Annotated in this window: 55 protein-coding genes, 1 tRNA gene and 2 pseudogenes (2 of these 58 running past the window's edge); 25 read left to right on the top strand and 33 right to left on the bottom strand. The window is 67.9% G+C overall.

Features of this window, described 5'->3' with window-relative positions; genetic code table 11:
• The 3 genes and pseudogenes from ACAG25_RS02980 to ACAG25_RS02990 form a co-directional block, all read left to right on the top strand.
• Nucleotides 1-211, top strand: the end of a protein-coding gene (locus ACAG25_RS02980) for an MFS transporter (protein ID WP_370486772.1). 1,130 nt of this gene lie to the left of the window's left edge; only the last 211 of its 1,341 coding nucleotides appear in the window; its start codon lies off the left edge, out of view; its stop codon occupies nt 209-211.
• A 13-nt stretch (nt 212-224) separates the two neighbouring features.
• Nucleotides 225-1,682, top strand: coding sequence for an adenylate/guanylate cyclase domain-containing protein (locus ACAG25_RS02985; protein ID WP_370486773.1), 1,458 nt, complete (start codon nt 225-227; stop codon nt 1,680-1,682).
• Between the two features lie 45 nt (nt 1,683-1,727).
• Nucleotides 1,728-3,036, top strand: a pseudogene (locus tag ACAG25_RS02990) (MFS transporter).
• 7 nt (nt 3,037-3,043) lie between these two features.
• Here the strand turns inward: ACAG25_RS02990 and ACAG25_RS02995 are convergent.
• From ACAG25_RS02995 to ACAG25_RS03020, 6 genes are read right to left on the bottom strand one after another with little or no spacing between them, the layout of a single operon-like run.
• Nucleotides 3,044-3,856: an SDR family NAD(P)-dependent oxidoreductase gene (locus ACAG25_RS02995; protein ID WP_370486774.1), complete on the bottom strand. Its 813-nt coding sequence runs from the start codon at nt 3,854-3,856 to the stop codon at nt 3,044-3,046.
• The gene (locus tag ACAG25_RS03000) at nt 3,853-4,266 is read right to left on the bottom strand and encodes a nuclear transport factor 2 family protein (protein WP_370486775.1); all 414 of its coding nucleotides are present in this window, start codon (nt 4,264-4,266) and stop codon (nt 3,853-3,855) included. The genes ACAG25_RS02995 and ACAG25_RS03000 overlap by 4 nt, the downstream gene beginning before the upstream one ends.
• Before the next feature lie 16 nt (nt 4,267-4,282).
• On the bottom strand, nt 4,283-4,678 hold the full coding sequence (locus ACAG25_RS03005) for a Zn-ribbon domain-containing OB-fold protein (protein WP_370486865.1): 396 nt from the start codon (nt 4,676-4,678) through the stop codon (nt 4,283-4,285).
• A 30-nt stretch (nt 4,679-4,708) separates the two neighbouring features.
• Nucleotides 4,709-5,917, bottom strand: a complete 1,209-nt coding sequence (locus tag ACAG25_RS03010; protein ID WP_370486776.1) for a thiolase family protein — start codon at nt 5,915-5,917, stop codon at nt 4,709-4,711.
• 27 nt (nt 5,918-5,944) lie between these two features.
• Nucleotides 5,945-8,170, bottom strand: a complete 2,226-nt coding sequence (locus tag ACAG25_RS03015; RefSeq protein WP_370486777.1) for an acyl-CoA dehydrogenase — start codon at nt 8,168-8,170, stop codon at nt 5,945-5,947.
• Complete coding sequence (locus ACAG25_RS03020) at nt 8,167-9,180, bottom strand: NAD-dependent epimerase/dehydratase family protein (RefSeq protein WP_370486778.1); 1,014 nt, start codon at nt 9,178-9,180, stop codon at nt 8,167-8,169. Before ACAG25_RS03020 ends, ACAG25_RS03015 begins: the two co-directional genes overlap by 4 nt.
• Nucleotides 9,181-9,283: 103 nt before the next feature.
• On the opposite strand from ACAG25_RS03020, the gene ACAG25_RS03025 reads away from it, so the two are divergent.
• Both ACAG25_RS03025 and ACAG25_RS03030 read left to right on the top strand, forming a co-directional pair.
• Entirely contained in the window at nt 9,284-9,868 is a 585-nt protein-coding gene (locus tag ACAG25_RS03025) for a TetR/AcrR family transcriptional regulator (protein ID WP_370486779.1), read from the top strand.
• Complete coding sequence (locus ACAG25_RS03030; protein ID WP_370486780.1) at nt 9,865-11,694, top strand: sulfatase-like hydrolase/transferase; 1,830 nt, start codon at nt 9,865-9,867, stop codon at nt 11,692-11,694. Before ACAG25_RS03025 ends, ACAG25_RS03030 begins: the two co-directional genes overlap by 4 nt.
• Here the strand turns inward: ACAG25_RS03030 and ACAG25_RS03035 are convergent, their stop codons facing one another.
• A complete protein-coding gene (locus ACAG25_RS03035) occupies nt 11,695-12,957 on the bottom strand; it encodes an amidohydrolase family protein (RefSeq protein WP_370486866.1) in 1,263 nt (420 codons plus the stop codon). It lies immediately after the preceding gene.
• Nucleotides 12,958-12,993: 36 nt separating this feature from the next.
• On the opposite strand from ACAG25_RS03035, the gene ACAG25_RS03040 reads away from it, so the two are divergent.
• Both ACAG25_RS03040 and ACAG25_RS03045 read left to right on the top strand, forming a co-directional pair.
• Nucleotides 12,994-13,857 (top strand): helix-turn-helix transcriptional regulator, encoded by an 864-nt coding sequence (locus ACAG25_RS03040; protein ID WP_370486781.1) that lies wholly within the window; start codon nt 12,994-12,996, stop codon nt 13,855-13,857.
• Nucleotides 13,858-13,902: 45 nt separating this feature from the next.
• The gene (locus tag ACAG25_RS03045) at nt 13,903-14,136 is read left to right on the top strand and encodes a hypothetical protein (RefSeq protein ID WP_370486782.1); all 234 of its coding nucleotides are present in this window, start codon (nt 13,903-13,905) and stop codon (nt 14,134-14,136) included.
• Nucleotides 14,137-14,143: 7 nt separating this feature from the next.
• Here ACAG25_RS03045 and ACAG25_RS03050 read toward each other — a convergent pair whose 3' ends face one another.
• A complete protein-coding gene (locus ACAG25_RS03050) occupies nt 14,144-14,755 on the bottom strand; it encodes a TetR family transcriptional regulator (RefSeq protein WP_370486783.1) in 612 nt (203 codons plus the stop codon).
• 213 nt (nt 14,756-14,968) lie between these two features.
• On the opposite strand from ACAG25_RS03050, the gene ACAG25_RS03055 reads away from it, so the two are divergent.
• From ACAG25_RS03055 to ACAG25_RS03070, 4 genes are read left to right on the top strand one after another with little or no spacing between them, the layout of a single operon-like run.
• On the top strand, nt 14,969-15,712 hold the full coding sequence (locus ACAG25_RS03055; protein WP_370486867.1) for a hypothetical protein: 744 nt from the start codon (nt 14,969-14,971) through the stop codon (nt 15,710-15,712).
• Nucleotides 15,709-16,458 (top strand): hypothetical protein, encoded by a 750-nt coding sequence (locus tag ACAG25_RS03060; protein WP_370486784.1) that lies wholly within the window; start codon nt 15,709-15,711, stop codon nt 16,456-16,458. Before ACAG25_RS03055 ends, ACAG25_RS03060 begins: the two co-directional genes overlap by 4 nt.
• Before the next feature lie 16 nt (nt 16,459-16,474).
• Entirely contained in the window at nt 16,475-17,080 is a 606-nt protein-coding gene (locus ACAG25_RS03065; RefSeq protein ID WP_370486785.1) for a cytochrome c oxidase subunit 3 family protein, read from the top strand.
• 2 nt (nt 17,081-17,082) lie between these two features.
• Nucleotides 17,083-17,382, top strand: coding sequence for a cytochrome C oxidase subunit IV family protein (locus ACAG25_RS03070; protein WP_370486786.1), 300 nt, complete (start codon nt 17,083-17,085; stop codon nt 17,380-17,382).
• A 93-nt stretch (nt 17,383-17,475) separates the two neighbouring features.
• Here the strand turns inward: ACAG25_RS03070 and ACAG25_RS03075 are convergent.
• Nucleotides 17,476-17,559 (bottom strand) — tRNA-Leu (locus ACAG25_RS03075).
• A 33-nt stretch (nt 17,560-17,592) separates the two neighbouring features.
• Between ACAG25_RS03075 and ACAG25_RS03080 the strand changes: the two genes are divergently transcribed.
• From ACAG25_RS03080 to ACAG25_RS03090, 3 genes and pseudogenes are all read left to right on the top strand, one after another.
• Complete coding sequence (locus tag ACAG25_RS03080) at nt 17,593-17,988, top strand: hypothetical protein (RefSeq protein ID WP_370486787.1); 396 nt, start codon at nt 17,593-17,595, stop codon at nt 17,986-17,988.
• Nucleotides 17,985-18,359 (top strand): DUF3817 domain-containing protein, encoded by a 375-nt coding sequence (locus ACAG25_RS03085; protein ID WP_370486788.1) that lies wholly within the window; start codon nt 17,985-17,987, stop codon nt 18,357-18,359. Before ACAG25_RS03080 ends, ACAG25_RS03085 begins: the two co-directional genes overlap by 4 nt.
• A pseudogene (locus ACAG25_RS03090) lies at nt 18,331-19,422 on the top strand (acyltransferase family protein); the annotation flags it as partial. The gene ACAG25_RS03085 and the pseudogene ACAG25_RS03090, both read left to right, overlap by 29 nt.
• On the opposite strand, the gene rdgB reads toward ACAG25_RS03090, so the two are convergent.
• The 11 genes from rdgB to clpS are packed head-to-tail and all read right to left on the bottom strand — an operon-like array spanning nt 19,419 to nt 26,825.
• Nucleotides 19,419-20,027, bottom strand: a complete 609-nt coding sequence (rdgB, locus tag ACAG25_RS03095) for an RdgB/HAM1 family non-canonical purine NTP pyrophosphatase (RefSeq protein ID WP_370486868.1) — start codon at nt 20,025-20,027, stop codon at nt 19,419-19,421. The pseudogene ACAG25_RS03090 and the gene rdgB sit on opposite strands and share 4 nt — an antisense overlap.
• A gap of 12 nt (nt 20,028-20,039) precedes the next feature.
• On the bottom strand, nt 20,040-20,822 hold the full coding sequence (rph, locus tag ACAG25_RS03100; RefSeq protein ID WP_370486789.1) for a ribonuclease PH: 783 nt from the start codon (nt 20,820-20,822) through the stop codon (nt 20,040-20,042).
• A gap of 9 nt (nt 20,823-20,831) precedes the next feature.
• Nucleotides 20,832-21,626, bottom strand: a complete 795-nt coding sequence (locus ACAG25_RS03105) for a cyclic nucleotide-degrading phosphodiesterase (RefSeq protein WP_370486790.1) — start codon at nt 21,624-21,626, stop codon at nt 20,832-20,834.
• Nucleotides 21,627-21,684: 58 nt separating this feature from the next.
• Complete coding sequence (gene murI / locus ACAG25_RS03110; protein WP_370486791.1) at nt 21,685-22,515, bottom strand: glutamate racemase; 831 nt, start codon at nt 22,513-22,515, stop codon at nt 21,685-21,687.
• A 7-nt stretch (nt 22,516-22,522) separates the two neighbouring features.
• A complete protein-coding gene (locus ACAG25_RS03115) occupies nt 22,523-23,188 on the bottom strand; it encodes a rhomboid family intramembrane serine protease (protein ID WP_370486792.1) in 666 nt (221 codons plus the stop codon).
• Nucleotides 23,185-24,156, bottom strand: a complete 972-nt coding sequence (locus ACAG25_RS03120) for a cysteine synthase (RefSeq protein WP_370486793.1) — start codon at nt 24,154-24,156, stop codon at nt 23,185-23,187. The genes ACAG25_RS03115 and ACAG25_RS03120 overlap by 4 nt, the downstream gene beginning before the upstream one ends.
• 11 nt (nt 24,157-24,167) lie before the next feature.
• Nucleotides 24,168-24,440, bottom strand: coding sequence for a MoaD/ThiS family protein (locus ACAG25_RS03125; RefSeq protein ID WP_370486794.1), 273 nt, complete (start codon nt 24,438-24,440; stop codon nt 24,168-24,170).
• A gap of 20 nt (nt 24,441-24,460) precedes the next feature.
• Nucleotides 24,461-24,874 carry a Mov34/MPN/PAD-1 family protein gene (locus ACAG25_RS03130; protein WP_370486795.1) on the bottom strand — a complete coding sequence of 138 codons (414 nt, stop codon included), beginning with the start codon at nt 24,872-24,874 and terminating at the stop codon, nt 24,461-24,463.
• Nucleotides 24,875-24,915: 41 nt separating this feature from the next.
• The gene (locus ACAG25_RS03135) at nt 24,916-25,938 is read right to left on the bottom strand and encodes a P1 family peptidase (RefSeq protein WP_370486796.1); all 1,023 of its coding nucleotides are present in this window, start codon (nt 25,936-25,938) and stop codon (nt 24,916-24,918) included.
• Nucleotides 25,935-26,516 carry a DUF2017 domain-containing protein gene (locus ACAG25_RS03140; RefSeq protein ID WP_370486797.1) on the bottom strand — a complete coding sequence of 194 codons (582 nt, stop codon included), beginning with the start codon at nt 26,514-26,516 and terminating at the stop codon, nt 25,935-25,937. The genes ACAG25_RS03135 and ACAG25_RS03140 overlap by 4 nt, the downstream gene beginning before the upstream one ends.
• Before the next feature lie 6 nt (nt 26,517-26,522).
• Nucleotides 26,523-26,825, bottom strand: a complete 303-nt coding sequence (gene clpS, locus ACAG25_RS03145) for an ATP-dependent Clp protease adapter ClpS (RefSeq protein ID WP_370486798.1) — start codon at nt 26,823-26,825, stop codon at nt 26,523-26,525.
• Between clpS and ACAG25_RS03150 the strand changes: the two genes are divergently transcribed.
• From ACAG25_RS03150 to ACAG25_RS03160, 3 genes are read left to right on the top strand one after another with little or no spacing between them, the layout of a single operon-like run.
• Nucleotides 26,824-28,200, top strand: coding sequence for a nicotinate phosphoribosyltransferase (locus ACAG25_RS03150; protein WP_370486799.1), 1,377 nt, complete (start codon nt 26,824-26,826; stop codon nt 28,198-28,200). The genes clpS and ACAG25_RS03150 overlap by 2 nt on opposite strands.
• Before the next feature lie 5 nt (nt 28,201-28,205).
• Complete coding sequence (locus ACAG25_RS03155; RefSeq protein ID WP_370486800.1) at nt 28,206-30,206, top strand: ATP-dependent DNA helicase; 2,001 nt, start codon at nt 28,206-28,208, stop codon at nt 30,204-30,206.
• Entirely contained in the window at nt 30,206-31,639 is a 1,434-nt protein-coding gene (locus ACAG25_RS03160) for a neutral zinc metallopeptidase (RefSeq protein WP_370486869.1), read from the top strand. The genes ACAG25_RS03155 and ACAG25_RS03160 overlap by 1 nt, the downstream gene beginning before the upstream one ends.
• On the opposite strand, the gene ACAG25_RS03165 is transcribed toward ACAG25_RS03160, so the two are convergent.
• The 3 genes from ACAG25_RS03165 to glgP all read right to left on the bottom strand — a co-directional run bounded on the left by ACAG25_RS03165 (nt 31,640) and on the right by glgP (nt 35,930).
• On the bottom strand, nt 31,640-32,362 hold the full coding sequence (locus ACAG25_RS03165; protein WP_370486870.1) for an MspA family porin: 723 nt from the start codon (nt 32,360-32,362) through the stop codon (nt 31,640-31,642).
• Between the two features lie 98 nt (nt 32,363-32,460).
• A complete protein-coding gene (locus ACAG25_RS03170; RefSeq protein ID WP_370486871.1) occupies nt 32,461-33,240 on the bottom strand; it encodes a virginiamycin B lyase in 780 nt (259 codons plus the stop codon).
• Nucleotides 33,241-33,305: 65 nt separating this feature from the next.
• Nucleotides 33,306-35,930 (bottom strand): alpha-glucan family phosphorylase, encoded by a 2,625-nt coding sequence (gene glgP, locus ACAG25_RS03175; protein WP_370486801.1) that lies wholly within the window; start codon nt 35,928-35,930, stop codon nt 33,306-33,308.
• A 219-nt stretch (nt 35,931-36,149) separates the two neighbouring features.
• On the opposite strand from glgP, the gene ACAG25_RS03180 reads away from it, so the two are divergent.
• Nucleotides 36,150-38,240: an alpha-1,4-glucan--maltose-1-phosphate maltosyltransferase gene (locus tag ACAG25_RS03180; protein WP_370486802.1), complete on the top strand. Its 2,091-nt coding sequence runs from the start codon at nt 36,150-36,152 to the stop codon at nt 38,238-38,240.
• Between the two features lie 3 nt (nt 38,241-38,243).
• Nucleotides 38,244-40,481, top strand: coding sequence for a 1,4-alpha-glucan branching protein GlgB (glgB, locus tag ACAG25_RS03185; RefSeq protein WP_370486803.1), 2,238 nt, complete (start codon nt 38,244-38,246; stop codon nt 40,479-40,481).
• Nucleotides 40,482-40,506: 25 nt separating this feature from the next.
• Here glgB and ACAG25_RS03190 read toward each other — a convergent pair whose 3' ends face one another.
• Genes ACAG25_RS03190 through ACAG25_RS03200 form a run of 3 tightly spaced genes read right to left on the bottom strand, consistent with a single transcriptional unit; the run spans nt 40,507 to nt 43,033 of the window.
• Nucleotides 40,507-41,397: a tetratricopeptide repeat protein gene (locus tag ACAG25_RS03190; protein WP_370486804.1), complete on the bottom strand. Its 891-nt coding sequence runs from the start codon at nt 41,395-41,397 to the stop codon at nt 40,507-40,509.
• 13 nt (nt 41,398-41,410) lie between these two features.
• A complete protein-coding gene (locus ACAG25_RS03195; RefSeq protein ID WP_370486805.1) occupies nt 41,411-41,806 on the bottom strand; it encodes a DUF3817 domain-containing protein in 396 nt (131 codons plus the stop codon).
• A 45-nt stretch (nt 41,807-41,851) separates the two neighbouring features.
• On the bottom strand, nt 41,852-43,033 hold the full coding sequence (locus ACAG25_RS03200; protein WP_370486806.1) for an acetyl-CoA C-acetyltransferase: 1,182 nt from the start codon (nt 43,031-43,033) through the stop codon (nt 41,852-41,854).
• A gap of 92 nt (nt 43,034-43,125) precedes the next feature.
• Between ACAG25_RS03200 and mce the strand changes: the two genes are divergently transcribed.
• A complete protein-coding gene (gene mce / locus ACAG25_RS03205) occupies nt 43,126-43,602 on the top strand; it encodes a methylmalonyl-CoA epimerase (protein ID WP_370486807.1) in 477 nt (158 codons plus the stop codon).
• Nucleotide 43,603: 1 nt separating this feature from the next.
• On the opposite strand, the gene ACAG25_RS03210 is transcribed toward mce, so the two are convergent.
• Complete coding sequence (locus ACAG25_RS03210) at nt 43,604-43,909, bottom strand: hypothetical protein (protein WP_370486808.1); 306 nt, start codon at nt 43,907-43,909, stop codon at nt 43,604-43,606.
• Nucleotides 43,909-44,580 (bottom strand): endonuclease NucS, encoded by a 672-nt coding sequence (nucS, locus tag ACAG25_RS03215; protein ID WP_370486809.1) that lies wholly within the window; start codon nt 44,578-44,580, stop codon nt 43,909-43,911. The genes ACAG25_RS03210 and nucS overlap by 1 nt, the downstream gene beginning before the upstream one ends.
• A gap of 47 nt (nt 44,581-44,627) precedes the next feature.
• Here nucS and ACAG25_RS03220 point away from each other — a divergent pair, with 47 nt between their 5' ends.
• Complete coding sequence (locus tag ACAG25_RS03220) at nt 44,628-46,235, top strand: adenylate/guanylate cyclase domain-containing protein (RefSeq protein ID WP_370486810.1); 1,608 nt, start codon at nt 44,628-44,630, stop codon at nt 46,233-46,235.
• Here the strand turns inward: ACAG25_RS03220 and ACAG25_RS03225 are convergent.
• Complete coding sequence (locus ACAG25_RS03225) at nt 46,232-46,621, bottom strand: Zn-ribbon domain-containing OB-fold protein (protein ID WP_370486811.1); 390 nt, start codon at nt 46,619-46,621, stop codon at nt 46,232-46,234. The two genes, ACAG25_RS03220 and ACAG25_RS03225, sit on opposite strands and share 4 nt — an antisense overlap.
• 15 nt (nt 46,622-46,636) lie before the next feature.
• Complete coding sequence (locus ACAG25_RS03230) at nt 46,637-47,803, bottom strand: thiolase family protein (protein WP_370486812.1); 1,167 nt, start codon at nt 47,801-47,803, stop codon at nt 46,637-46,639.
• Nucleotides 47,804-48,028: 225 nt separating this feature from the next.
• Between ACAG25_RS03230 and ACAG25_RS03235 the strand changes: the two genes are divergently transcribed.
• From ACAG25_RS03235 to ACAG25_RS03250, 4 genes are all read left to right on the top strand, one after another.
• Complete coding sequence (locus ACAG25_RS03235; protein WP_370486813.1) at nt 48,029-49,120, top strand: acyl-CoA dehydrogenase family protein; 1,092 nt, start codon at nt 48,029-48,031, stop codon at nt 49,118-49,120.
• Nucleotides 49,121-49,123: 3 nt separating this feature from the next.
• The gene (locus tag ACAG25_RS03240) at nt 49,124-50,326 is read left to right on the top strand and encodes an acyl-CoA dehydrogenase family protein (RefSeq protein WP_370486814.1); all 1,203 of its coding nucleotides are present in this window, start codon (nt 49,124-49,126) and stop codon (nt 50,324-50,326) included.
• 7 nt (nt 50,327-50,333) lie between these two features.
• Complete coding sequence (locus tag ACAG25_RS03245; RefSeq protein ID WP_370486815.1) at nt 50,334-52,685, top strand: CoA transferase; 2,352 nt, start codon at nt 50,334-50,336, stop codon at nt 52,683-52,685.
• A 74-nt stretch (nt 52,686-52,759) separates the two neighbouring features.
• Complete coding sequence (locus tag ACAG25_RS03250; RefSeq protein WP_370486872.1) at nt 52,760-53,692, top strand: LysR family transcriptional regulator; 933 nt, start codon at nt 52,760-52,762, stop codon at nt 53,690-53,692.
• 7 nt (nt 53,693-53,699) lie between these two features.
• Here the strand turns inward: ACAG25_RS03250 and glsA are convergent, their stop codons facing one another.
• The 3 genes in view from glsA to ACAG25_RS03265 are tightly spaced (at most 40 nt apart) and all read right to left on the bottom strand, a layout consistent with a single transcriptional unit that may run on beyond the window.
• Nucleotides 53,700-54,980, bottom strand: a complete 1,281-nt coding sequence (gene glsA, locus ACAG25_RS03255; protein ID WP_370486816.1) for a glutaminase A — start codon at nt 54,978-54,980, stop codon at nt 53,700-53,702.
• A gap of 32 nt (nt 54,981-55,012) precedes the next feature.
• On the bottom strand, nt 55,013-55,606 hold the full coding sequence (locus tag ACAG25_RS03260) for a carboxymuconolactone decarboxylase family protein (RefSeq protein ID WP_370486817.1): 594 nt from the start codon (nt 55,604-55,606) through the stop codon (nt 55,013-55,015).
• A gap of 40 nt (nt 55,607-55,646) precedes the next feature.
• A protein-coding gene (locus ACAG25_RS03265) for a hypothetical protein (RefSeq protein ID WP_370486873.1) crosses the window boundary here: on the bottom strand, nt 55,647-55,856 show its end. The gene runs 255 nt beyond the window's last position; only the last 210 of its 465 coding nucleotides appear in the window; its start codon lies beyond the right edge, outside the window — the gene reads right to left on this strand; the stop codon is at nt 55,647-55,649.

The following is a 55,856-nucleotide window of genomic DNA, read 5'->3' on the forward strand; positions in this document are numbered from 1 at the left end:
GTCCCAGGTGGTCGGGTCGGCCTTCGCCCCCACGGTCGCCACGGCCCTGTACGCCACGTTCGGCACCAGCACCGCCATCGCCGCCTATCTCATTGGTGTGTCCGTGATCTCGGCACTGGCGGTGTGCTTCCTGCCCGGGGGCTGGCGGGCCGCCCCGGCCGTGCCCGACGGCGTCACCGCCAAAGCAGAGTCTCCGACGGTGACCGGCTGATACCTTCGGCCCGGTGAGGCCGCCACGCCTGATGCTCCGCTACGCCGCGGGTCTGACCTCAGCGTGGCTGTTCACTCTCGGCGAGGTGGTCGCCATCGTCGTCTCCCTGGCCGGCAGCAGCGTGGTGACCGCAGCCAACGGCATCGCGCTGGCGGTCGTCTTCACCGTCGGCACCACCGCGGTCGCAGCCGGTGCATTCGCCATTCTGGCTCCGTCCCTGCGCTGGCTGGGCGAGCGCGCACCCGAACCCGCCGAGGTGAAAACAGCCTCGAAGACGATGCGCCGCCAGGCATCGCTCACACTCGCTCCATGGATCCTCGCGGCCGCGATCCTGGTGCCGCTGAACCGCTCCGCATCGCTGGACGCCTATGTCGTGGTGACCGCGGCCATCATGTTCGGCGCCATTGCGACCGTGTGCACAGGATTCCTGTTCACGCTGCGCACCGTCCGCCCGCTGCTGGCCGCGGTGCCTACCGGAGCCGTGCGCGCGGTCGCGCCGGGTGTGCGGGCTCGGCTGCTCATCACGTGGGTGGTCTGTACGGGTCTGCCCGGAACGGCGATCGCGGTGCTGTTGACCCTGCGCTCCAACGACTGGCTGCTGGATCCCGCCGCGCCGATCGAACTCGCCGTGTTGGTCCTGGCGTTGGTGGCGGTGGTTCTCGGCTTCCGCGCCATCATGCTGGTGTCGATGTCGATCTCCGACCCGGTCAACGAGGTGGTCGCCGCGATGGCCGACGTCGAGAAAGGCAACTTCGACCGGTCCATCGAGGTGTACGAGTGGTCGGAGATCGGCCGACTGCAAAGCGGATTCAACAGCATGGTCGCCGGGCTGCGGGAACGCAACGTGTTGCGCGACCTGTTCGGGCGCCACGTCGGCGAGGAGGTGGCCCGCCGCGCGGTCGAACAGAGCGACTCGCTGTCCGGCGACGAGCGCGACGTCGCCGTGCTGTTCATCGACCTGGTCGATTCGACCCGGCTGGCCGTGGACCGCGAGCCCCACGAGGTCGCGGCCATTCTCAACGACTTCTTCCGGCTCGTGGTGGCCGCGGTCGACGACCATCACGGACTGATCAACAAGTTCCAGGGCGACGCGGCGCTGGCGGTGTTCGGCACCCCGCTGCGCATCGACGATCCGGCCGCGGCCGCGCTGGCCACTGCCCGCGCGCTGGCCACCGAACTGCGCACGCTGCCCGTCGACTTCGGCATCGGGGTTTCGGCGGGCGCGGTCTTCGCCGGGAACATCGGTGCGGCGAACCGCTACGAGTACACCGTGGTGGGCGACGCGGTCAACGAGGCGGCGCGGCTGGCCGACCGCGCCAAGGACTGCGAGGAACGCAGCCTGTGCTCGGGCGCGGCCTACCAGCGCGCCCCCGTGGAAGAACGGCAGCACTGGACCCCGTGCGGGGAAGCACTGCTGCGCGGACGCGCCGAACCGACGCAGCTCTACCGGCCGGAGTTGACCGGCGCGTAACGCGGCCGCGCGTTAAATTGCCCGCCCGGGCGGGAATGCACGCGTATGACCGTCGACCAGAGCCCCACCCATCGCGCCGATGCGCCGTCGCCGGTGAGCGCCGCGGTGCGCGCCGCCGCCATCGGCAACGCCGTCGAGTGGTTCGATTTCGCGATCTACGGATTCCTGGCCACCTACACGCGACGAAGTTCTTCCCTCAGGGCGACGACACCGCCGCGCTGTTGAACACCTTCGCGATCTTCGCGGCGGCGTTCTTCATGCGTCCCCTGGGAGGTTTCTTCTTCGGCCCGCTGGGTGACAGGATCGGCCGCCAGAAGGTGCTCGCATTGGTGATCCTGCTGATGTCGGCCTCGACCCTGGCCATCGGCTTGATCCCGACCTACGACGCCATCGGCGTGCTGGCTCCGATCCTGCTGTTGGTGATGCGTTGCCTCCAGGGCTTCTCGGCCGGTGGCGAATACGGCAGCGGCGCATGCTTCCTCGCCGAGTACGCCTCCGACAAGCACCGCGGGTTCGTCGTGTCCTTCCTGGTGTGGTGCTGGGCTTCGTGCTCGGCGCGATCACCGTCACCGCCCTGGAAACCGTGCTGTCGCAGCAGGCGATGGATTCCTACGGTTGGCGCATCCCGTTCCTGATCGCCGGCGCCCTCGGGGTGGTGGGCCTCTACATCCGGATGAAGCTGCGTGACACACCGGAGTTCGAGGCGCTGCGCGAAGACGGCGAGGTGTCGTCCTCGCCGTTGAAGGAGGCATTCACCACTGCGTGGCGGCCCATCCTGCAGATCTTCGGGCTGGTGGTGATCCACAACGTCGGCTTCTACGTGGTGTTCACATTCCTGCCGAGTTACTTCACCGAAACGCTGGACTTCACCAAGACCGACGCGGTCGTGTCCATCACGGTGGCGAGTGTCGTTGCGTTGGTGCTGATCCCACCACTGGGAGCGCTGTCGGACCGGGTGGGACGCAAGCCGCTGCTCTACGCGGGACCGATCGCGTTCGCGGTGCTGACCTATCCGCTGTTCGTGTTGCTGAACTCGGGGTCGCTGACGGCCGCGATCACCGCCCACGCCGCATTGGCCGCGATCGAGGCGGTGTTCGTCAGCGCCTCCCTGGCCGCGGCCGCGGAGTTGTTCGCGACGCGGGTGCGGTCCAGTGGGTACTCGGTCGGCTACAACCTGTCCGTGGCGGTGTTCGGTGGCACCGCGCCGTACGTGGCCACCTGGTTGGTCTCGCGGACCGGCAACGACATCGCCCCTGCCTACTACGTCATCCTCGCGGCCCTGGTGACCCTGGGCACCTTGCTGACCATGCGCGAGACGGCGCGCCGTCCGCTGCGCAAACTGGTCGACGCCTGAGCTCGCGTCAGTCGCCCATCGATCCGCGGGTCGCCTGCATCATCAGGCGTACCGCCTCGTTGCGCGGCATGGCGCCGATCATCTGCGCGGCGGCACGACCGGTCTCACCGACGATCCAGGTCGGTCCGTTGCGCAGGTTCGCCAACGCTTCGTCGATCACTTCGTCGACCGACACGGCGTCGCGCGGGCTTTCGTCGAGCGACGCGAGTACGCCGCGTTCGTGTTCGAGTCGCCGCAGCGACGGCGTATCCGTCTTGCCGAGGATCAGGCCCAGGACATCGACGCCGCTGTCGTGCAGTTCGGTCCACAGCGCTTCGGCGAACACCATGTCGAAGGCCTTGCTGGCGCCGTAGGCCACCATGTTCGGCGCGCCGGCCCACCCGGCACCGGACCCGAAGATGACGATGCCGCCGCGTCCTCGCGCCACCATCGCCGGGGCGAAGTGGTGACACAACCGCATGGGCATCATGCAATTGCGGGTCACCATCGCCTCGGCCGCCTGGATCGGTTCGACGAGAAAGGGTTTGAAATTCGGGTCGGCACCGGCGCAGTAGACGAGCATGCCGATCTCCAGGTCGGCCGTCGCGTCGATCACCGTCTGCGTCGCCGTGTCGGTCGCGAGATCGACGGTGAGCACGCGGGTCTGCACCCCGGTCTCGGCGCGGATGGCGGCCGCCACCTGCTCGAGCACGGCTTCCCGGCGCGCGAGCAGAACGATGTTGACGCCGCGCTGCGCCAGGGCGGTGGCGAACGCCGCGCCGACTCCGTCCGACGCACCGGCGACCAGCGCCCAGGGTCCGTAGGTCTCGGCGAACGTCATCCCGCGCTCACCGTCCGCATCAGCACGACGGTGAACTTGCGCCGCCGGATCCGCCAACCGGTGCCGGTGCGCACGAGTTCGTCGTCGTAGAAACCGGTCGCATTCACACCGGAGGTGTTGTCCTGCGACAGGATCAGCCCGTCGACGTAGGCGCGCGAGGTTGCGGTGTCCCCGTCGACCTCGACCGCGATGTTGGAGATGCGGTGCAGCGTGTGGCCGGCCATCTCGTGCGCGGCGGTCATGAAGTCGACGACGGCGTCGACGCCGTGCCAGACGCCGATGTCGCCGTAGTCGAGTTCGCAGTCGTCGGCGAACACCGTACGGAACAGCGCCCAGTCCCGGCGGTCGATGCCGGTGGCGTAGCGGATCAGGACGTCGGCGATGTCCTGGCGGTCCTCGCGAACGCTCATGTGGAGACTCCCTTCGTCAGTCGTCGGCCGGCGCGTAACGCAGCATCGTCACGTCGTGTTCGGGGTAGTCGCAGAACACCGGCTTGACCCGCATCCCGATGCGGATGTCTTCGACGGCGACGTCGACCAGTTCGGTCGAGAACCGCGGCCCCTCGTCCCATTCCACGATGGCCAGCAGTTGGGGCACCGCGTCGGCGAAGTGCGCGCCGACGGGGCGGCGCGCGACCGTGTACGAGTACAGCGTTCCCATGCCGGAGATCTCGCGCCACTCCAGGTCATCGGCCAGTGTCCGCGGTGCTCGCACCCTCGGGTAGAAGACGTAGGACTGCAGCGACGGCGAGTACTGGATTCGCACCTTGTGCTCGGCCAGCGCGTCCCAAAAGGGGGCGGTGGTCGGTGTTTTGACCGGCATCGGCCGTTCGAAGGACGCAGTGGTCACGGGTCAGTCGCCTTCCAGGACGAGGGTGGTCTGCTCGCTGAGGATGCCGCCGTTGCCGGATACGAAGGCGCGGTTGCAGTCGGTGACCTGCGCGGCCCCGGCGCGGCCCATGATCTGGCGCGTGGCGTCGCAGACATGGTGCATGCCGCCGGCGTTGCCGGCCTGACCGAACCCGAGTTGTCCGCCGGCGGTGTTGAGCGGGAAGTCGCCGCGGAAGGTCAGGTCGTGGGAGGACACGAACTCCATGCCCTTGCCTTTCTCGCAGAACCCGGCGTCCTCGAGACTGAGTAGCACGGTGATGGTGTAGCAGTCGTAGATCGAGACCATGTCCATCTGCTCGCGCGTGAGCCCCGACATCGAGAACGCCGTGTCGGCCGCCTTCGCGATCGGGGTGTTCAGCAGGTCCTCGGCGTAGGTCGGCGTCTTGAACGGCACCTGCTCTCCGAATCCCTTGATCCACACGGGCCGGTTGGTCGACCGTGCCGCCACTTCGGCGTTGGCGACGACGACGGCCGCACCGCCGACACACGGCATCACGATCTCGAGCATGTGCAGGGGGTCGGCGATGACGGGACTGGCCAGCACGTCCTCGACGGTGAGCGGTTTGTGCTGCCAGATCGCACCCTCGGTGTGGTTGGCGTTGAACCGTTGGTCGACGACGAGTTTGGCCATGGCCCGCTCGTCGTAGCCGTACACCGCCGCGTAGCGTTGGGCGACCTGACCATAGGGTCCGTTCTGGCCGAGATTGCCGTATGGGATCTCGAATTCCGCCTGCGGAGAACCGTATTGGTTGCTCGACGCGCCGAAGAACACCGCGTCGCTGAGCGGTTTGGGCTTCTTGTCCGATGTGGGCGTGATGTAGCGGGCCGGGATCGCACACAGCACGACATCGCAGATGCCGAGTTCGACGGCCGCGGCGGCGCGCCAGACCATGCCGACGGCGCTGGCGCCGCCCAGGTCGACCAGCTCCGCGAAGTTTGCACGGACGCAGAGGTATTCGGCCACCGTCGACGGGACGAAGATCTCCGACTCGCTCAGGTGCGTGGTGACGATACCGTCGACGAGCTCACCGGACAGTCCCGCGTCCGCGAGGGCTGCCGACCCGAGTTCGGCCCACTGTTCCAGGGTGAATCCCGCCGGGGTGGCCTGGTTGAGCCGTTCCGGTGGCAGCTCGACATAGCCGACGATCGCGGCTTCTCCGCGCAGACCCATGTGTGCTCGCTTCCTACTTCGGTCCGCTCATCCCCGGGGCAGGCCGAGGATCATCTGGGCGATGATGTTGAGTTGAATCTCTTTGGTTCCGCCCCCGATCAGTTCGGCGGGGAGGTGGAAGTACGGTTCGGTGATCGGCGGCTCGGAGTCTTCGACCAACGCGACGGGAGCAGCCAGATCCATGGTGGCTCTGAACGTTTGGCGCAGCATCGTGTTTATGGCCACCTTGGCGATGCTCGAGGTGGGGCCCGGGGCCTGTCCGTCGAGCAGGCGCATGACCTCCCGTACCGCCAGGACCTTGATCGCGTTGGCGTAGGCGTCGGCCTCGCCGAGGGCCGCCAGGACGCGAGCACGGTCGGGACGCTGCTGCTGGGCCATCGTGCGCAGGATGCGGGCGCGGTCGAAGTTCACGTAACCGCTGATGGCGACCCGTTCCTGCGCCATGGTCGCGATCGCGAGGTTCCAGCCGTCAGTGGGCCCGCCGAGCAGCATCTCGTCGGGCACGAACACATCGCGCAGGAACACCTCGTTGAAGTGCGCCTCACCGGTCACCTGACGGATCGGTTGCAGTTCGACTCCGGCAGAACGCATGTCGACGAGGAAATAGCCGAGACCCCGATGCTTGGGCACGTCGGGGTCGGTGCGGGCGAGCAGCGCGCCGTAGTCGGCCACGTGCGCCGAGGACGTCCAGATCTTGTGTCCGTTGATCCGCCATCCGCCGTCGACCTTGGAGGCACGGGTGGTCAGCGAGGCCAGGTCGGATCCGGCGCCCGGCTCGCTGAACAACTGGCACCACGTCATGTCGCCACGCTGAGTGGGCGGGATGAAGTGCTGCTGCAGATGTTCGGGCGCCGAGCTGATGATCGTGGGCAGGATCCACTCGGCGATGTTCAGCGAGGGACGTACCAGCTCGGGACGTTTCGCGAACTCCTCGTCGACGATCAAGAGTTGGCGCTGGGTGGCGCCGACGCCCCAGGGTTTCGGCCAGTGCGGCGCGATGAGACCCGTGTCGGCCAGCAGGGTGCGCTGGGGTCCGGTGGCCAGGTTCTCGTAGTCGCCTTGACGTCCTGGCCGATCGTTGCGCAGGGTCATCGCCTGGTCGAGCACCTCGGCGACCCAGGCCCGGAACTCGGCGTCCGCATCGCCCAATTTGACCGAGACGTCGCGACTCTCGGTCAGAGTGAGAGCACCGAGGCGCTCCGCAAAGTTCCCGGCCGGACCGATCGAGGATGCCAGGCTGGTGGCTTTGCGCCAGTACAGGTGCAGGTCGTGCTCCCAGGTGAAACCGATGGCGCCGAACATGGTCAGGGCATCGAAGACGAAATCGGGTGCGGGGGCGACCGCCATCAACGCCGCCCCGGCGGCGGCGATCTGGTGCTGGGTCGCCGACGGCTCGGATAACGCGCGCACCGCATCCCACGCGGCGGCGGTTGCGAGCTCGCAGTTCACCAACAGCATCGCGGCCTGGTGTTGCAGGGCCTGGAACGCACCGATCGGCTTGCCGAACTGTTCGCGCGTGCGCAGGTGATCCGTCACCGCGCCGACACACCACCGCATCGTCCCGGCGGCCACGCACGCGGTCAGCGCTGCGACGCTCGATCGTGCCCGCAACTCGTCCACACCGGCGAGCACACGGTCGGCCGACACGACGTGGCCGTCGAGGTGCAGCACTCCCACGTCGACGGTCTTGTCGGTGGCCACGCGCCGCTCGACGGTGACCCCCGGGCCGGCGGGATCGACCACGCACCACAGCATCCGGTCCTCGGTCGGCACGCCGAGCAGGACGGTCTGCGCCGCGCACACACCCGCAGTCGCCGGCGCGGTGCCGTGGAGTCGCCAACCGCCGTCGGTCGGGGTGGCCTGCACCGTTGATCGCTCCGGCAGAACGAGCGCGGCGGAATCACCGTCGGCGAGCCGGGTCAGCAGAGTCTTGCATGCGGGGGTGTCCCCGGCGAGCATCGCGACCGCGCCGGTGAGCACCGTGGACAGCAGCGGGCCCGGGAGTAACGCCAAGCCTGCGGCTTCCAGCATGCAGGCGGTGTCGACCAGCGATCCGCCCTGCCCGCCGACCGCTTCGGGCAGATGCACGGCGTGAAATCCCTGTTGGATGAAGGTGTTCCACCAGTCGGGCAGCGCACCTTCGGCCAGCGCGTCGAACGCTGCGCGCGTGTCGGCAACTGCGGCATGGCGGGCGGCGAACTGCGTGACCGCGTCGGCGAGTTGTTGATGTTCCGGGGTGAGGCCGATGCTCACGGGGCGGCCTCCTCGGCGTCCTTGCGGCGGCGACGGTCGCAGAAGAACTGCGCGGCGGCCGCGATGGCGTCGGGGGTCGGCCGGGGCTGCCACCCGAGTTCCCGCACCGCCTTGGAGTGGTCCATCGGCGACATGATGTTCATCAGGCGGATGTTCAGCGGCGTGAACTTGGTTTCGGTGCCTCGCAAGCGGGACACGGCGTCGACGACGTGACTGGCCGCGGCCATCGCCTTGATCGGAACCCCGCGCCGCGGCGGAGCCACACCGACTGCTTCGCAACCTGTTTCGAATATCTCACGGGTGCTCATGAACCGTTCGGAGACGATGTAGCGCTCCCCCGGCCGGCCCCTGTCGCCGGCCAACAGCATTGCGGCCGCCGCGTCCTCGACGCCGACCACCTCGGCCTGATACCCGTCGATGTAGAACGGCAGCCTGCCCCGCACCGCCGCCGCCAGCATGCCTCCGTGCGGTGTCGGCAGCCAGTCACCTGGTCCGTAAGTGTTGGCCACACACATCGCCACCCCGGGAAGCCCCGTTGTCGCGCAGTACTCGAACAGCAGTCGTTCGGCCGCCACCCGCGAGGCGATGTAGTCGCCGCCGAGGTCAGCCCAATTGTGTTCGGTGGTCTCGTCGGCGAGGCCCGTCTCGACCCGGCCGATGGTGCCGATGGTGCTGGTGAACACGAACCGGGACAGATCGGCGCGCGCCGCGACGTCGAGCACGATGCGCAGCCCCTCGACGTTGGTGCGCCACAGGGGGCGAGTGTCAAGCAGCCACGGGCGGGCGTCGACCACGCAGTAGTACACGACGTCGCAACCGTCCATCGCCGCTTGTGTTGTGGCGGTGTCAAAGACGTCACCGCGTCGCACGTCCAGCGGCAATCCATCGATCGCGCGCGTGGAACTCGTCGGGCGGATCAGCACGCGCACGTCGTCGCCGCGGCCGACCAACTGGCGGGTGACGTGCGATCCGAGGAATCCGCTGGCGCCGATCACCAGCTTCGTCGCCATCCGGCACCCCTTCGCATTCACGAGACGGACCGTCTCGCCTTGTGGGAGACTACGGCCAGTGCCCCAGCGTGTAAAGGCGCGGGCGAACAGGATCGGAAAAGTCATGACCACTCCAGTCGCGGCGCCGCGGCGACGCAGCGAGAAGTCGCGGGTGGCCATCGTCCGGGCCACCCGAGAGCTGCTCCTGGAACGCGGGTTCGACCGGCTCAGCATCGAGGCGGTCGCCGCGCGGGCCGGGGTGGGCAAGCAGACGATCTACCGGTGGTGGCCCAGCCGTTACGCGCTGGTATCCGACGTGATCCTGGAGTACGCCGACCGCATCCTGCGACCGATGACCGACACCGGCGATCTGATCGCGGACTGCTGCCGGTGGACGGCCGAACTTGCCACCACCCTGACCACGGCGCGCGGCAACGCGATGTTGCGCATCCTGACCACCGCAGGTATGGAACATCCCGACACCGCGGCTCGACTGCACGCGGGTTTCAGCGTGCCACTGCACGACACCGTGCGACTCCGCCTCGAGGCGGAGGGATTCCGTCACGACGCGGCGCGTGATGCCGCCGATGCGATCGTCGGCGGCATCGTCTACAGCATCCTGACCGAAGGACGGTCCTTCGAACCCGTTCGCGCCGAGGCGATCACGCGAATGGTACTGGCGGGAATCACGGCAAGGAGGCCACTATGAGCTCACCGCAACCCGATGTCGTCATCGTGATGACCGACGAGGAGCGCGCGATCCCTCCCTACGAGACGGCGGCCGTGCGTCGGTGGCGCGACGAAACGCTGGTGGGCCGTGCGTGGTTCGATGCCCACGGTGTCAGCTTCACGCGTCACTACACGGGGTCGCTGGCGTGTGTGCCGAGCCGCCCGACCATTTTCACCGGTCACTATCCCGACCTGCACGGAGTGACGCAGACCGACGGGATCGGCAAGGCTCACGACGATTCCCGACTACGGTGGCTGCGCTCCGGGGAGGTCCCGACGCTCGGGAACTGGTTCCGTGCCGCCGGCTACGACACCCACTATGACGGCAAGTGGCACATCTCCCACGCCGACCTGATCGACCCCCGCACGGGGAACAGCCTCGACACCAATGACGACGAGGGACGGATCTACGCGGCCGCGGTGCAGCGCTATCTGGATGCTGATCCGCTTGCCCCCTATGGGTTTTCCGGCTGGGTCGGCCCGGAGCCGCACGGCGCGAAGATGTCCAACGCCGGCATTCGCCGCGACCCGTTGATCGCCGACCGCGTGGTGGCCTGGCTGGAAGATCGCTATGCGCGCCGGCGCGCGGGCGACTCGGCGGCGCTGCGGCCATTCCTGCTGGTGGCCAGCTTCGTCAACCCGCACGACATCGTGTTGTTTCCGGCGTGGGCGCGACGCAACCCGTTGCGGCCCTCACCGCTGGATCCCCCACACGTACCGCCGGCCCCCACTGCAGACGAAGATCTCAGTTCCAAACCTGCTGCGCAGCAGGCCTTCCGCGATACCTACTACTCCGGTTACGGCCCCGGACGCGCCGTCGAGCGCACCTACCGTCGCGGCGCACAACGCTACCGCGACCTGTACTACCGACTGCACGCCGAAGTGGACTCCCCCATCGACCGCGTCCGGCGCGCGGTCACCGAAGGCGGGTCCGGGGACGGACCCGACGACACCGTTTTGGTGCGCACCGCCGACCACGGCGATCTGCTCGGTGCGCACGGCGGACTACACCAGAAGTGGTTCAACCTCTATGACGAGGCCACTCGGGTGCCGTTCGTCATCGCCCGTGTCGGCAGCAACCCGACCACGGCGCGCACCGTGACCGCACCGACCTCACACGTCGATCTGGTGCCGACGCTGCTCGCGGCCGCACAGGTCGACGTCGATGCGGTCGCCGGCGATCTGGCGCAACGGTTCTCAGAGGTGCATCCCTTGGTCGGTCGCAATCTCATGCCTGTGGTCGACGGGGCTGCCGCCGACCATGACCGAGCCGTTTATCTGATGACCCGCGACAACGTGCTCGAGGGCGACACCGGAGCCTCCGCCGCGGCGCGCGCGCTGCGGCTGACCGCGAAAGTGCCGCGCGCTCTGCGGATCCGCATCCCGGGCCACACCGGGGCGAACTTCGAAGGCCTGGTGCTGCGCGTGTCCCAGGACGTGCCCGGCGGCCGGGGGCACCTCTGGAAACTGGTCCGTTCGTTCGACGATCCGTCGACGTGGACCGAGCCAGGCGTACGCCAACTCACCTCCGACGGCGCTCGGACGCCGAGATATCGCAGCACCGTGCTCGATGACCAGTGGGAACTCTACGACCTGACCGAGGACCCGATCGAGGAGCAGAACCGGTGGAGTGATCCGGACCTGGCGGCCCTGCGGGCACACCTGCGCACGGAGCTCAAATCCGTTCGCACGGAATCGGTCCCCGAGCGTCACCAGCCGTGGCCATATGCACGACGCCGGTCGGCGCCCGTGACGAGGCGCCGACCGGTGGACGTGCTGCGGCGACTGGTCCGCCGATTGCGCTGATCAGGCCCGAGCGAGCTGCTTCTCCTGGTACAGCCGTGCCCATTCCGCGCGCGACCGGATCGACGTGTCGACGTCGGTGGCCTTGGCGCGCAACGCGCCGACGGTGGCATCTTCCTTGGCTGTGCGGGCAAACGGGTCCCAGCTGAAGAAGTTGCACGCGTTCTGCCACGTGATCTTGTGGGTATCGGTGGCGTCGGCGCCGGCGGCGGTCAGTTCGGCCAGCACCTGCTCGGGTGCGTCCGGCCAGAAGCAGTCCGAGTGCGGGTAGTCGCACTCCCAGGCGATGATGTCGATGCCGATCTCGTGGCGCAGCTTCAGCGACGTCTTGTCGGTCACATAGCAGGCCAGCGAATGCTCGCGGAACACGTCCGAGGGCAGCTTGTCGCCGAAGTCGCGACGCAGCCACTTCTGGTTGGTGTAGTGGCGGTCGCTGCGATCCAGGTAGAACGGGATCCAACCGATGCCGCCTTCGGAGAACGCGAACTTCAGGTCCGGATAGTTGCGCATCGCCGGACCCCACAGCAGGTCCTGCGCGCACATTGCCGAGACCTGGGTGGCCAGGATGATCAGGTTGTCGATGGGTGCGTCCTTGGCCATCGAGATCGCGCCGAAGCCGGTGCCGATGTGCAGGCACATCACGACGTTCTCCTCGGACAGCGTCCGGAACACCGGGCCCCAGTAGTTCTCGTCGAAGTAGCTGGGCAGGCCTTCCAGGTGCGGCAGCTCCGGCATCGTCACCGCCCGGCAACCCTTGGCGGCCACGCGGCGGATCTCCGCGCACATCGCCTCGGGGTTCCAGGTCGGCAGGATCGCGATCGGAATGAACCGGTCGGGGTAGGAACCGGCCCACTCGTCGATGTGCCAGTCGTTGTAGGCCGACACCATCACCAGGGTCGTCTCTTCGCGGTGCATGTTCAGGTGGCGGGCCGAGAACCCGGTGAAGGTCGGGAAGCACATCGAGGCGAGAATGCCGTTGCGGTTCATGTCGCGGACGCGTTCGTGCACGTCGTAGACACCGGGACGCATCTCGGCGAAGCCGGCCGGATCGCGGCCCCATTCCTCGGCCGGCCAGGACACCACGGCGTTCAGACCGCTGACGCCCTGGGGACGGCCCTGGTACATCCACTGGTCGACGCCCTTGTCGTCGGTGACGACGATCGGCGCCTCCTCCTTGTACTTCTCCGGCACGTGGCGCAGGAACATGTCCGGCGGCTCCACCACGTGGTCGTCGATGCTCACGAGGATCAGGTCGTCAGGGGTCATTTCCGTGCTCATACCCCAGTAGTACCGTCTAATCACATGACCGTCTCTGCATTCTCGGACAGTTCCTTGTCCGAAGCGGCCAATCTGGAATCGGCGAGGGCCCGACGGGTGATCGACCTGCGCCGCGGCGGCCGCGCGCTGGGCGGCAGCTACCTGTACGAGGGCGATGCGCTGATCACCGGGTGGCACTCGCATGACGTGCACCAGATCGAGTACGCGCTGCACGGCGTCGTCGAGGTCGAGACCAACGCGGCCCACTATCTGCTGCCGCCGCAGCAGGCCGCGTGGATCCCGGCCGGGCTCGAACACCAGGCGGTGATGAACCCCGACGTCAAGACCATCGCGGTGATGTTCGACCGTTCGCTGATCACCGAACCCGGAGACCGTGCGCGCATCCTCGCGGTGTCCACGCTGATCCGCGAGATGATGGTCTACGCGCTGCGGTGGTCGATCGACCGCAAACCGGGGCGGCCCGAGGATGAAGACGTCTCCGACGCGTTCTTCCGCACCCTGGCCGCACTGGTCACCGAGGCGCTCGACCACGAGGCGCCGCTGAGCCTGCCCACCTCGGACCACCCGATCGTCGCCGCGGCCATGGCGTACACCAAGGAGCACCTCGACACCGCCACCTGCGCACAGGTCAGCCGCGCGGTGTCGGTTTCCGAACGCACCCTGCGCCGGCTGTTCGCCGACACCCTGGGGCTGCCGTGGCGCACCTACCTGCTGCAGGCGCGCATGCTGCGCGCGATGGCGCTGCTCGCCGCGCCGCTGCAGTCGGTCCAGGACACCGCGACGGCCGTCGGCTTCGACAGCGTGAGCTCGTTCACCCGCGCGTTCACGCAGTATTGCGGCGAGACCCCGTCGTCGTATCGGCGACGCGTGGGCGAATCGAACATGTGAGCGCAAAGAGGTTTGAGGGTGCCGCCGCACGGCTATCTAGGCGGCATGGCAGAAGGCACCCAGCACTCCGACGATCCGTTCCACGAGGCGGTTGCCACCACGGGCCTGTTCCTGTTGATGGCGGCGGTCATCGCGCTGGCGGTGGGTCTGGCCAGCTGGGGTATGTCGGAGACGTTGATCGCGGTGCTGTCCGGCCTCGCAGCGCTGCTGAGCTTCGCCGCCAGCATCTTCTGCTTCCGAATGGAAGCCACCGACTGTGCGGTCGCCGCCGAGGCGTGACTGTCGATCAGGTACGCGGGACAACCCGCAATCCGTACCGGTAAGTCGTCAGATATTCGGCCAACGCCGCTGAGCGCGCCTTCTTGTCCTCGGGCATCGTGATCAGCAGGGCGTAGAGCCCGACCAAGAACGACACACCGCTGTGCACCACGTCGACCTCGGCAGGGATCTCGCCGCGCTCGCGCGCCCGTAGCAACTCCTCGACCACGGCCGCGACGAACGGAAAGCTCGACCAGGCCTCCGCCGGCGGCCGCTTCGTCGTGAAGTGCAGCGCCAGAAAATCCTTGAACAGTCGGGGCCCGAGGCGTCGTTCCAACTTCTCCAGTACGCGCAGCACCTCACTCAGGGTGTCCGCCACGGTGTGCTCGGCGGCGACGAAGCGGGTCAACTCCGCAGCCATCCGTTCCTCCTCGCGTTTCTCCAATTCGAGTAGGACGTGCTCTTTGGTCGGGAAGTGGAAGAAGAACGTACCGTGTGCCACGCCCGCGGCCGAGACGATCGTGCCGATGTCTGCGCCCGCCAGACCCTCGCGTTTGAACTCCGCGACCGCGGCGCCGAGCAACCGCTCGCGGGTCTGCTCGCCCTTGCGGACTCGCTTGGAATTCACGTTGAGCACCACCGTCGAAACCTCCGCCTCAAAGCTCCCGGGGACGCCCCACCGTACCCCAGATGAAACTGACTTCGATCAGACGTCTTCCCTTGAGCCACCCGGAACAAGTACCGTTTTTCCCAGCTAATAACACCGACATACAGGGAAATACATTCGTTCAGGTCGGCTCTCGAAGCACAGGACGAGGATCGACGCCTGACTCGAGTCATGACGGAGGCGGCAGTGCAGATCCTCGAGCATGTCCAAGACAGTCCGCGCGCAGGCAACATCAAGGCTCAATGGGTGAGCCTGTGGACGGGCCCGGCCGTCGGCGCGGTGCTACTGGTCGCACTGCTGGCCTTCCCGGGTTTCTGGCCGCCGCTGTCGCCGTTGCTGAGCGCCGACTCGGTGGCCTCGTTCTATACCGACAACACGGCTGCGATCCGCTTCAGCCAGGTGACGTTCAACCTGTGCGGCATCATGATCCTGCCGTTCTTCATGGTGGTCGTGACCCAGATGAAGCGTATGGATCAGAGCCATGTGCTGGCCTACTGCTATCTGACCGCGGTGGTCAGCGGAGCCACGATCTTCGCACTGTCCAACATCTTCTTCCTGGTCGCCGCGTTCCGCCCGGAACGCGACCCCCAGCTGGTGATGCTCCTCAACGACCTCGCGTGGATCGTCTTCATCGCCCCCGTGGGCATGGTCGTCGCCCAATTCCTCCTGCTGGCTCTCGCCGTCTACTTCGACAACGGGCCCGAGGCGGTGTTCCCGCGCTGGGTCGGGCATTACTCGGCCGCCACGGCGGTGGCCATGATCCCCGCGGCCGGGGCGGCGGTCATGCAGTCCGGGCCGCTGGCCTGGGACGGCCTGCTGGCCTTCTGGCTTCGCAACGGCGCATTCGGCGCGTTCGTCGTGGTCATGTTCTTCGTCCTGCGAAAAGCATTGCAACGACAGGCCATTCAAGATGGGGTTGTCGCCGGATGAGCGTGCTGTCGCCGCGGCATCCCGCCGCCACAGCTGAGCACCCCGGTACCGGGAAGCCCGATGTCCGGCTGATCACCTGGTTCTTCCCCGCGTGGTACGGCGTGTTCGGTGTCATCATCTGCGTATTGGCGCGCGTCACACCGCCACCGCGGCCGGACGTGACCGCTGCGGACAAGGTGGCGTTCTTCGCCGAGAACGGCCTGACCATCCAGATCGGCTTCGCGCTGCTGCTGATCCTGCTCGGCGGAGCCGCGGTGACCAATGGTCTGGTGGCCTACCAGATCAAACGGATGTCGGTCGGTTCGGTGTTCGCCTACGGGTACATCGGCGGCATGGGCGTCGGGGCGCTACCCGGGTTCCTGCTCGTCGCGGTGTGCTTCCTGACGGCTACCTTCCGACCCGAACGCGACCCCGAACTCGTCAGCCTGCTCTACGACGTCGGCATGCTGTCCTACAACGGATCATTGGGCTGCTTCACAGCCGCCTACCTGGTGTTCGCCATCGCAATCCTCTACGACAAGAACAACATCTTCCCGAAATGGTTTGCCTACGTGACCATTTGGCAGATCGTCACCGAAGTGATCGCCACGCAGATGTTCGTGTTCCAGTCCGGCCCATTCGCATGGAACGGGTCCCTGGCCTTCTGGTGGTCGGTCGTCGTCTTCTCCGCGTGGCTGGGACTGCTGATCCTGCTGCTGAAGAAGGCCGCCGAGCGCGAACCCGCCGACGAGCCCCACCTAGATTGAGGTCGAGGAAACATCCATGACGCAATCGACGTCACAACCGTCGGCCGACCGCCGGCCCGCCGACACCTCCAAGCCGGGTAACCACCTGCCCGGCGACATGGACATGTGGGTCATGGTGCTGGGCGACCTGGTGATCTTCGCCGGCTACTTCGTCATCTACATGATCTACCGGACGATGAACTCGGCGGAATTCCTTGCCGCCCAGCAGCATCTCGACATCAACATCGGCGTGGTCAATACCGTGATCCTGCTGACCAGCTCGTGGTTCATCGCTCGCAGCGTGCTCGCGGCACGGGCCGGCGACCACCGTCGAGCGATCAATCTGGTGTACGCCGCAGGGCTCGGTGGAGTCCTGTTCATGGTGTTCAAGGGCTACGAGTGGTACGCCAAGATCAGCGCCGGCCACACCAACTCCGACCTGTTCTACTCGTTCTACTACGTGATCACCGGTGTGCATCTGGTACATGTGCTGATCGGGCTGATCGTGCTGGGAGTCGTCGTCCGGGAACTGCGCAACCCGGCCCGCCGCCGCACCTCGATGGTCGAATCCGGCGCCGTCTACTGGCACATGGTCGACCTGCTCTGGGTGATCATCTTCGGCCTGCTCTACGTACTGAGGTGAACATGACAACCGTCTTCACGCGCGACCGCGGACCCACCACCCAGCGCGCCATCACGTGGGCATGGGTGGTGCTGGTCGCGATCACCATCGGATCGTGGTGGCTGGCTCCGGCGCACTTCACCGAGACCGTCGAGCCCAGCACGCCGATCACGGCGCTCGTGTTGGCGCTCACGGTGATCAAGAGCCGTTTGGTGATGCAGTACTTCATGGAAGTCCGCACCGCGCCACGTTGGTTGCGACGGGCCACCGACGGCTGGCTGGCGGGGTTGGTTGTCGTGGTGTTCGTGATCTACCTGTTCTGAGGGATCGGCGATCACCCAACGTGCGTTTGTGGCGGAAAATCAGCCCTGAGACCGCTCTGACCGCACGTTCGGCGGAGAGTGACACTTGATGAGTGCGGGCGGTGGGACTCGAACCCACACGTTCTCACGAACACGGGCACCTAAAGCCCGCGCGTATGCCAATTTCGCCACGCCCGCAGCGCCACGATGGTAGCGCGGTACCGTTGAGGAATGTCCACTACGCGGCGTAGGAGGCCGGCGCTCATCCTTCTGGTGACCGCCGGTGCCTTGGGCTGCCTGGCTCTGGCGTGGTGGCAGTGGCAACGGTTCGAATCCAGCTCGGGCAGCTTCCAGAACCTCGGATATGCGTTGCAGTGGCCGCTGTTCGCAGGGTTCTGCGTCTACGCCTACTACAAGTTCGTGCGCTATGAAGAGGCGCCGCCCCAGCCGTCGGACCGGCAGACTGTCACCGAGATCCCCGCCGGTCTCCTCCCCGAGCGGCCGGCACCGGCCGCCGCACCCGACGCCGACACCACCTTGCGCGAGTACAACGCCTACCTGGCCGAACTCGCCGAAGCCGATGCCGAAGACCACAGAACGCAGCAGACAAGAGGAACCGGTACGTGACCGCACCCGACTCCCCCACTCCCTTGATCCCCGTCGAGACCATCCGCAAAGCGCTGCTCGGCTACCGAGTGCTCGCGTGGATCACCGGTGTGTGGCTGATCGCGCTCTGCTACGAGATGGTGATGAAGTACGGGTTCGGCGACGACTCGCTGGGCTGGATCGCCGTCGTGCACGGCTGGGTCTACTTCATCTACCTGCTGTTCACCGCGAACCTGGCGGTGAAGGTGCGTTGGCCCATCGCCAAGACGGTCGGTGTGCTGCTGGCCGGGACCATTCCGTTGGTCGGCATCATCGTCGAGAACGTCCAGACGCAGAAGATCAAGGAGCAGTTCGGCCTCGACGATGGAACAGCCCCACCGGCGCGTGGCTGACCGTCGGGATCCGTCCCTCACGGGTCTGCGTGCCGTCGCGGCGCTGCTGGTCGTCGCGACGCACGCCGCCTTCGCGACCGGGTACCTCAACCACGGCTATCTCGGCGGGATCTACGCCCGACTCGAAATCGGCGTCGCGATCTTCTTCGCGCTCTCGGGGTTCTTGTTGTTCCGTCCCTGGGTGCGTGCCGCAGCACACCGCACGCCGCGACCGGTCGTGGCGACCTACGGGCGCCGCCGGGTCCGGCGCATCGTCCCTGCCTACGTCGCCACGGTGCTCATCACCTTCACGGTGTACCTGTATTTCACCCCGGGACCGAACCCGGGGCAGACCTGGAACGGGCTGCTGCGCTACCTGACCTTCAGCCAGATCTACACCGGTGACTACCTCACCGGATTGCTGCATCCGGGACTGTCCCAGATGTGGAGCCTCGCGGTGGAGGTCAGCTTCTACGCCGCGCTGCCCGCTCTGGCCGCCCTGGTGATCGGGATGACGTGGCGGCCGGAGCGCACGCTGCTGCTGTTGGTCGCACTGGGGGCGCTGACCCCGCTGTGGCTGCTCGTCGCCGCCGGCACCGATGTTCTGCCGAATTCGGCCGGCATGTGGCTTCCCGGGCATCTCGCCTGCTTCGTCGGCGGGATGGCGCTGGCCGTGCTGCAGGCGATAAGAGCACGCTGTTCGGCCGTCGTGGCGCTACCGGTGGCCGGCGCGGCGTTCCTTGTGGTGGCCACCCCGCTGGGCGGGAACATCCTCGAGCCCGACCCGGTGTGGGTGCCGAGTGTGAAGGCGATGTTGTTCGCCGCGATCGCGACCCTGGTGCTGGCACCTCTGGTGCTCGGCGGTGACAACCCGTTCCGCCGCATGTTGGCGAGCCGGCCGATGGTGTGGCTGGGTGAGATCTCGTATGAGATCTTCCTTTTGCACGTGGTGGTGATGGCGGTGACGATGCACGTGGTGCTGGACTGGCCGTTGTTCACCGGGTCGATGCCCGGTCTGATCGCCGCCACCCTCGCCGGTACGGTCCCGGCGGCGTGGTTCCTGCATCGGGTGACCCGTCCTCAGAACACCCTTCGCAGCGACGGCAGCAACTCGGCGAGCGCCCGCCCGCGGTGGGATACGGCGTCCTTTTCCTGTGGCGTCAACTCCGCCGCGGTCCGCTCCGAACCCGCCGGCACGAACACCGGGTCGTAACCGAACCCACCGGCCCCGCGCGGTTCGCGCGTGATCGCACCGCGCCAGGTGCCGCGCACCACCACATGGTCCGACGCGTCCGGCCCGTGGACGAGTGCGCACGCCGAGACGAACGCCGCGCCTCGACGGTCGTCGGGCACATCGGCAAGCTGAGCAAGCAGCAGCGCGGTGTTGGCAGCGTCGTCGCCGTGCCGACCGGACCAGCGCGCGCTGAGCACACCGGGCATCGCATTCAACGCGTCGACTTCCAGACCCGAGTCGTCGGCAACCGTCGGCACGCCGGTCGCGACGAACGCATCACGCGCCTTGGCCAGGGCGTTGGCCTCGAAGGTCGCCTCGGTCTCGGGCGCTTCGTCGAACGGCGGCACGTCATCGAGACTCAGGAGCGTCACGCCTGCCAGACCGGCTGCGTCCAGTACGCGCCGCAGCTCGGCGAGTTTCTTGCGGTTACGGGTGGCGACCAGCAGTTGCGGCATCGGCAAGCCCGGTCAGCTTCCGAACGCCTTCTTCGGCGGTTCGGTCGACTCCGGCAGCGCCCCGGGATACGGCAACTCCAGTGCTGCGCGCTGCACCTCGAACAATTCGTCGCAGGCCGCCATCGCCGCGTCGAGCATCTTGTCCAGCGTCGACCGCGGGAACGTCGCGCCCTCGCCGGTGCCCTGGATCTCGACGAGGGTGCCGGTATCGGTGGCGACGACGTTCATGTCGACCTCGGCGCGGGAGTCCTCGGTGTAGGGCAGGTCGACCCGGATGCGCCCGTCGACCACCCCGACGCTCACGGCGGCGATGGCACACGACAGTGGACGAGGATCGGAGAGCTTCCCGGCGGCCGACAGATAGGTCACCGCATCGGCCAAGGCGACGTAGGCCCCGGTGATGGCCGCGGTGCGGGTTCCTCCGTCGGCCTGCAGCACATCGCAGTCGATGGCGATGGTGTTCTCGCCCAGGGCCGCCAGATCGATACACGCCCGTAGCGACCGACCGACCAGGCGACTGATCTCCTGGGTACGACCACCGACGCGACCCTTGACCGATTCGCGGTCGGAACGGTCGTGGGTGGCGGCGGGCAGCATCGCGTACTCGGCCGTCAGCCAGCCCTGCCCGGAACCTTTGCGCCAGCGCGGCACGCCTTCGGTGACACTCGCGGTGCACATCACGCGGGTCTCGCCGAACTCCACCAGCACGGAGCCAGCCGGATGACTGGTGAAACCGCGGGTAATGGTGACCGGCCGTAGCTCGTGGTCCTGGCGGCCGTCTTCTCGTGTGGACACGGCCCAACCCTAGCGGGTCTGTTCCGCACGCTCCGTCCGTGCGACCTCGAAGGTCTCGTTGCAGACCACCGCGTGCACCGGCCCGTCGAATTCGGCCTTCGCCTCACTGATGACGTCCTCGCGGGAGGTCCACGGCGGGATATGGGTGAGCAGCAACTCCGAGACCCCGGCCTGCGCGGCCGCCCGGCCGGCTTCGGTGCCCGACAGGTGCAGCCGAGGCGGCCGGTCCGGCGAGTGAGTCCACGAGGCCTCGCACAGGAAGACATCGGCATCGCGGGCCAGGTCGATCAGCGCATCGCAGTAACCGGTGTCGCCGCTGTAGACCAGCGTGGCGCCGGACGGGTCGGTGATGCGCATGCCGTAGGACTCGGTCGGGTGGCACACCTGCCGCGGCACGACGGTGAGCGCGCCGATCTGGACCGGCTCGTTGTCGATCCAGTGCCGGATCTCGAAGATGTCGGTGAAATCGTCGACTTCGCCGCCTTCCGGCGAACTCGCCACCCCCAACCGGGTCCAGGTGTTCGCGGGGCCGTAGATGACGCCCCGCTCGGTCGCGGGCGTCGGATGGTAGCGGCGCCACACGAAAAGGCCGGGCAGATCCAAACAGTGGTCGGCGTGCAGGTGCGACAGGAGCACGTGGACGTCGTTCGGATCGGCGTGGCGCTGCAGCGCGCCGAGAACCCCACCGCCGAAGTCGAGAACCAGGGGGGGAGTGTCCGGCGCGGTCACCAGATACCCGGAGGCGGGCGAATCAGGACCGACAACACTGCCGGAGCAACCGAGTACGGTGATTCGCACGCCCACTAGCTTGCCATGCCCGTCACCACTCTGACGAAAACATCGACGGTTTCACTGACACAGATCACCCGGGGCTGTGAACGTGACGGTGCACGGGCCGAACCCGGTCCAGTGTCGGACCGAGAAATCGGGCCGCCAGAGTGGTGAAGGCCTCCGGGTCGCCGGTCGCCTCGAACACCCGATGCGGGGCGGTGCCGTCTTCGGGATGCGGACGCAGCAGGTCCCGCTCGGTGAGCACCCGCAGGAGGTCCTTCGCCGTCTCCTCGGCGCTGGAGACCAGCGTCACCCCGTCCCCCATCGCGAGTTGGATCAGTCCCGACAGCATCGGATAGTGCGTGCAGCCCAGCACCAAGGTGTCCACGCCGGCGCGCTGCAAGGGTTCGAGATATCCCTCGGCGAGCCCCAGCACCTGCCGGCCGCTGGTCACCCCGCGTTCGACGAAGTCGACGAAGCGCGGGCAGGCGGTGGCGAAGACCTCCACATCGCGGGCCGCGGTGAAGGCGTCCTGGTAGGCCCCCGACGCGATGGTCGCGGCGGTGCCGATGACGCCGATGCGTCCGCTGCGCGTCGTGGCGACGGCGCGGCGCACCGCCGGCAGGATCACCTCCACCACCGGTATGGGCGCATACCGTTCGCGGGCATCCCGCAGGCACGCCGACGACGCGCTGTTGCAGGCGATGACCAAGGCCTTGACCCCGCGGCCGGCCAGATCATCGCCGATCGCCAGAGCGTGCGCCCGGATCTCCGGGATGGCCAGCGGACCGTACGGTCCGTTACCGGTGTCTCCGACGTAGACGATGCCTTCGTCGGGCAGCTGGTCGATGATCGCGCGGGCGACGGTCAGGCCGCCGACACCCGAGTCGAAGATCCCGATGGGTGCCTGTGGGTCGGTCACCGGCGCCTCATATCCGGGTCTGCGGCGCCGGACGGTGGCGTCGGGATTCCCGGGCCTTGCGCTCGGGGCCCGAGAGGACGTAGGCGGCGACCAGACCGGCGACCGCGCCGGCGAGGTGGCCCTGCCAGGACACCCCGGGGGTCCCCGGCAGCACGCCGAGCAGGACGCCGCCGTACACCAAGGCCACGATGACCCCGACGACGATCTCCCACACCGTGCGGGTGAAGAACCCGAACACGATGAGGAACGTCAACCATCCGAAGATCAGCCCGGACGCCCCGATATGGGTGGTGGTGCACTGCACCCCCACGTAGGGACAGTGCACCCCGATGTTGCCGATCAGCCACGTACCGAAGCCACCGAGCACCCAGATGATGGCGGTGGCGGCGATGAAGCGTCCCATTCCGGCCAGCGTCATCAGGAAGCCGAGCACCAACGCCGGCACGGTGTTGGCGATCAGGTGTGGCCACCCGCCGTGCAGCAGCGGCGCCCAGAGGATGCCCCACAGACCGTCGGTCTGCAACGGGCGGATGCCGTCCTGATCCAAGCGGTTCCCCAGCACCGTGTCGATGATCTCCACGACGTAGAGCAGCGCCACGAAGCTGACGATCGTGAGGCCGCCGACCACCCAGGTGGGCCGGTTCTTACCGTGTTGGGTGTCCTGGAGATTCATGCCCACAGCTGTCCCTCCAACGCATCCTCGGCGTCGTCCAGGCTACCGCTGTAGGCACCGGTGGACAGATACTTCCAACCGGCGTCGCAGACGGTGAACGCGATGTCCGCGCGTTCGCCCGCCTTGATTGCCTTGGCCGCCATGCCCAGCGCGGCGTGCAGGATCGCGCCCGTGGAGATCCCCGCGAAGATGCCCTCCATCTGCACGAGTTCGCGGGTGCGGCGCACCGCGTCGTAGGAGCCCACGGCGAACCGGGTGGTGAGCACGTCAGGATCGTAGAGCTCCGGAATGAAGCCCTCGTCGATGTTGCGTAGCGCGTAAACGCCCTCGCCGTAACGCGGTTCGGCCGCCACGATCTGTACACCCGGTACCCGCTCGCGCAGGAATCGTCCGGTGCCCATCAATGTCCCCGTGGTGCCCAGCCCGCCGACGAAGTGGGTGATCTCCGGCAGATCGGCCAGCAACTCCGGGCCGGTGCCGTCGTAGTGCGCAGCAGCGTTGGACGGGTTCCCGTACTGGTACAGCATCACCCACGAAGGATTCTGCGCCGCAAGCTCTTTCGCGTGTGCCACCGCGGTATTCGAGCCACCTTCGGCGGGCGAGTCGATGATGCGCGCGCCGTAGAGTTCGAGCAGCTGTCGACGCTCGATCGACGTGTTCTCCGGCATCACGCAGATCATCTGGTAGCCCTTGAGCAGAGCGGCCATCGCCATCGAGATCCCGGTGTTGCCGCTCGTCGGCTCGAGGATGGTGGCGCCGGGTCGCAGCACCCCGTCCCGCTCGGCGTCCTCGATCATGCGCAGCGCCGGCCGGTCCTTGATGGAACCGGTCGGGTTGCGGTCCTCGAGTTTGGCCCACAGCCGCACGTGCGGCGCGCCGTCCTCGGACGTCCACCGCGGCGACAGCCGCGGCAACCCGACCAATGGGGTGTTGCCCAGGGTGTCGAGCAGCGAGTCGTAGCGGGTCATCGGGGGCGTGCTCAGCCGCCGGCGACGGCGGGCAGGATCGTCACCGTGTCGCCGTCGGCCACCTCGGTGTCGAGGCCACCGGAGAAGCGGACATCTTCGTCGTTGACATAGATGTTGACGAAGCGATGCAACTTCCCGTCATCGATGAGGCGCTCAGAAATGCCCGAGTAGTTCGACTCCAGATCGGCGATGACCGCCTGCAGGGTGGCTCCCGAGGCCGAGACGCGCTTCTCGCCGCCGGTGTGGGTGCGCAGGATCGTGGGGATGGACACAGAAACAGCCATGCAAGGTCTCCTTTGAGTTCTCAGTACTGCTCGACGATGGTGACGGGCTCTTCGGTGACGACGCCGTCCACGATGCGATAGCTGCGCAGTTCGTGGGCGTCGGGGTCGCGCGTGGAGATGAGCACGTAGTGGGCGTCGGGTTCGGACGCGAGATTGATGTCGGTACGGCTCGGGTACGCCTCGGTGCCGGTGTGGGAGTGGTAGATGACGATGGGCGCCTCGTCGTTGTTCTCCATCTCCCGCCACACCTTCAGTTGCTCGCCGGAGTCGAACCGGTAGAACGTGGGCGACCGTTCGGCGTTGATCATCGCGACGAACCGTTCGGGCCGGTCGGAGCCCTCAGGTCCGGCGAGGATCCCGCACGCCTCGTCCGGATGGTCGGCGCGCGCATGAGCGACCATCGCGTCGACCAGATCGGCACGAATCACCAACACTGCACAGTTCCTTTCTCAGCGCCTGACGCGTCGGGAGCGTCTCACCCGAATGCTCCGGGCAACATGCCACGGTAGGTGGGTATTCCTGCCACCGACTCGGCGGCCAGGACTCCGACCAGCACCGCGCGGGCCAGACAGTCCGCCGCCGCGGCGCTGACCGCGGCGGCCAGCGACAGTTCGGGCGTCATCGAGGCAGGCGTGGTCGGGTCCGGCACGACCTCGACGGCACCGGTGGACAGCGCGAAGACGGTGTCGCCGTCGAGCGGGGTGTGGCACGGCCGGATGGTGCGGGCCAGGCCGTCGTGGGCCGCCACCGCCACCCGGCGACAGGCGGCCTTGCTGAGAGCGGCGTCGGTGGCGACGACCGCGATGGTGGTGTTCAGCGGGCTGAGCTCGGCGTGCCGGTCGGCGTAGGCGGCCAGCTGCTCGACCGGCGGCGGTTTCAGCGCGAACTCCTCGATCTGGGCAGCGGTCCACGGCAGCCCGGTTGCCGGGTCGACGACGTCGCCGGCCGAGTTGACGACCACCAGCGCCCCGACGGTGACCCCGGACTCCAGCGTCATCGACGCGGTCCCGACGCCGCCCTTGAGCACGCCGGCACGCGCACCCACCCCCGCTCCGACCGTGCCGATTGCGACGTCGCGGCCGGCGTCCTGGGCGGCCCGATAGCCGAATGCGGCGTCGGGTCGGCACTGCCACCCTCCGACCGGAAGGTCGAAGATCACCGCCGCGGGCACGATCGGCACCACGCCGCCGTCCATCGCCACGCCGCGCTGCTGCTCTTCGAGCCAGTTCATCACGCCGTCGGCGGAGGCGAGCCCGTACGCGCTGCCGCCGGTGAGCACGACGGCGTCGACGTGGCGCACCGAGTTGCTGGGTTCGAGCAGATCGGTCTCCCGGGTGCCGGGGGCGCCCCCGCGGCCGTCGACGGCGCCGACCGTGCCGGGCGGGGTCAGCACGACGGTGGTGCCGGTGGCCCATCCGGAACCCAGTTGAGCATCGTCGTCGAGTCGGTGGTGGTGGCCGACGGTGATACCGCCGACATCGGTGATGGCGCCGCTCACCGGTCCGCCATCAGCGCGAGCACCAGGTACTCCTGCAGGACGGTCAGCCACTGGTACACGTCGAGGTGTGCCGCCATCGGATGCTCGGACGGCAACCGGTCGGGGCCATCCGGGCCGATCTCGAGCATGGTGCCCAGCGCCAGTCGGACGTCGTTGACCGCCGCGGCCCAGGCGTGTGCGTCGTCCTCGGACAATTCGATCTTGCCCCCGCCGGCCGGGACGGTGTCCAGCAACCGTTGCGCCGCTTGCAGTTTCGCGTCGATGATCTCAGGCTCGTGCAGACTGCGCAGCGCCCCGTTGAGGCTTTCGGCAGGTCCCGATCCGGCCGGGTGCTCCGTGGCCGGACGGTAGAAGTCCGGCAGGATCCGCTTCATCGTGTCGTCTTGCGGCGGCTCCGAATTACCGATGCGCATCCCGGTGATCTGGGACAGTTCGTCCACCGGAGCAGACCCGGCGCGTTCGTCGAGCATGCCGGTCATCGACATCACCAGGCTGCGCAGCAACTCGGCCTCGTGGGCAGCCAGCGTGGACCGGAACCTCACACCTCGGGCGCCGTCGATCCGCTTCCACTTGCGCACAGCGGGTCAGCGATCCTGTTGCAGCGTCGCCCACAACCCCGCGGCGTGCAGCTTCGACACGTCGACCTCCATCGATTCCCGACTGCCCGCCGACACCACCGCCTTGCCTTCGTTGTGGACCTGCAGCATCAGCTTGGTCGCGTGCTGCTCGCTGTAGCCGAAGAGCTTCTGCAGGACGTAGGTCACGTAGGTCATCAGGTTGACCGGATCGTCCCACACGATGGTCACCCAGGGGGCGTCGGTGGCGACCTCTTCCTCGACTCCGGTGTCCTCCCGGGTTCCCGGTCGGGCCTGCGCCGGTGTGACCATGCGGCCAGAATACCGGGGGCACAGTCACGCTCCGAACCGATACGGTTGGCCTGTGACTTCGTCGTCTTCGGCGCTGCTGACCGACAAATACGAGCTGACGATGCTGTCCGCAGCTCTGCACGGCGGTACGGCCCACCGGCGCACCACGTTCGAGGTCTTCGCCCGGCGCCTGCCCGACGGGCGGCGCTACGGAGTCACCGCCGGGACCGCCCGCTTCGTGGATGCTTTGGCGCAGTTCCGATTCGACGCCGAACTCCTCGACGATCTGGCCGCTTTCTGCGACCGGGACACTCTCGACTACCTCCGGTCCTACCGCTTCACCGGGGACATCGACGGTTACCCCGAAGGCGAGTTGTACTTCCCCGGTTCTCCCGTGCTGGCGGTGCACGGCACCTTCGCCGAATGCGTGGTCCTCGAGACCCTTGCGCTGTCGATCCTCAACCACGACAGCGCCGTAGCCTCGGCAGCTGCCCGGATGGTCAGCGCCGCCGACGGCCGGCCGCTGATCGAGATGGGTTCCCGACGCACACACGAGCAGGCGGCGGTGGCCGCCGCCCGTGCGGCCTACCTGGCCGGTTTCGCCGGATCGTCGAACCTGCAGGCCCAGCGCAGCCACGGGGTGCCCGCGCTGGGCACCAGCGCCCACGCGTTCACGCTGTTGCACACGACCCCCGGGCAGTCGCGCGCCGAGTGGGAGAAGGCCGCATTTCGAGCACAGGTCGCCGCGCTGGGGGTCGACACCACGTTGCTGGTGGACACCTATGACATCACCGCCGGTGTGGAGCATGCGATCGAGGTGGCCGGTCCACGCCTGGGTGCGGTGCGCATCGACTCGGGCGACCTGGGGGTGCTGGCACGCCAGGTCCGTCGGCAACTCGACGCGTTGGGGGCAGCCGAGACCCGCATCGTGGTCTCCGGTGACCTCGACGAATTCGGGATCGCGGCGTTGCGCGCCGAGCCCGTCGACAGCTACGGCGTCGGCACGTCGGTGGTCACCGGGTCCGGTGCGCCGACCGCGGGCATGGTCTACAAGCTGGTCGAGGTCGACGGCGTCCCAGTGGAGAAACGCAGTGCGCACAAACAGTCCCACGGTGGACGCAAGGAAGCGCTGCGGCTGGCACGAGACACCGGCACCGTTGTCGAAGAGGTCGTCCACCCCGCCGGAGTGCCGCCCGACCCCCCCGACGGTCTGAAGGCCCACCCGCTGACCACGCCGTTGGTGCGTGGCGGCGAACCGGTGGCCGACCTGACGTTGCGCAGCGCACGCGAGCGGGTGGCCGACGGCCTGACCCGGCTGCCGTGGGACGGGCTGAGCCTGTCCAAGGGCGAGCCCGCGATCCCGACCCGGTTGATCGCTCCGGCGCCCCCACGGTGAGCGCCGTGAGTACCGAAACCACCCGGCTGCTCGCCTCCGCCGTCGCGGCGCTCGGCGGCTCCGAACGCACGGGGCAGATCGCCATGGCCGAGGCTGTCGCGCGCGCGTTCGACACCGGTGAGCACCTCGCCGTGCAGGCCGGGACCGGAACCGGGAAGTCGTTGGCCTACCTGGTGCCCGCGATCGCCCACGCACTGACCGCCGAACAACCGGTCGTGGTGTCGACCGCGACGATCGCGCTGCAACGTCAACTCGTCGACCGCGACCTTCCGCGGCTGGCCGAGGCCCTGACTCCCGCGCTGCCCCGCCGGCCGGAGTTCGCGCTGCTGAAGGGTCGTGGAAATTACCTGTGCCTGAACAAGATCCACAATGGTGCGGCCGCCCTGACCGAACCCGACGACCGACCGCAAGAGGAGTTGTTCTCGCCGGTGGCCGCGAGCGCGCTGGGGCGCGATGTGGCCCGGCTGACCGAATGGTCCTCGGACACCGACACCGGTGACCGCGACGATCTGGTCCCCGGTGTGCCCGACCGGTCCTGGAGCCAGGTCAGCGTGTCGGCCCGGGAGTGCATCGGAGTGTCGCGATGCCCGTTCGGCACCGACTGCTTCGCCGAACGCGCCCGCGACCGTGCCGCGCGGGCCGACGTCGTGGTGACCAACCATGCGCTGCTCGCCATCGACGCCATCGGCGGCGCCAATGTCCTGCCCGAACACGACCTGCTCGTCGTCGACGAGGCACACGATCTCGTCGACAGGGTGACGTCCGCTGCGACGGCCGAACTGACCGCGACAGCACTCGGAGTGGCCCAGCGCCGCGCGTCACGTCTGATCGGTCCCGAACTGGCCGACCGGCTCGACGCAGCGGCCGCCACCTTCACGTCGGCCCTGTTCGACGCGCGGCCCGGCCGCATCGACACCCTCGACGAGGAGATGTCCTCTTACCTGACCCTGCTGCGCGACGCCGCCCAGGCCGCCCGCACCGCGGTCGACACCTCGCCGAACGATCCGAAGACCGCCGCAGCTCGCTCCGAGGCTTCGACGGCGCTCTCCGACATCGCCGACACCGCCGCCCGCATCCTGGACTCGTTCTCCCCCGCCATCCCCGAGCGCACCGATGTGGTGTGGGTGGAGCACAGCGAAGACGCCAGGTCGGGGGTCCGTGCCGTGATGCGGGTGGCGCCACTGTCGGTGGCGGGGCTGTTGCGCAGCAGGTTGTTCGGCCGGGCCACCGCGGTCCTGACGTCGGCCACCCTGACCATCGGCGGCAACTTCGATGCGATGGCCGCCGGTTGGGGCCTGGCGGGCGGCGAGCCGGCGGTGCGTTGGCGAGGGCTGGACGTCGGCTCGCCGTTCGACCACCCGCGGGCCGGAATCCTCTATGTCGCTGCGCATTTGCCTCCGCCGGGCCGCGACGGCACCGGGTCGGCCGAGCAACTCGACGAGATCGCCACGCTGATCGCTGCGGCCGATGGCCGGACGTTGGGATTGTTCTCCTCGATGCGGGCCGCGCGGGCGACCGCCGAGGTGATGCGCGAACGCCTCGACCTTCCGGTGCTGTGCCAGGGCGAGGACACCACTGCCGCGCTGGTGGCCCGCTTCGCCGGCGACGAGCAGACCTCACTGTTCGGCACGTTGTCGCTGTGGCAGGGCGTCGACGTACCGGGACCGTCGCTGTCGCTCGTCCTGATCGATCGGATCCCGTTCCCGCGTCCCGACGATCCGCTGCTGACCGCCCGCCAGCGCGCCATCGCCGCCCGCGGCGGCAACGGGTTCATGGCGGTCGCGGCCGGCCACGCCGCGCTGCTGCTGGCCCAGGGTGCGGGCCGACTGCTGCGCCGCGTCGACGACCGTGGCGTGGTCGCCGTTCTGGACTCGCGGATGGCCACCGCCCGCTACGGAGGTTTCTTGCGCGCGTCGCTGCCGCCGTTCTGGACCACGACCGACGGCGCCGCGGTGCGCGCCGCGCTGCAGCGGCTACGCTCCCGCCCCGAGGCGGTCCGCGGGTGATGTCCCGTCGGGTGCTCGCGGTGGCAACGGCGGTGGTGGCCGCAGCCGCGGGGTGCACCACCGCATTGACGGGGCAGCCGGTGTCGGTGTTCGCCGACCCGTTCTCGGTCGCCGGGATGCCGGCGACCGACGGTCCCAGCGGGTTACGGGCGGATGCGCCACCCCCCACGCGTCTCGTTGTCGGCTCCGACGGCAGCGAGATCGACACGCTGGCCGGCCACGCGGTCGCCGACGTCGAACAGTTCTGGCAGACGCGCTACTCCGACGCGTTCGGAGGTCCGTTCGATCCCGTCACCGAGGTGGTGTCGTGGGATGCCGCCGGGTTCGACGGTCAGTTCTGCGGTGAGATCACCTTCGCCTTGGTCAACGCCGCGTACTGCTATCCCGACCGCACGATCGGATGGGACCGGGGTTCGATGATGCCGGCGCTGCAGGCCACCTTCGGCGACATGGGCGTGGCCATGGTGCTCGCCCACGAGTACGGCCACGCCGTGTCGCGGCAGGCAGGACTGACCACCGAGGACAGCGAGACACTGGTCGCCGAACAGCAAGCCGATTGCTTCTCGGGCGCCTACCTGCGATGGGTCGCCGAGGGCAACTCACCGCGCTTCACCCTCGACACCGGTGACGGGTTGAACACCGTACTCGCCGGAGTCGTCGCCTTCCGGGACCCGGTCCTGCACGAAGACGACTTCGACGTCGGCGTGAACGAACACGGCTCGGCCTTCGAGCGGGTGTCGGCCTTCCAGTTCGGCTTCACCGACGGTCCAGCGGTGTGCGCGTCGATCGATCCCGGTGAAATCGCCCAGCGCCGAGGCGATCTGCCGGTGCTGCTCACCGACAGTCAGACCGGTGAACTCCCGGTGACCCGGCAATCCGTGCACGCCGTCGCCGAGGCGATGACGGTGCTGTTCAATCCGCGCACCCCGCCGGCCTTGCGCTTCACCCCCGAGCACGGCGGCTGCGCGGACGCCCGGCTCAGCCCGCCGGTGTCGTTCTGTCCGGCCACCAACAGCGTGGTGGTGGACCTCGACGGTCTGGGTGAACTCGGCGGGCAGGCGCACCTGCCCGAGACGGGCGCACTGCCCAGCGGGGACAACGCGGCCTATTCGGTTCTGGTGTCCCGGTTCATGCTCGCGCTCCAGCACGAACGCGGCGGCGTCGCACTCGACACCGCCGCGGCGGCGCTGCGCACCGCGTGTCTGACCGGGGTCGCGACGGCGAAGATGACCGCCGAACTCCACACCCCTGGCCAGGACGCCGTCATCCTCACGGCCGGCGACGTCGACGAGGCGGTGTCCGGCCTGCTGACCAATGGTCTGGCTGCCAGCGACGTCAACGGGGATTCCGTGCCGTCGGGTTTCTCCAGAATCGACGCGTTCCGCGTCGGCGTGCTCGGTGACACCGACCGCTGCTTTGCGCGGTTCACCTGATCAGATCCGTTTGGTGACCCCGTACCACGCCAGGATCGCCTCCGACTGCGCGGTGGCCCGGGTCAGGAACGCATACGACCGGATGAACGACTCCCCGACACAACCGTCGATCTTCACCCGGAAGTTGCTCACCATCACCCACGGGTCCGCACCGGTGAACTCCTTGCTGGTCACCTTGATCACGTTGACGAAACCGGGCTTGAGACCGACCGTGACACCACCTCCGAGCGTGCCGCCCAGTCCCGGGACGACCCCGTCCGGGAACGGCGACAGGAAGTCGGTGCCGATCAACCCGATCGACGGATTGATCGCGGCGGTCCCGGTGATCGCCACACCGTTGGACGTGCTCATGTCGATGCCGCAGCCGATCTCGTAGCCGACTTCGAGCCGGCCTTCCGGCGAGGCCTGGTCGCCGGGACCGCTCAACGACCCGGTGTAGGTGCCGCCGACCACATACTCCCGGGATGACAGGGCGGTGGTCAGAGGGGCGATCGGCGCCTGGGTCTCGTCCTTGGCGCCGAGTTCGAGGCGCCATCCGTCCGGGGTCTCGGTGACCGCCGGCGGCGTGGACTCGATCACTCCGTCCGGGGGCGGCGGCACCCCTGCGTCGGCGGCGACGAGCGGGTCTCCGGGTGCCGGCGCAGGTTGGGCACCGGCGGGCGCACCCAGCCAACTGCCGATCAGAGCACAGACCACACCAGCTGTGACACCACGTCGCAGCACGACCCACCCAGCCACCGCGCACCCTCTCCGGTTATGAGCAACGCTAAGCAACTTAGCGCGACGGCTGACGCGCGAGTCGGGGAGTCGTCATCTCGGGCTCAGCCGGGCAGGCGGATCACGTAGCCGGCTTCCAGAGCCACCCACACGGCGCCGTCGGCATCGACGGCCAGACCGTGTGGCTCGCAGTCCGGCGGCAGGTCGAGCACGACGATCTCCCCCTCACCGCTCACCCGGGCGAGCTGACTCGAACCCCACAACGTGACCCACACCCCGTCGTCGGGATCAGCAACCACCGCGTGCGGCTTACCGGGCAGCTCGATCTCCTGGATCGCGTCGTGCATCGGGATGCGGCCCAGGCGCTCGGCTTGGATCTCGGTGAACCAGACCGTGTCGTCGTGGGTCGTTGTGATTCCTACGGGACCCGAAGCACGCGTGGGCGTTTCGCGGACAGTCACCTCGCCCGTCACGGTCACCCGGCCGATCGCGCCGGTCTGGTTGAGGGTGCACCACAACGCGTGATCGGGTCCGGTGACGATCATCGACGGAGCGCCACCGATCCGGTACTCGGCGGTGAGTTCCCCGTCGACCGACATCCGTCCGACCGTCCCGGAGCCCATCGAGGTGAACCACAGCGCGCCGTCGGGACCGACGGTGATGCCGTAGGGGTGACTCCCCGGCGACAGCGCGAAGCTGTCCAGCTCGCCGTCGGTGGTGATCCGCCCGATCCGGTCGGCACCGGTGCAGGCGAACCACAGCGCACCGTCGGGTCCAGCGGTGATGACCGCCGGCCGACTGTCCGGACTGACCGGGAACACCGTCACCTCCGCCGCTGAGGTGACACGTGCGACGGCACCCGTGTGCGCCAAGGTCACCCACATCGCACCGTCGGGACCCGCGGTCAATTGGTACGGACCGCCGTCGACGGCGACCTGCAGCGCTGAGGTCACGCGAAGCTGACGAGCCCGAGTTCGTTGTCGTCGGCGAGCAACCGGTGGTGGGGCAGCACCCGCACCGTGTAGCCGACCGAACCCGTCACCGGTAACGGTTGGGTCGACGCGAAGATCTCCGCCCCGTCATCGGCGGTCCCCGCGTAGGTCATGCGCAGCGTGACCGGATCGACCAGCGTGTCACTCGGGTCGACGCGACCGACCAGGGCCTGCACCGAGACCTCGTCGGGCCGCAGTCCGTTGAGGTGGACCAGGGCGGTCAGCGTCATCTCCGAACCGAGCAGCGGTGTGTCCGGCAGACCGGAACTGTCCACCTCGGCGACTCGCACGCCGGGCCAGGCCTGCGCGGCACGGCGCCGGTAATCGGCGAGTTCACGCGCCGCGCCGAAGGGCGCGTCGTATGCCGCAGTCCGGCCCGACTCGACGGCGAGGCGGAGTGCACGAGCCGCGGGTAGGTAGTACTTCTCGGCGTAGTCACGCACCATGCGCGACGCGAGCACCTTGGGACCGAGCACCTCGAGCGTGTGGCGGACCATCTCGACCCACCGCACCGGGATGCCGTGCTCGTCGCGGTCGTAGAACCGCGGCACCACCGCCCGTTCGAGGATGTCGTAGAGCGCGGCGGCTTCCAGATCGTCGCGCCGGTTCTCGTCGGTCAGTCCGTCGGCGGTCGGGATCTCCCAGCCGTTGTTGCCGTCGAACCACTCGTCCCACCAGCCGTCGCGGATCGACAGATTGAGCCCACCGTTGAGCGCGCTCTTCATCCCCGACGTACCGCAGGCCTCCAGCGGACGCAGCGGATTGTTCAGCCACACATCGCAACCGTGGTAGAGCTTGCGCGCCATCGACATGTCGTAGTCGGGCAGAAACGCGATGCGGTGCCGCAGATCCTCACGGTCGGCGAAGCGCACGATCTGCTGGATCAGGGCCTTGCCACCCTCATCGGCGGGGTGCGACTTGCCCGCGACGATGAGCTGAATGGGCCGATCGGGGTTGAGCAGCAGGGCCGCGAGCCGCTCCGGGTCGCGCAGCATCAGCGTCAGGCGCTTGTAGGTCGGCACCCTCCGCGCGAACCCGATGGTCAACGCAGACGGGTCGAATGCGCTTGCCGTCCAGCCCAATTCAGCGGGAGGCGCACCCCGTTCCAACCACGACCGTCGCAGCCGGGCACGGACGTCGTCGATCAGTTCGGCCCGCAACTCCGACCGGATCTGCCACAACGTCCCGGGTTCGACACGGTTGAGCCCGCTCCAGGTCTCCGGTTCGCGCAACGACGTCAGGTCTTCGCTGCCCAGCAGTTGGCGGCCCAGTTCCATCCACTGCGGCGCCGCCCAGGTCGGCGCGTGCACCCCGTTGGTGATCGACCCGATCGGCACGTCCGCGGCGTCGAAGCCGGGCCACAGGTCGCGGAACATCTCGCGGCTGACCCGGCCGTGCAGCAACGAGACGCCGTTGGCGCGTTGCGCCAGCCGCAGACCCATATGCGCCATGTTGAACTTCGACGGATCGTCCTCGGCGCCGAAGGACAGGATGCGCTCCAGCGGCACACCGGGCAGCAGGCGCGAACCCGCGTCGTCCTCGGCGCCGAAGTAACGCTCGACCAGATCCAGCGGGAAGCGGTCGATGCCCGCGGGCACCGGGGTGTGGGTGGTGAACACCGTCGAGGACCGCACGACGGTCAGCGCGGTGTCGAAGTCGAGACCGGCCTCGATGAACTCGCGGATGCGTTCGGCCCCGAGGAACCCGGCGTGCCCTTCGTTCATGTGGAAGACCTCCGGGGCGGGTAACCCCTCGATCGCGGTGAACGCCCGGATGGCCCGGACGCCGCCGATCCCGGCGAGGATCTCCTGACGCATCCGGTGTTCCTGATCACCGCCGTAGAGCCGGTCGGTCACCCCGCGCAGGTCGTGGTCGTTGTCCGGGATGTCGGAGTCGAGCAGCAGCAGCGGGATGCGTCCGACCTGGGCGATCCAGATCCGTGCGCACAACGTCACCCCGCCGGGCAGCGCGAGGTCGATCAACACGGCCTTGCCGTCGGCACCGGTGAGCAACCGCAGCGGTAGTCCCTGGGGGTCCAGCAGCGGATAGTTCTCGTGCTGCCACCCGTCGGCGGTCAGCGACTGACGGAAGTAGCCGGAGCGGTAGTACAGACCGACCGCGATCAGTGGCAGCCCCAGATCCGACGCCGACTTCAGGTGGTCACCGGCGAGGATGCCCAGACCACCGGAGTAGTTCGGCAGCACCTCGGCCACACCGAACTCCATCGAGAAGTAGGCGATCCCGTTGGGCAGGGTGACCTCGCCGTCTCCGTCGGTGCGGTCGGCCAGCTGCTGATACCAGAGCGGGCGCGTCAGATAGTCGTCGAGATCGGCGGCCAGACCGTCGAGCCGGGCCACGAAGGGCTCGTCGTCGGCGAGTTCCTGCAGTCGCGCCGGACTCACCTGCCCCAGGAGGCCGACGGGATCCGCGCCGACCTCCGCCCACAGATTCGGGTCGATGGATTCGAACAAGTCCTGGGTCGGTTTGTCCCACGACCACCGCAGATTGACAGACAGCTTTTCGAGCGCGGTCAGGCGGGCGGGGAGGTGTGCACGGACGGTGAACCTGCGAAGAGCTTTCACGCACGTTCACCTTACTGACATCGCGACCGACTGGGGCGGTGAGCGGTCATCCGGAACTCGCAAGCGCTCCCCGTGGTTGAGCGCGACACTACGGTGGGTATAGGCCGCATCACGAGGTTGCGCGGGGTTCAGCGCCGAACGCCGGCTGTGAGCGACACCAGCAGCGACATACCGCGGCACGGATCGCGGACACGGACGAGTGGTAGGGAGTGGTGGCCAGTGACCGCCGGTCGTATCGAGATCGACGACGTAGCGCCTGTGGTGTCCAACGGACGATTCCCGGCGAAGGCCGTCGTCGGCGAGGTGGTACCGGTGACCGCCACCGTGTGGCGCGAGGGTCATGACGCCGTGGCTGCCACCTTGGTGGTGCGCCATCACGGAGCGACGTACCCGGCGTTGGCCGACGAGCCTCCGGGCCGGACGCGGTCGCCCGAGGCCGTGCCGATCGACGAGGTGGTCGGCGCGTCCCCGCGGGTGCGCCCCGCCACGTTGCCGATGGCCCCGGGTCGCACCCCCGACGTCTTCCACGGTCACTTCACGCCGGACGCCGTGGGTCTGTGGACGTTCCGGGTGGACGGTTGGGGCGACCCGATCGCGACCTGGCGTAAGAACGTGACCGCCAAGCTCGAGGCCGGACAGAGCGAGGGCGAACTCGACAACGACCTGTTGGTCGGGGCCAAGCTGCTCGAGCGCGCCGCGACCGGGATCCCCCGGCAGGACCGGTACCCGCTGGCCGAAGCGGCCGCGCGCCTGCGCGAACCCGGCGATCCGTTCTATCGAGCCGGCGCAGCGCTGGCTCCCGAGCTGACCGAACTGCTCGATCGGCATCCGCTGCGCGAGCTGGTGACGCGGGGGCAGCAGTACGGGGTCTGGGTGGATCGTCCGCTGGCCCGGTTCAGCTCGTGGTACGAGTTCTTCCCGCGCTCCACCGGCGGATGGGACACCGCGGGCAACCCGGTGCACGGCACCTTCGCCACCGCCACCAAGGCGCTACCCCGCATCGCGCGGATGGGTTTCGACATCGCCTACCTGCCACCGATCCACCCGATCGGCAAGGTGCACCGCAAGGGCCGCAACAACAGCGTCACCGCCGGCCCCCATGACGTCGGCTCCCCCTGGGCCATCGGTAGCGACGAGGGGGGCCACGACGCGGTTCACCCCGATCTCGGCACGATCGAGGACTTCGACGACTTCGTCGCCGCCGCGCGCGACGAGGGTTTGGAAGTCGCCCTCGATCTCGCGTTGCAGTGCGCGCCCGACCACCCGTGGGCCCGTGACCATCCCGAGTGGTTCACGGTGCTGCCCGACGGCACCATCGCCTACGCCGAGAACCCGCCGAAGAAGTACCAGGACATCTACCCGCTCAACTTCGACAACGACCCCGCCGGGTTGTACGAAGAGGTGCTGCGGGTCGTCAAGTACTGGATCTCTCACGGCGTCAAGATCTTTCGGGTCGACAATCCGCACACCAAGCCACCGAACTTCTGGGCCTGGCTGATCGGCGAGGTCAAGAACATCGACCCCGACGTGCTGTTCCTGTCCGAGGCGTTCACCCGCCCGGCCCGCTTGTTCGGTCTGGCCAAACTCGGCTTCACGCAGTCCTATACGTACTTCACCTGGCGCACCGCCAAATGGGAGCTCACCGAGTTCGGTGAGCAGTTGGCCGAGCACGCCGACTATGCGCGGCAGAGCCTGTGGGTCAACACCCCCGACATCCTCCACGAGAGCTTGCAGCACGGCGGGCCCGGCATGTTCGCCATCCGTGCCGTGCTCGCCGCGACGATGAGTCCGACGTGGGGCATGTACTCCGGGTACGAACTGTTCGAACACCGCGCGGTGCGGGAGGGCAGCGAGGAGTACCTGAACTCGGAGAAGTACGAACTGCGACCCCGCGACTTCGAAGCCGCGATGGCCGACGGTGAATCCCTGGAACCGTTCATCACCCGGCTCAACGAGATCAGGCGCGTCCATCCGGCACTGCAACAGCTGCGAGGGATCACGTTCCACCACGTCGACAACGACGCGCTGCTGGCTTACAGCAAGTTCGACCCGGTGTCCGGCGACCAGGTGCTGGTGGTGGTGACGCTCAACCCGTTCGGCCCCGAGGAGGGCACCCTGTGGCTGGACATGGGTGCGCTGGGGATGGAGCAGCCGGAACGGTTCTGGGTGCGTGACGAGATCACCGGTGAGGAATACCAGTGGGGCCAGGCCAACTACGTGCGGTTGGAGCCGGCCCGAGCGGTGGCCCACGTGCTGAACATGCCGCAGATCCCCGCTGACCAACGACTGAACCTGCTGCGTAGGGAGTGACCAATGACCAACGCGTCCGGCGTGACCAACACCGTCGACAGCCCGCATCTGCGGCCCCACACCGCTGACCTCAACCGGCTGCTCGCCGGCGAGCACCACGACCCGCACTCGGTCCTCGGTGCCCACGAATACGACGACCACACCGTCATCCGCGTCTACCGGCCGCACGCGGCCAAGGTCAACGCACTCATCGGCGGCACGCGGTATCCGCTGACCCACGTCGAAGCCGGGTTGTTCGCGGTCGCGGTGCCGTTCACCGACCTGCTCGACTACCGCCTCGAGATCAGTTACTCCGAGGACGACTCGGCCTTCGTGCACACCGTCGCCGACGCGTACCGATTCCTGCCGACCCTCGGCGAGATGGATCTGCACCTGTTCTCCGAGGGGCGCCACGAGCGGCTCTGGGAGGTGCTCGGGGCCCATCCCCGGAGCTTCACCACCGCCGACGGTGTTGTCGACGGCGTGTCGTTCGCTGTCTGGGCGCCGAATGCCAAGGGCGTCAGCGTGATCGGTGACTTCAACCACTGGGGCGACGAAGCGCAGATGCGGGTGCTGGGCTCGACCGGCGTGTGGGAGTTGTTCTGGCCGGGCTTCCCCGACGGCGGTCTCTACAAGTTCCGGGTGCACGGCGCCGACGGCGCGGTCACCGACCGGGCCGACCCCATGGCGTTCGCCACCGAGGTGCCGCCGCAGACGGCGTCACGGGTGTTCGCCGCCGACTACACCTGGAACGACGACGAGTGGATGTCGGCGCGCGCCCTGCGCAACCCGGTCTTCGAACCGATGAGCACCTACGAGGTCCACCTAGGCTCCTGGCGGCCCGGGCTGAGCTACGTCGAACTCGCCGAGCAGCTCACGGAATACCTTGTGGAACACGGCTTCACGCACGTCGAGATGCTGCCTGTCGCCGAGCATCCGTTCGGTGGATCCTGGGGTTACCAGGTGACGTCGTACTACGCGCCGTCCTCGCGCTTCGGCACTCCCGACGAGTTCCGGTATCTCGTCGACAAGCTGCACCAGGCGGGCATCGGCGTCCTCGTCGACTGGGTGCCCGCCCACTTCCCCAAGGACGCGTGGGCACTGGGCCGGTTCGACGGCACCGCCCTCTACGAACACGGCGACCCCCGCCGCGGCGAACAATTGGACTGGGGCACCTACGTTTTCGACTTCGGACGGGCGGAGGTCCGCAACTTCCTGGTGGCCAACGCGCTGTACTGGCTGCAGGAGTTCCATGTCGACGGGCTGCGCGTGGACGCCGTCGCCTCGATGCTCTATCTGGACTACTCGCGCCCCGACGGCGGCTGGACGCCCAACATCTACGGCGGCCGGGAGAACCTGGAGGCGGTCCAGTTCCTTCAGGAGATGAACGCGACAGTGCACAAGATCAACCCGGGCATCGTCACGATCGCCGAAGAATCCACGTCGTGGCCCGGGGTCACGCGGCCGACCAATCTCGGCGGTCTCGGCTTCTCGATGAAGTGGAACATGGGCTGGATGAACGACACGCTGGAGTTCATCAAGCGCGACCCCATCCACCGCAGTTATCACCATCACGAGATCACGTTCTCGATGTTGTACGCGTTCAGTGAGAACTACGTGCTGCCGATCAGCCACGACGAGGTCGTCCACGGCAAGGGCACCCTGTGGGGGCGGATGCCCGGCGACGACCATACGAAGGCCGCCGGGATCAGGAGCCTGTTGGCCTATCAGTGGGCGCATCCCGGTAAGCAGTTGCTGTTCATGGGCCAGGAGTTCGGTCAGCGTGCCGAGTGGTCCGAGGAACGGGGCGTGGACTGGTTCCAGCTCGACGAGCAGGGCTTCTCCGACGGCATCCTGCGGATGCTGAGTGACGCAAACGCGATCTACCGCGAGCGGCGGGCGCTGTGGTCGCGCGACACCAAGCCCGAGGGCTACTCGTGGATCGACGCCAACGACTCGGCCAACAACGTGTTGAGCTTCCTGCGCTTCGGCGATGACGGATCGATGATGGCGTGCGTGTTCAACTTCTCGGGCTCCGAGCACTCCCGCTACCGGCTGGGCCTCCCCCACGCCGGGGTGTGGCGCGAGGTGCTCAACACCGACTCCGACGTCTACCACGGCTCGGGCATCGGCAACATGGGCGCGGTCGAGGCCACCGACGAGCCCTGGCACGGCCGTCCCGCCTCGGCGGTGATGGTGCTGCCGCCGCTGTCAGCGTTGTGGTTCGAACCCGAAACCCCGTCCGCACCGCAGCAGTCCTAGGGCCTTCGGCGGGGACAGCAGGGTGCTAGTAGAGCGCGTTGGCGAGGTTGCGCCGACCCGCGACCACCTCGGGATCGGCAGGGTCGAACAGATCGAACAGCTCGACCAGTCGCGCCCGGACGTTGGCGCGGTCGTCACCGGCGGTGCTCTTGACCAGCGCCGTCAGCCGCGCGAACGCCGCTGCGACGTCCTGATTCAATACCTCCACATCGGCTGCGGCGAAGGCCGCGTCGATGTCCTGAGGTGATGCGTCGGCCAGAGCGACAGCGTTCTGCGGATGCGCGGTGGCGCGCTGCAGGAAGCTGATCTGACGCACCGCACCCTTGGCCTCCGCGTGGGCAGGGTTGGCATCGAGGATCGCCTGATACGCGGTCCGCGCGGATTCGAAATCACCCTGATCCAGGTAGGCGCGCGCCTGCGCAACCTGCGGATCGACCTGTTCGGCTTCGGCTTCGGGCGAGCCGGCCAACTTGCCGGCAGTGGCGTTGAGCAGAGAATCGACCCAGCGCCGCAGTTGTTCCGGCGGCTGCATGCCCTGAAAGCTGGACAGCGGCTGCCCTGCCGCGACCGCGATGACCGTGGGCACGGCCTGCGCGCCGAACATCTGGGCCACCCGGGGGGTGGTGTCGACGTTGACCGTCGCCAGCGACCACTTCCCCGCGTCCGCGGCGGCCAGGCCCGACAACACCTCTCCGAGTTGCACGCTCGCGTCGCTGCGCGGCGACCACAGCAGCACCACGATCGGGATGTCGTTGGAGCGGGCGAGCACCTCGGCCTCGAGGTTCACCTCGGTGATCTCGACGCCGCCCGGTGCGCTCGCCGTTCCTGCATCGCCGGTGGTCGGACGTTGCTTGAGTGCCGACAGGTCTACAGCGCCGGCCAAGGCGGGGCCGATCTGGGGTCCAGGACGAGTCACGACTCCAAGTTTGTCACGTCGTTTCCGGCACCGTTCGCCGCGTCTCGCCGACGCCGCGCGAGGTGCCGATCTGGGCCGTCGGTGCCGTCATCCGACCGGTCCGATCGGCCCACATGAGGAAAATCACACTACCCAGCGGCACGATGCTGCCCAGCAAAGCCAGCAGCCAAGTACCGGGCCGCCATTGCAGCGCGACTCCGGCGAAGAACGCCGCGACGAGGAAGGCCACGAAGATGCCGCCGTGGACGGGACCGAAGATCTTCACCCCGATCTCTGTGCGCGGCGAGCCCAGGTACTTGAAGTACATGCCCGCCAGCAGCCCGACCCAGCTGAGCGCTTCGGCGAAAGCCACCAAACGGAACCATGACGCCGAACTACGGACATCGAAACTGCGAGCCATGGCCGCCATTGTGCCCGAGTCCGACACGAACTACTACAAAGTGTCGTTGATCTCTCAGCGCCGGCGCAGGACCAGCGCATCGCCCTGTCCGCCGGCACCGCACAGCGCGGCGACGGCGTAACCCGAACCCTTGCGTGCCAGTTCGAGCGCCGCGTGCAGCGTGATCCGCGCCCCCGACATCCCGATGGGATGACCGATCGCGATCGCACCGCCGTTGGTGTTCACCTTCTCCGGATCCACCCCGAGCTCGTTGGTGGACGCGAGCGCAACCGCCGCGAAAGCCTCGTTGATCTCGATCACGTCGAGGTCGTCGACCCCGATCCCTTCCTTGGCGACAGCCTTCTTGATCGCGTTGGCCGGCTGACTCTGCAGCGTGGAGTCCGGACCGGCGACCACGCCATGCGCGCCGATCTCGCACAGCCACGTCAGGCCCAGCTCCTCCGCCTTCGCCTTGCTCATCACCACGACCGCGCAGGCGCCGTCGGAGATCTGCGACGCCGAACCCGCCGTGATGGTGCCGTCCTTGCGGAATGCCGGACGCAGCCCGGCCAGCGACTCTGCAGAGGTGTCGGCGCGGATGCCCTCGTCCTCGGTGAACTCGATGGGATCACCCTTGCGCTGCGGAATCTTGACCGGGACGACCTCGTCGGCGTAGACGCCGTCCTTCCAGGCGCGCGCGGCTTTCTGATGCGAACCGGCGGCGTACTGGTCCTGCTGCTCGCGGGTGAACTTGTCGACGTCGTTGCGCTGCTCGGTGAGCGCCCCCATCGGCTGGTCGGTGAAGACGTCGTGCAGGCCGTCATAGGCGAGATGGTCGAGGACGGTGACATCGCCGTACTTGTAGCCCGACCGGCTGTTCATCAACAGATGCGGCGCCTGGGTCATGGACTCCTGCCCGCCGGCGACGACGACCTCGAACTCACCGGCCCGGATCAGCTGGTCGGCCAGCGCGATGGCGTCGATGCCCGACAGGCACATCTTGTTGATCGTCAGTGCCGGAACGTCCCACGGGATGCCGGCGGCGACGGCGGCCTGGCGGGCCGGCATCTGTCCGGCGCCGGCCGAGAGCACCTGCCCCATGATCACGTATTCGACGGCCGAGGGCGCGACGTTCGCCTTCTCCAGCGCTCCCGCGATCGCGACGGCACCCAGGTCGCTGCCCGAGAAATCCTTCAGCGATCCCGACAGCTTTCCGACCGGAGTCCGGGCTCCAGCAACGATCACCGACGTCGTCATCACTACCTCCAAGCGGTTTCAGACACTGAGAAAAAGGCTATACGGGCGTACCGAGGTATTCGAAACTGATCTTGTTAGGTTACCTTTACGATATGACCGCCGAGCAGACTGACGCCCGTCCGGCCCTGGCCACCGCGCTGGTGACCGCAATCGATCATGTCGGTATCGCCGTCCGCGATCTGGACGAGGCGATCAAGTGGTACCACGACCACCTCGGCATGATCGTGCTGCACGAAGAGGTCAACGAAGAGCAGGGTATCCGCGAGGCCATGCTCTCGGTGCGCGGCGCGCCCGTCGGCAGCACCCAGATCCAGCTCATGGCGCCGATCGACGACAGCTCCACCATCGCGAAGTTCCTCGACAAGCGCGGCCCGGGCCTCCAGCAGTTCGCCTACCGCGTCAGCGACATCGACAAGATCAGCGAGCGCCTGCGCGCCGACGGAATCCGGCTGATCTACGACGAGCCCCGTCGCGGCACCGCCAACTCGCGGATCAACTTCGTCCACCCCAAAGACGGTGGCGGCGTGCTGATCGAGCTGGTCGAGCCGGCTGCCGACGCCGCGCACTGATTCAGGACCACCGACGCGTCGGCTGACGCGTGGCGCGGTTCGCCCAGCACGCGGTGTGCCAGTGCCGACGGTCGTCGACGCCGCCTGAGGCGTGGACGCTGCCGGAGGCCGGCCACACCACGACATGCGCAGTCGCCGGACGGATCTCATGATCGCAACCGGGGCACCGGTATGTCTTGATCGCCCGGTCGGACCTGACCGGCCGCACCTCGTAGTCGTAACCGTCCGGCCCGACCTCGATCCGCCGCGGCTCTGGCAGCGGCGCCGCCGCGGCCCGGCGTTTGCGTGGGGCGCGCCGCTTACCCATCAGAACAGGCGGAACTCGTCGTTGTCCATGCCGCGCATTTTGTCGTAATCCAGTATCACGCAACGGATTCCGCGATCAGTGGCCAGTGTGCGCGCTTGCGGTTTGATCTGCTGGGCGGCGAACACCCCGGCGACCGGCGCCAGCAGTGAGTCCCTGTTGAGCAACTCCAGGTAGCGCGTCAGCTGCTCCACGCCGTCGATCTCACCGCGACGCTTGATCTCCACGGCCACTGACCGGCCCTGCTCGTCACGGCACAGCAGATCCACGGGTCCGATCGGGGTCATGTACTCGCGCCGGACCAGCGTGTAGCCCTCGCCGAGCAATTGCACATGCTCGGCCAGCAGCGCCTGCAGGTGCGCCTCGACGCCGTCTTTGACCAGACCGGGGTCCACGCCGAGCTCGTGGGAGGAGTCGTGCTCGATCTCCTCGACCGTGATCCGGAGTTGTTCGCCGGCCTTGTTCTCCACGATCCACAACTGCACGTCGCCGGCAGGTTCCTCGGTCACCCAGCACGGCGGGCTCATCCAGTTCAGCGGCTTGTAGGCGCGGTCGTCAGCATGCACGCTGACCGATCCGTCGGCCTTGAACAACAACAACCGTCGCGCCGACGGCAGGTGCGCGGTGAGTCGGCCGACGTAGTCCACGGTGCACTGGGCAATGACGAGACGCACCGAACCACCATAGATGCCGGACCCGGGATCACTAGGCTGGCGGGACGATGAACGCCACCAAGAGCGTGCCCCACCGGCTGGGCCGGATCCTGGAGACACTGACCCGCCAGAGCGGGCGGATCGGGACACCGGACTACGGTTCCTGGCTGCTGGGCAAGCCCGAGGAAAGCCAGAGCCGGCGGCGTGTGCGTATCCAGATCATCCTGACGTTCTTCATCTTGTTCACCAACGTGCTCGGTATCGCGGTGTCGTTGTTGCTCAACGCCGTGGCCATCCCGGTGCCCAGTGTGTTCACCGACGCCCCGGCGTGGTTGACGTTCGGCGTCACCCCCGCCTACATGGTGCTCGCCCTGATCTTCGGCACGGCGTGGATCACCTCACGCACCGTCAACACGCTGCGCTGGGCGGTCGAGGAGCGGCCCCCCACGCGCGAGGACCAGCGCAACGTGTTCCTCGCCCCCGTCCGGGTCGCACAGAAGCTGCTGCTGCTGTGGGGCATCGGCGCGGTGCTGCTGACCTTGCTCTACGGTCTGCACGACACCGCGTTCATCCCGAGGTTCCTGTTCGCCGTGGGTTTCCCGGGCATCGTGGTGGCCACCGCCTGCTACATGATCACCGAGTTCGCGCTGCGACCGGTGGCCGCCCAAGCCTTGGAGGCGGGTCGCCCGCCCCGGCGGCTGGCGCACGGCGTGATGGGCCGGACCATGACGGTCTGGCTGCTCAGCTCCGGTGTCCCCGTCCTGGGCATCCTGCTGCTGGCGGTGTTCACGTTGTCGATGGGCAACCTCAGTGCCACGCAGCTCGCGGTGGCCGTGATGATCATCGCGATCATCGCGCTGATGTTCGGGTTGGTCCTGATGTGGCTGCTGTCGTGGCTGATCGCGACCCCGGTACGCGTGGTGCGCTCGGCGCTCAAGCATGTGGAGGACGGCGACCTGGACTGCAATCTCGTGGTGTTCGACGGCACCGAACTCGGCGAGTTGCAGCGAGGCTTCAACTCGATGGTGCACGGACTGCGCGAACGCGAACGGGTGCGCGACCTGTTCGGTCGGCACGTGGGCCGTGAGGTGGCGCTGGCCGCCGAGCAGCAGCAGATCGAGTTGGGCGGCGAAGAACGTTACGCCGCAGTGGTCTTCGTCGACATCACCGGATCCACCCAGCTGGTCACCAGTCGCCCCGCCACCGAGGTCGTCGAGGTCCTCAACCGGTTCTTCGACGTCGTCGTCGACGAGGTCGACAAACACCACGGGCTGGTGAACAAGTTCGAGGGCGACGCGGTGCTCGCGGTGTTCGGTGCGCCCGTCACGCTGGAGCACGCCGAGACCGAGGCGCTGGCCGCGGCCCGAGCCCTGGCCCGTCGGCTCCGCGACGAGGTGCCGGAGTGCCCGGCCGGAATAGGCGTCGCCGCCGGACAGGTTGTGGCGGGCAACGTCGGCGCCAAGGAGCGATTCGAGTACACCGTCATCGGCGAGCCGGTCAACGAAGCCGCTCGGTTGTGCGAACTGGCCAAGAAGGAACCCGGGCGCCTGCTCGCCTCAGCAGAGGCGGTCGACTGTGCCGAGGAGGCGGAGCGCGCCAAGTGGACCCTCGGCGACACGGTCACGCTGCGCGGCTACGACGAACCGATCCGGTTGGCCACTCCGGTCGAGGACTAGATGACCGTGAAGTACGGGATCGCCTCACCGTCGTCGCCGAGCACCTGGAACGCGAACCGCACGCGGACGCCGAACAGGTCGGCGTCGGGATCGGCTTCGGGAAGCGAGGTCCACCACCACGGTCCCTCGTCGAGTTCGACGATGCCGACCGGCAGGCGGTGGACGACTCCGTCACCGCCGCGTTGGTGGACCACCGACCAACTGATGACGGTTCCGGTACCGGCCGCCGCGACGTAGGTGTAACGCTGCGGATCGACGGAGACGTCGAACTGCGGGGAGAGGAACTCACCGGTCATGGTGTCGCGCACCAGCAGGAACTCACCGCGTTTGGCGGCGTCGAAGAACTGCGCCGACGCGGCGTCACGCTGAACGGGGAAGATGGGCATGACTTTTCGTGCTCCTCAGTTGTCGGTGCCGAGCACCAGCGTCGAGTGGTAATCGAGGATCCCGCCGTTGCCCGAGACCAGGACGCGGTCGTGGTCGGCGACCTGACGGTCCCCACCCTGCCCGCGGGCCTGGACGACCGCTTCGTGCAGCGGGGTCATCCCCCACATGTAGAACGCGCTGAGCTCGCCGCCGCCGGTGTTGAACTTGAGCGTGCCGTTCGGTCCGATCATCCCGGGCTGCGCCATCGCCGGCCCGCCCTCACCCTTGGGGACGAACCCGTAGTCCTCCAGCGTCAGCAACGCGGTGAAGGTGTAGCAGTCGTAGATCTGCGCCACCCCGATCTCGTCGAGACTGGTCTGCGCCATCTTCAATGCTGCCGGACCCGACTGCGCGGCGCCGCTGACCAGGCCGAAGTCATCGTTCCGCAGACCGGACCGGCCGGGATGGGCCTGGGCCCAACCCAGCACCCGCACGGGTGGCTGACGCAGCATCCGGGCACGTTCCAGCGAGGTCACGATCAGCGCGACGCCGCCATTGCTGACCAGGCAGCAGTCGAACAGATGGAACGGCTCGGCGATGTAACGACTTTCGTGATACTCCTCGAGCGTCAGCGGGGTCCCGTGGAACTGGGCGAGGGGGTTGCGCTGCGCCCAATCCCGTTGAGCCACCGCGATGTGGCCCAACTGGTCGCTGGTGGTGCCGTACTTCTTCATGTGGCGTCGCGCGGCCAGCGCGTACATGGTGGTCGGCGACATGATTCCGTTGGAGGCGGTGATGCCGTCGAAACCGCGGGGCAGCGAGCGGCCACCCGAGTACGCCGCCGACGATCGCGACTTCTCCTTCAACGGAGTGTCGGCCCACACGATCGCCACGGCATTGGCCATTCCGGCCTGGACCGCCATGGACGCGTACTGCACCATCTGGCCGGCCGTGGACCCGAAGCCCTGCATCGTGGTCAACAGCTTCAGGTCGCGCAACCCGAGCGCATCCTGCAACTCCAGACCCACGCGGGCTTTGATCCCGCCCGAGACGAGCAGTCCGTCGATCTCGTCGAGCCGCAGACCGGCGTCGGCTGCGGCGAGGCGGACCGCCGAGGCGGCGAACTGGCGGGCGGTCTTTCCGTAGACCTTGCCCTGCTCGGTGATCCCGAGGCCGGCGATGGCCGGTGTGACGACGCTCATCGAACGATGCTGCTCCCTGCTCGTGGTCGCGAAGACTGGCGGCACCGATTCTGGGGGCGGCGATTCCGCGGTGTAAACGACCCAAGGGCTCACCGGTACATGCGCGCTTGGGACATGCGCGCTGTCACGATGTCCCAAACGGAAACGCATCGGTGTCGCGATTCGTGATGTACACCGCGACCTCCAGCACCGAGCATGGGGGCAGCGACCAGGAAGGCGGTTGGGATGACCATCAGTGTGGCCGAACGCGCAGAGCTGCGCACGGCGGTCGGAGAGCTACTGCGCGACAAGTGCACCGAGGAAGACGTGCGCCGCGCGATGGTCTCCGAGGACGGTTTCGACCGTAACCTCTGGCAGCGCCTGGCCGAGCAGGGCGTGCTCGGCATGCTCGTCGACGCCGACCACGGCGGCCTGGGGTTCGGCGCGCTCGAGGTGGAGACCGTCGCCGAGGAGACCGGTGCGGCGCTGCTGCCGGCGCCGTTCATCTCCAGTGCGGTGCTCACGGTCGCCCTGGTCCGGGCCGCGGGCAGCGCGCAGGACAAGCAGCGGCTGCTCCCCGGACTCGCCGACGGGTCGGCCATCGGCACCGTGGCCCTGACGGGCAGCGCCGGGACGTGGACACCGGAAGGTGTTGCGGTGACCGCCGATTCACAGGGCGCGTTGAAGAGTGAAGCACACTACGTCACCTGGGGGCAGGTCGCCGACGTGATCCTCGTCGTCGCGCGCACCGACGACGGTGTCGGCATCTTCGAGGTCGCCGCCGACGCACCGGGTTTCCAGCGTTCGGCGGCAACGGTTTTCGACCCGACGGTGCGGCTGTCGACATTCACCTTCGACGGCACCCCGGCCCGCCGCCTCGGCGACGCCGGGTGGGAGGCCGTGCAGGAGGCCCTCGACCTCACCGTCGTCGCCCTGGCCGGTGAGCAGGCGGGCGGCACCCGCCGCATCTTCGACATCACCATCGAGTATCTCAAGACCCGGTTCCAGTTCGGCCGGGCCATCGGCAGCTTCCAGGCGCTCAAGCACATGGCCGCCGACCTGCTGTTGGAGGTCGAGTCCGCCACCTCCGCTGCTCAGAACGCCGCGGCGCAGTTCGAGGACGAAGAGGCCCGCGCGGGAGCGGTCGCGTTGGCCGGGTTCGCCTGCGCGGAGGCATACGTGACCACCGCGATGCAGGCCATCCAGATGCACGGCGGTATCGGCTTCACCTGGGAACACGCCTGCCACCTGTACGTCCGCCGGGCCCGCAGCGGCCTGCAACTGTTCGGCGACTCGAGCTCGCACCGCGAGCGTTACCTGCTCTCGAAAGGCGCATGAGTCATGAGCGAGATCAATCTGCCCAGCGCAGAGGACCTGCGCACCGAGGTCCGCGAGTGGCTGGCCGCGAACTGGGCCGGCGTCACCCTGCCCAAGTCCGACGACCCCTGGGTCAGCTCCCCCGAGCGGATCGCCTGGCTGGAGAAGGTCGTCGCGGCCGGCTACGGCGCCCCGACCTACCCGACGCAGTGGTACGGCCGCGGTTACCCGAACAAGCTGGCCAAGGTGATCGCCGAGGAATTCCGCGCGGTCGATGCCCCGGGTGCCTGCCAGGACAGGTTCTCCATCCCGGCCAACACCACGCTGGCATTCGGCACCGAGCAGCTCAAATCCGATCTGCTGCACGAATTCCTGACCGAGAAGTCGCGCACCTGTCTGCTCTACAGCGAGCCGGGTGCCGGCTCTGATCTGGCCGGTGTGCGCACCACCGCGGTCCGCGACGGTGACCAGTGGATCATCAACGGCCAGAAGGTGTGGACCTCGGGCGCCAAGACCTCCCAGTACGCGCTGCTGATCGCCCGCACCGACTGGGATGTGCCCAAACACAAGGGCATCACCTTCTTCATCGTGCCGATGAATCAGCCCGGCATCGAGATCCGGCCGCTGGTACAGATCACCGGTGACGCGCATTTCAACGAGGTGTTCATCACCGACGCCAAGGTGCCCGACGCCTACGTGGTCGGCGGCGTCGGCAACGGATGGCGGGTGCTGCAGACCGCACTGGCCGTCGAACGCTCCATCATGGGTACCGGAACCAGCCTGCACCGCAAGCAGTCCCGCGGAAACAGCCTGGTCGAGATGGCCCGCACCCACGGCAAGCTGGACGACGCTGCGATCCGCAAGTCGCTGGCCGACGTGCTGGCACTGCGAGAACTGAACAGCCTCAACAACGCCCGCGCCAAGGCCGAGGCCAAGCAGGGCACCGCCAGCCCGGTCATGTCGCTGGGCAAACTGGCGACCTCGCGCATCCTGCACGCCGAGGCCCGGCTCAAGACCGACATCATCGGGGCCGACGCGCTGCTGGCCGGACCGGACAACGCCGAGGCCGACGAGGTGAACTTCCTGACGCTCAACGCCTTCTTCACCTCGATCGGCGGCGGCACCGATCAGATCCAGCGCAACATCATCGGCGAGCGGGTGCTCGGTCTACCCAAGGAGCCCGAGGTCGACCGCGACGTCCCGTTCCGCGAGATCCGGAAGAATTAGAGCAGCAATGAGCAGCCCGAAAAATTACGACCCGCCGCTTTCCGGCGTTCGGATCCTGGACGCCTCCTCGGGCCCGATGACCGGCGTGGGCCGCCTGTTCGCCGACCTCGGCGCCCACGTCACCGTGGTCCGCCTGCCCGGTATCAGTGACGAGACGACGGTCGGCCCGTTCGTCGACGAGGTCCCGATCCAGACGGCGATCGACCGCCACGGCCTCGACGTCGTCGACATCGACCTGTCCTCGGAGGCGGACCGGCAACGGTTCTCCGAGTTGCTCTCGGACACCGACATTCTGATCGAGAACAGCCGGCCAGGCTCTGCTGCCGAGGCCGCGTTGTCGGTCCGCGCCATCCGCGCCCAGCACCCCGCGCTGGTGGTGCTGTCGATCAGCGACTTCGGCCGCGACAACGACTACCGGCTGTGGCAGGGCACCACCCCGGTGTTCCACGCGCTGACCAGTGAGCTGTCCCGGTCCGGGATCCCCGGCCGGGAGCCGCTGGTCCCGCCCGCGGAGTTGCCCTATCAGGTCGCGGCCGCGCAGGCCGCGGTGATGACCCTCGCGGTCTATCTGGACCGGTTGCGCACCGGGGAGGGCGATCTGATCGACTTCTCGGTGCTCGACGGTGCGATGCAGACACTGGATCCGCCGTTCGGTACGGCCGGCAGCGCGTCGGCCGGGGTGGCGCTCAGCGCGCAGCGCCGCGACTGGAACGCCGAGAAGCAGCGCTACCCCATCATCGCGTGCAAGGACGGTCACGTCCGGATCTGCATCCTGGCCAAGCGTCAGTGGCGGGGCATGTTCGAATGGATGGGCAGCCCTGAGGAATTCGCCGACCCCAGCTACGACAAGCTCGGAAAGCGTTTCCACTCACCGCATCTGCTGGAGGCGATCGAGCGGTTCTGCGCGGACAAGACCCGTTCGGAACTCGAAGCCCAGGGGCAGGCACACGGTGTGCCGACCGCGGCCGTCCTGACTCTGGCCGAAGCGCTCAACGCCGAACATTTCTCCGAGCGTGGGTTCTTTCGTGACGTCGAGCTCGCACCAGGGGTCGTGGCTCCGGTGCCGGTCGGCGTCGGTGAGATCGACGGACAGCGCGCCAGCACGCTCGACGTCGAGCGCACAAGCAGTCCCCGCCCGCACAGCACACCGCTGCTCGGCGCCCGCGAGCGCGCCGGTCAGGGGCTGCCGCTGGAGGGGATCCGGGTGCTCGACCTCGGCGTCATCGTCGTCGGCGCGGACACCGCGCGATTGTTCGGCGACCTCGGCGCCGACGTCGTCAAGATCGAACACTCGGCGCACCCGGACGGGCTACGGGTCGGCAAGCTGACCTCGATGACGCAGCCGTTCGCCGCCGGCCACCGCAACAAGCGCTCGATCGGTCTGGACCTGCGCAGCGCTGAGGGCCGCGAATTGGCGCACCGCCTCGTGAAGATGTCCGACGTGGTCCTGACCAACTACAAACCCGGCGTCGCCGAGGCGCTCGGAATGGACTACGAGACACTGAAAAACGTCAACCCCGAGGTGGTCGTCGTCGACAGCTCGGCGTTCGGGCCGACCGGCCCGTGGGCCAAGCGGCTGGGCTACGGCCCGCTGGTGCGGGCTGCCGTCGGGTTCACCAACCTGTGGGTCTACCCCGGTGAGTCCGAGACGTTCTGCGACACCATCACCGTCTACCCCGACCATGTCGCGGCGCGCATCGGCACGCTCTCGGCGCTGGCGCTGCTCCTGCGTCGAGAACGTACCGGCACCGGAGGGTCGGCCAGCATCTCCCAGGCGGAGGTGATGCTCAGCCATCTGGCCGCCGACATCGCCGCCGATGCCCTTCGACGTGCCGGACACACTCGCCGCGACGACGCTCGGCGCGGGCCGTGGGGTCTGTTCCCGGCCGCCGGCGACGACAGCTGGATCGCGGTCACCGTGCGCGATGACGCGGACCGTCGTGCGCTGCGCGCAGTGTTGGAAGTCGCACCCGACGAGGACGATCGGCTCGACGATGCGTTGCGCGCGTGGACGTCCCAGCGATCGGCAGTCGAGGCGATGGAGACGCTGCAGGCCGCCGGGGTGCCCGCCGGCGCCGCGCTGGCCGTCCACGAGGTCCCCGGGTGGGGCTACTACGAACAGCGTCGCGCGTTCCGGGAAGAACTTCACCCGTACGGTGCCGAGCCGTTCATGATGGAGAACGTCCAGATCCACTGCGCCCACGTCGCGGATCCCCCGTTGGGCCAGGCGCCGCTGCTCGGGGAGCAGACCGCCGAGATCGCCGCCGAATTGCTCGGTCTGGACGACGACGAGATCGCGGCGCTGCACGAGCGCGGAGTGTTGGAGACGCCGCAGGTGGAGACCACCGATCACGCCTGACCGGGTGTCGACGTGCCGATCTCGTAGCATGCGAGGGGGTGGCGAACGCCCACCACACCCCGAGTGCGGCAGGAATGGACATCGACTTCACCAGGCTCCGGTATTTCGTCGCCGTCGCCGACGAACTGCACTTCAAGCGCGCCGCGGACAGGCTGATGATCACGCCCCCGCCGCTGAGCAAGCAGATCAAGCTGCTGGAGAAGGAACTCGGCGGACCACTGTTCGAGCGCGGCTACCACGAGGTGCGGCTCAGCCCCCTCGGTGAGCGGTTGATCGGCCCGGCCCGCGAGATCCTGCGCCAGGTGGAGGACTTCAAGGCGGCCGCCAGACGTGGTGTGGCAGGACTGGCGCCGGTCCGGCTGAGCGCCACCGCCTACGCCCCGTCGGACCTGCTGGCACAGGTGGAGACGGCGTTGGCCGAGCTTCCGACACCCACCGAGTTCAGTGTGCCCGGTTCGGCGGCCGAGGTGACGGCCAAGCTGATCGCCGGGCAGGCCGAGCTCGGTCTGATTCATCTGCCCGCGTCCGACAAGCGGTTGCGGTACCGGGTGGTGGCCAGCTACCAGGGCGCGATCGCGGTGCGGTTCGACGATCCGCTGGCCGGCCGGGACGTGGTGGCTGTCGAGGAACTGCGCGACCGCGAGGTCGCCATCGACTTCGCCCGGCCCAACCCCGTGGTGCTGGCCGGGATGACGCGCCTGCTCAACCAGCGCGGTGTCCACCGCATCGTGCGCACCACCAACCAGCGCGGGGGTGAAGTCGAGATGGCCACGCAGGTGTTCAACCGTCACCTGGTGGCCGTGGTGAGCTACGCGCCCGACTCGTTCATCGGCAAGATCTTCTCGCCGCCGGAGTTCAAGCTGATCCCGATCGACGAAAGCACCTGGGCGCCGGCGGACATCGCGCTGGCCTGGGTGCCGGAGCGCGTCGGGGCCCGCTTGTCCGAGGTGGAGTTGCTGGTCGGACAGATCGCCGAACGTCTGGCACCGGTGCACCGCGGAGCCTGAGCCGCCGCTACTGGTTGGGCCGCAGCCATCTCTGCGCCGCGTTGAGGGCATCGTCTACCGCCGGGAACCGGATGGTTCCGAGGTCCGCGTCGGAGCGCAGGACCGCACCGTCGGGATCCACGAGAAACGCCTGTTTGCCTTCTGCCCGGAGTTGCGCGCCCAACTCGTCGAGCATCCCTCGCGCCGCATCGTCGATGTCGTCGACGCGCGACACGTCGAGGATCGCCGCGTCGAATCGGTCGCGTTCACGGTCGACGATCCGCACGACCTGCTCGGCGCCGCTGAACAGCAGATCGCCGTGAGTTTCGTAGATTCTGATGCCGGCGCTCGGCTCGTAGACGTTACGCAGCGTGGTACGTGAATCCCGCCGCACCGTCAGGAAGTGCAGCCCGAGTTGCTCGGAGAGGCTGCGGCACACCAGAACTCCACGAACACTGTGCCCTTTGCGATCCAACCGGGGCGAGTACACCCCGATGCCGAGCTGGCCTGGCAGCACCGCGACGATGCCGCCGCCGACACCGCTCTTGGCCGGCATGCCCACCGCACTGACCCAGTCCCCCGCCGCGTCGTACATCCCGCACGTGATCATCACCGACATCGTGCGTTTGACCACCGCCGCGTCGGTCACCCGCCGGCCTCGTGCGTCCACCCCACCCCGGGCCAGGGTGGCGCCCATGGCGGCCAGGTCGGTGGCCGTCACCCGCAACGAGCACTGCCGGTAGTAAACGTCGAGGACGTCATCGGGATCGTCGTCGAGTACACCGAAGCTCTCCAGCATGTACCCGATGGCCCGGTTACGGCTGCCGGTGGCCTTCTCCGACCGGTACACCTGGTCGTCGAGTTCGAGACGCCTCCCGACGAAGGCCGAGTAATAGTCCTGGATCAGCGCGAACTTCTCGTCGGGCGACGATCCCGGAACCAGTGAGACCGCCGCGATGGCACCGGCGTTGATCATCGGGTTCTTCGGGATCTTGGTGCCGCGGTCGACACTGATCTCGTTGAATGCTTCTCCGGAGGGCTCGACACCGATCTTGGTGTCCACGGCCTCGACGCCGATCTGATCGAGTGCGAGCGCATAGGTCAACGGTTTCGATATCGACTGGATGGTGAATTCGCAGGAGGCGTCCCCGGATTCGTAGCCGAAGCCATCCGCCATCGACAACGAGAGCGCGAACTTGTCGGGGTCGACGCCGGCGAGTTCGGGAATGTAGTCAGCCAGGACGCCGTCGTCGATGGAGGCGTGTTCGGCGCGGATACGGTCCAGGTACCGCTGCACCAACTCGGCCATGAGCGCGAGTGTAGGTGACGCGCGCGTATCCGCTAGTCCTGACCGAGGCGGGCGCTCCCGGCGGGCGGGTCCAGACGCCAGGTGTCGAACGCCATCGCCAACAGCGCGTAGGTGCCGACGACGAAGATGAGCTCCATCGCCTGGTGTGTGCCGAGTTCCTCGGCGAGGCGATTCCAGGTTGCTTCTTCGGCACGACCTCTTGCCAGCAGTTCGTCGGTGGCGTCGAGCACCAACCGGTCGGTACCGGTGAACCCGTCATTGCCTTCGGCCAACTGCGCGATATCCGCCTCGGGGACCCCGCCTTCGGTTGCGACCTTGTTGTGCTCGCCCCAGAAGAACGCCGAGCCGCGCGTATGCGCGACCCGCAGGATCGCCAATTCCCGCAGGCGGAAGGGCAATTCCCCGCGTTGCAGCAGCCAGCCGTTGTATGCCAGGAAGCGGCGGGCCATCTTCGGGTGACGTGCGAGCAGCCCGATGATGTCGAACTTGAGGGGGTCGGCGGCATGGCCTGAACCGGCACGGGGCACCTTCTCACCTGGTAGGCCGAGAAGCGCACCGAACGCGGCGTATTCGTCGTCACCCCATTCGTCGGCGGTCAGAGGCGCGAGCAGCGGATCGGTACTCATGTGCGCCGCCCGCCGTTGACGGGGATGACGTGCCGGTCGGTCAATTCGCCTCCCCGGCACCGTCGAAACTGGGTACAGGCGCGGAGTCGGGCAGCTGCATCTGCAGATACACAGCGACATAGGTGATCTTGTCGTCCGTGTCGAACTCATAGACCGACAGGGTGTTCACCACACTGCTGAAATCACCGATCCGACTACGCTCCTCGAGTTCGAGGAACGCCACATCCTCCGATTCGGTGAGCCGCTTGAA

Origin of the sequence: Mycobacterium sp. pV006, assembly GCF_041287115.1 — a bacterium.
Lineage (GTDB): Bacteria > Actinomycetota > Actinomycetes > Mycobacteriales > Mycobacteriaceae > Mycobacterium.

Coding starts and splice junctions, on each gene's coding strand:
- ACAG25_RS03035 (WP_370486866.1), bottom strand. CDS start 12,957: ATGACCCCTGACGACCTGATCCTCGTGAGCATCGACGACCACGTGGTG.
- ACAG25_RS03025 (WP_370486779.1), top strand. CDS start 9,284: ATGACCACTCCAGTCGCGGCGCCGCGGCGACGCAGCGAGAAGTCGCGG.
- ACAG25_RS03240 (WP_370486814.1), top strand. CDS start 49,124: ATGAGCGAGATCAATCTGCCCAGCGCAGAGGACCTGCGCACCGAGGTC.
- ACAG25_RS03150 (WP_370486799.1), top strand. CDS start 26,824: ATGCGGCCAGAATACCGGGGGCACAGTCACGCTCCGAACCGATACGGT.
- ACAG25_RS03070 (WP_370486786.1), top strand. CDS start 17,083: ATGACAACCGTCTTCACGCGCGACCGCGGACCCACCACCCAGCGCGCC.
- ACAG25_RS03220 (WP_370486810.1), top strand. CDS start 44,628: ATGAACGCCACCAAGAGCGTGCCCCACCGGCTGGGCCGGATCCTGGAG.
- ACAG25_RS03045 (WP_370486782.1), top strand. CDS start 13,903: ATGGCAGAAGGCACCCAGCACTCCGACGATCCGTTCCACGAGGCGGTT.
- clpS (WP_370486798.1), bottom strand. CDS start 26,825: ATGGTCACACCGGCGCAGGCCCGACCGGGAACCCGGGAGGACACCGGA.
- ACAG25_RS03000 (WP_370486775.1), bottom strand. CDS start 4,266: ATGAGCGTTCGCGAGGACCGCCAGGACATCGCCGACGTCCTGATCCGC.
- ACAG25_RS03250 (WP_370486872.1), top strand. CDS start 52,760: ATGGACATCGACTTCACCAGGCTCCGGTATTTCGTCGCCGTCGCCGAC.
- ACAG25_RS03200 (WP_370486806.1), bottom strand. CDS start 43,033: ATGACGACGTCGGTGATCGTTGCTGGAGCCCGGACTCCGGTCGGAAAG.
- glgB (WP_370486803.1), top strand. CDS start 38,244: ATGACCAACGCGTCCGGCGTGACCAACACCGTCGACAGCCCGCATCTG.
- ACAG25_RS03030 (WP_370486780.1), top strand. CDS start 9,865: ATGAGCTCACCGCAACCCGATGTCGTCATCGTGATGACCGACGAGGAG.
- ACAG25_RS03195 (WP_370486805.1), bottom strand. CDS start 41,806: ATGGCGGCCATGGCTCGCAGTTTCGATGTCCGTAGTTCGGCGTCATGG.
- ACAG25_RS03040 (WP_370486781.1), top strand. CDS start 12,994: ATGACCGTCTCTGCATTCTCGGACAGTTCCTTGTCCGAAGCGGCCAAT.
- rdgB (WP_370486868.1), bottom strand. CDS start 20,027: ATGCCGCAACTGCTGGTCGCCACCCGTAACCGCAAGAAACTCGCCGAG.
- ACAG25_RS03170 (WP_370486871.1), bottom strand. CDS start 33,240: ATGTGGGTGACCTTGGCGCACACGGGTGCCGTCGCACGTGTCACCTCA.
- ACAG25_RS03245 (WP_370486815.1), top strand. CDS start 50,334: ATGAGCAGCCCGAAAAATTACGACCCGCCGCTTTCCGGCGTTCGGATC.
- ACAG25_RS03010 (WP_370486776.1), bottom strand. CDS start 5,917: ATGGGTCTGCGCGGAGAAGCCGCGATCGTCGGCTATGTCGAGCTGCCA.
- ACAG25_RS03230 (WP_370486812.1), bottom strand. CDS start 47,803: ATGAGCGTCGTCACACCGGCCATCGCCGGCCTCGGGATCACCGAGCAG.
- ACAG25_RS03005 (WP_370486865.1), bottom strand. CDS start 4,678: ATGCCGGTCAAAACACCGACCACCGCCCCCTTTTGGGACGCGCTGGCC.
- ACAG25_RS03115 (WP_370486792.1), bottom strand. CDS start 23,188: ATGAATCTCCAGGACACCCAACACGGTAAGAACCGGCCCACCTGGGTG.
- glsA (WP_370486816.1), bottom strand. CDS start 54,980: ATGGCCGAGTTGGTGCAGCGGTACCTGGACCGTATCCGCGCCGAACAC.
- ACAG25_RS03125 (WP_370486794.1), bottom strand. CDS start 24,440: ATGGCTGTTTCTGTGTCCATCCCCACGATCCTGCGCACCCACACCGGC.
- ACAG25_RS03225 (WP_370486811.1), bottom strand. CDS start 46,621: ATGCCCATCTTCCCCGTTCAGCGTGACGCCGCGTCGGCGCAGTTCTTC.
- ACAG25_RS03210 (WP_370486808.1), bottom strand. CDS start 43,909: ATGGGTAAGCGGCGCGCCCCACGCAAACGCCGGGCCGCGGCGGCGCCG.
- ACAG25_RS03080 (WP_370486787.1), top strand. CDS start 17,593: ATGTCCACTACGCGGCGTAGGAGGCCGGCGCTCATCCTTCTGGTGACC.
- ACAG25_RS03235 (WP_370486813.1), top strand. CDS start 48,029: ATGACCATCAGTGTGGCCGAACGCGCAGAGCTGCGCACGGCGGTCGGA.
- ACAG25_RS03120 (WP_370486793.1), bottom strand. CDS start 24,156: ATGACCCGCTACGACTCGCTGCTCGACACCCTGGGCAACACCCCATTG.
- ACAG25_RS03060 (WP_370486784.1), top strand. CDS start 15,709: ATGAGCGTGCTGTCGCCGCGGCATCCCGCCGCCACAGCTGAGCACCCC.
- ACAG25_RS03160 (WP_370486869.1), top strand. CDS start 30,206: ATGTCCCGTCGGGTGCTCGCGGTGGCAACGGCGGTGGTGGCCGCAGCC.
- ACAG25_RS03020 (WP_370486778.1), bottom strand. CDS start 9,180: ATGGCGACGAAGCTGGTGATCGGCGCCAGCGGATTCCTCGGATCGCAC.
- ACAG25_RS03260 (WP_370486817.1), bottom strand. CDS start 55,606: ATGAGTACCGATCCGCTGCTCGCGCCTCTGACCGCCGACGAATGGGGT.
- ACAG25_RS02995 (WP_370486774.1), bottom strand. CDS start 3,856: ATGACGTTCGCCGAGACCTACGGACCCTGGGCGCTGGTCGCCGGTGCG.
- mce (WP_370486807.1), top strand. CDS start 43,126: ATGACCGCCGAGCAGACTGACGCCCGTCCGGCCCTGGCCACCGCGCTG.
- ACAG25_RS03065 (WP_370486785.1), top strand. CDS start 16,475: ATGACGCAATCGACGTCACAACCGTCGGCCGACCGCCGGCCCGCCGAC.